General features: G+C 72.2%; 54 protein-coding genes and 1 tRNA gene (2 of these 55 running past the window's edge). 25 read left to right on the forward strand and 30 right to left on the reverse strand.

Translation table 11 applies throughout. From position 1 onward, the window contains the following. Both hxlA and hxlB read right to left on the reverse strand, forming a co-directional pair. A protein-coding gene (hxlA, locus tag DEI92_RS04550; protein WP_111008755.1) for a 3-hexulose-6-phosphate synthase crosses the window boundary here: on the reverse strand, window positions 1-252 show its start. Its footprint begins 372 nt before the window's first position; only the first 252 of its 624 coding nucleotides appear in the window; its start codon is at window positions 250-252; its stop codon lies off the left edge, out of view. Window positions 253-313: 61 nt separating this feature from the next. Next, window positions 314-907: a 6-phospho-3-hexuloisomerase gene (gene hxlB / locus DEI92_RS04555; RefSeq protein ID WP_111012840.1), complete on the reverse strand. Its 594-nt coding sequence runs from the start codon at window positions 905-907 to the stop codon at window positions 314-316. 102 nt (window positions 908-1009) lie between these two features. Between hxlB and DEI92_RS04560 the strand changes: the two genes are divergently transcribed. After that, on the forward strand, window positions 1010-1870 hold the full coding sequence (locus DEI92_RS04560) for a LuxR C-terminal-related transcriptional regulator (RefSeq protein ID WP_111008753.1): 861 nt from the start codon (window positions 1010-1012) through the stop codon (window positions 1868-1870). A gap of 87 nt (window positions 1871-1957) precedes the next feature. Here DEI92_RS04560 and DEI92_RS04565 read toward each other — a convergent pair whose 3' ends face one another. Next, window positions 1958-2413: an SRPBCC family protein gene (locus DEI92_RS04565; protein WP_111012534.1), complete on the reverse strand. Its 456-nt coding sequence runs from the start codon at window positions 2411-2413 to the stop codon at window positions 1958-1960. 115 nt (window positions 2414-2528) lie between these two features. Then, window positions 2529-2960 carry a helix-turn-helix domain-containing protein gene (locus DEI92_RS04570; protein ID WP_309147128.1) on the reverse strand — a complete coding sequence of 144 codons (432 nt, stop codon included), beginning with the start codon at window positions 2958-2960 and terminating at the stop codon, window positions 2529-2531. A gap of 199 nt (window positions 2961-3159) precedes the next feature. Here DEI92_RS04570 and DEI92_RS04575 point away from each other — a divergent pair, with 199 nt between their 5' ends. From DEI92_RS04575 to DEI92_RS04615, 9 genes are all read left to right on the forward strand, one after another. After that, entirely contained in the window at window positions 3160-3816 is a 657-nt protein-coding gene (locus DEI92_RS04575; RefSeq protein WP_111012535.1) for an FMN-dependent NADH-azoreductase, read from the forward strand. A 211-nt stretch (window positions 3817-4027) separates the two neighbouring features. After that, entirely contained in the window at window positions 4028-5023 is a 996-nt protein-coding gene (locus DEI92_RS04580) for a LacI family DNA-binding transcriptional regulator (RefSeq protein WP_111008750.1), read from the forward strand. Window positions 5024-5158: 135 nt separating this feature from the next. Then, entirely contained in the window at window positions 5159-7264 is a 2106-nt protein-coding gene (locus DEI92_RS04585) for a beta-galactosidase (protein WP_111012536.1), read from the forward strand. A gap of 25 nt (window positions 7265-7289) precedes the next feature. Continuing rightward, a complete protein-coding gene (locus DEI92_RS04590; RefSeq protein WP_258370065.1) occupies window positions 7290-8636 on the forward strand; it encodes an ABC transporter substrate-binding protein in 1347 nt (448 codons plus the stop codon). Window positions 8637-8688: 52 nt separating this feature from the next. After that, on the forward strand, window positions 8689-9672 hold the full coding sequence (locus DEI92_RS04595) for a carbohydrate ABC transporter permease (RefSeq protein ID WP_111008748.1): 984 nt from the start codon (window positions 8689-8691) through the stop codon (window positions 9670-9672). After that, window positions 9669-10604: a carbohydrate ABC transporter permease gene (locus DEI92_RS04600; RefSeq protein ID WP_111008747.1), complete on the forward strand. Its 936-nt coding sequence runs from the start codon at window positions 9669-9671 to the stop codon at window positions 10602-10604. Before DEI92_RS04595 ends, DEI92_RS04600 begins: the two co-directional genes overlap by 4 nt. A gap of 2 nt (window positions 10605-10606) precedes the next feature. After that, on the forward strand, window positions 10607-12583 hold the full coding sequence (locus tag DEI92_RS04605; protein ID WP_111012537.1) for a beta-galactosidase: 1977 nt from the start codon (window positions 10607-10609) through the stop codon (window positions 12581-12583). Window positions 12584-12711: 128 nt separating this feature from the next. Further along, window positions 12712-13899, forward strand: coding sequence for a GDSL-type esterase/lipase family protein (locus DEI92_RS04610; RefSeq protein ID WP_181434646.1), 1188 nt, complete (start codon window positions 12712-12714; stop codon window positions 13897-13899). Between the two features lie 109 nt (window positions 13900-14008). Beyond that, entirely contained in the window at window positions 14009-15214 is a 1206-nt protein-coding gene (locus DEI92_RS04615) for an MFS transporter (protein ID WP_111012539.1), read from the forward strand. Between the two features lie 47 nt (window positions 15215-15261). Here the strand turns inward: DEI92_RS04615 and DEI92_RS04620 are convergent, their stop codons facing one another. The 5 genes from DEI92_RS04620 to DEI92_RS04640 form a co-directional block, all read right to left on the reverse strand. Further along, complete coding sequence (locus tag DEI92_RS04620) at window positions 15262-15969, reverse strand: alpha/beta hydrolase (RefSeq protein WP_111012540.1); 708 nt, start codon at window positions 15967-15969, stop codon at window positions 15262-15264. Window positions 15970-16028: 59 nt separating this feature from the next. After that, window positions 16029-16367: a hypothetical protein gene (locus DEI92_RS04625; RefSeq protein ID WP_146244841.1), complete on the reverse strand. Its 339-nt coding sequence runs from the start codon at window positions 16365-16367 to the stop codon at window positions 16029-16031. Between the two features lie 167 nt (window positions 16368-16534). Next, complete coding sequence (locus tag DEI92_RS04630) at window positions 16535-17845, reverse strand: cytochrome P450 (RefSeq protein WP_111012542.1); 1311 nt, start codon at window positions 17843-17845, stop codon at window positions 16535-16537. Window positions 17846-17901: 56 nt separating this feature from the next. Beyond that, a complete protein-coding gene (locus DEI92_RS04635; RefSeq protein WP_111012543.1) occupies window positions 17902-18426 on the reverse strand; it encodes an AAA family ATPase in 525 nt (174 codons plus the stop codon). Window positions 18427-18466: 40 nt separating this feature from the next. Beyond that, window positions 18467-19477: a LacI family DNA-binding transcriptional regulator gene (locus tag DEI92_RS04640; protein ID WP_111012544.1), complete on the reverse strand. Its 1011-nt coding sequence runs from the start codon at window positions 19475-19477 to the stop codon at window positions 18467-18469. 190 nt (window positions 19478-19667) lie between these two features. Here DEI92_RS04640 and DEI92_RS04645 point away from each other — a divergent pair, with 190 nt between their 5' ends. The 7 genes from DEI92_RS04645 to DEI92_RS04675 all read left to right on the forward strand — a co-directional run bounded on the left by DEI92_RS04645 (window position 19668) and on the right by DEI92_RS04675 (window position 27159). After that, window positions 19668-20876 (forward strand): Gfo/Idh/MocA family protein, encoded by a 1209-nt coding sequence (locus tag DEI92_RS04645; protein ID WP_258368425.1) that lies wholly within the window; start codon window positions 19668-19670, stop codon window positions 20874-20876. A gap of 152 nt (window positions 20877-21028) precedes the next feature. Beyond that, the gene (locus DEI92_RS04650; protein WP_111012545.1) at window positions 21029-22282 is read left to right on the forward strand and encodes a sugar ABC transporter substrate-binding protein; all 1254 of its coding nucleotides are present in this window, start codon (window positions 21029-21031) and stop codon (window positions 22280-22282) included. After that, a complete protein-coding gene (locus tag DEI92_RS04655; protein ID WP_111008737.1) occupies window positions 22282-23268 on the forward strand; it encodes a carbohydrate ABC transporter permease in 987 nt (328 codons plus the stop codon). The genes DEI92_RS04650 and DEI92_RS04655 overlap by 1 nt, the downstream gene beginning before the upstream one ends. Next, the gene (locus DEI92_RS04660; RefSeq protein WP_111008736.1) at window positions 23261-24178 is read left to right on the forward strand and encodes a carbohydrate ABC transporter permease; all 918 of its coding nucleotides are present in this window, start codon (window positions 23261-23263) and stop codon (window positions 24176-24178) included. Before DEI92_RS04655 ends, DEI92_RS04660 begins: the two co-directional genes overlap by 8 nt. A 46-nt stretch (window positions 24179-24224) precedes the next feature. Then, entirely contained in the window at window positions 24225-25001 is a 777-nt protein-coding gene (locus DEI92_RS04665) for a ThuA domain-containing protein (protein ID WP_111012546.1), read from the forward strand. After that, the gene (locus DEI92_RS04670) at window positions 24998-26140 is read left to right on the forward strand and encodes a Gfo/Idh/MocA family protein (RefSeq protein ID WP_111012547.1); all 1143 of its coding nucleotides are present in this window, start codon (window positions 24998-25000) and stop codon (window positions 26138-26140) included. The genes DEI92_RS04665 and DEI92_RS04670 overlap by 4 nt, the downstream gene beginning before the upstream one ends. Next, on the forward strand, window positions 26137-27159 hold the full coding sequence (locus tag DEI92_RS04675) for a sugar phosphate isomerase/epimerase (RefSeq protein WP_111012843.1): 1023 nt from the start codon (window positions 26137-26139) through the stop codon (window positions 27157-27159). The genes DEI92_RS04670 and DEI92_RS04675 overlap by 4 nt, the downstream gene beginning before the upstream one ends. A gap of 47 nt (window positions 27160-27206) precedes the next feature. On the opposite strand, the gene DEI92_RS04680 is transcribed toward DEI92_RS04675, so the two are convergent. From DEI92_RS04680 to DEI92_RS04710, 8 genes are all read right to left on the reverse strand, one after another. Continuing rightward, window positions 27207-27866 (reverse strand): response regulator transcription factor, encoded by a 660-nt coding sequence (locus DEI92_RS04680; protein ID WP_309147129.1) that lies wholly within the window; start codon window positions 27864-27866, stop codon window positions 27207-27209. Next, window positions 27863-29071: a sensor histidine kinase gene (locus DEI92_RS04685; RefSeq protein WP_111012548.1), complete on the reverse strand. Its 1209-nt coding sequence runs from the start codon at window positions 29069-29071 to the stop codon at window positions 27863-27865. Before DEI92_RS04685 ends, DEI92_RS04680 begins: the two co-directional genes overlap by 4 nt. 138 nt (window positions 29072-29209) lie before the next feature. Continuing rightward, window positions 29210-29338: a hypothetical protein gene (locus DEI92_RS16805; protein ID WP_258370066.1), complete on the reverse strand. Its 129-nt coding sequence runs from the start codon at window positions 29336-29338 to the stop codon at window positions 29210-29212. Window positions 29339-29442: 104 nt separating this feature from the next. Continuing rightward, window positions 29443-29640: a dihydrofolate reductase family protein gene (locus DEI92_RS04690; RefSeq protein ID WP_258370067.1), complete on the reverse strand. Its 198-nt coding sequence runs from the start codon at window positions 29638-29640 to the stop codon at window positions 29443-29445. 51 nt (window positions 29641-29691) lie between these two features. Next, complete coding sequence (locus DEI92_RS04695; protein ID WP_111012549.1) at window positions 29692-30540, reverse strand: PHP domain-containing protein; 849 nt, start codon at window positions 30538-30540, stop codon at window positions 29692-29694. Beyond that, window positions 30537-31097 (reverse strand): dihydrofolate reductase family protein, encoded by a 561-nt coding sequence (locus DEI92_RS04700; protein ID WP_111012550.1) that lies wholly within the window; start codon window positions 31095-31097, stop codon window positions 30537-30539. Before DEI92_RS04700 ends, DEI92_RS04695 begins: the two co-directional genes overlap by 4 nt. 51 nt (window positions 31098-31148) lie before the next feature. Beyond that, window positions 31149-32420 (reverse strand): MFS transporter, encoded by a 1272-nt coding sequence (locus DEI92_RS04705; protein ID WP_111012551.1) that lies wholly within the window; start codon window positions 32418-32420, stop codon window positions 31149-31151. A 78-nt stretch (window positions 32421-32498) separates the two neighbouring features. Further along, entirely contained in the window at window positions 32499-33122 is a 624-nt protein-coding gene (locus DEI92_RS04710; protein WP_111008730.1) for a YitT family protein, read from the reverse strand. 61 nt (window positions 33123-33183) lie between these two features. On the opposite strand from DEI92_RS04710, the gene DEI92_RS04715 reads away from it, so the two are divergent. Continuing rightward, complete coding sequence (locus DEI92_RS04715) at window positions 33184-34623, forward strand: PLP-dependent aminotransferase family protein (protein WP_258370068.1); 1440 nt, start codon at window positions 33184-33186, stop codon at window positions 34621-34623. A gap of 18 nt (window positions 34624-34641) precedes the next feature. On the opposite strand, the gene DEI92_RS04720 is transcribed toward DEI92_RS04715, so the two are convergent. Continuing rightward, window positions 34642-35610: a LysM domain-containing protein gene (locus tag DEI92_RS04720; protein WP_258370069.1), complete on the reverse strand. Its 969-nt coding sequence runs from the start codon at window positions 35608-35610 to the stop codon at window positions 34642-34644. 126 nt (window positions 35611-35736) lie between these two features. Here DEI92_RS04720 and DEI92_RS04725 point away from each other — a divergent pair, with 126 nt between their 5' ends. The 4 genes from DEI92_RS04725 to DEI92_RS04740 all read left to right on the forward strand — a co-directional run bounded on the left by DEI92_RS04725 (window position 35737) and on the right by DEI92_RS04740 (window position 40387). Further along, window positions 35737-37428 (forward strand): sodium:proton antiporter, encoded by a 1692-nt coding sequence (locus DEI92_RS04725; RefSeq protein WP_111012552.1) that lies wholly within the window; start codon window positions 35737-35739, stop codon window positions 37426-37428. Between the two features lie 111 nt (window positions 37429-37539). Continuing rightward, on the forward strand, window positions 37540-37815 hold the full coding sequence (locus tag DEI92_RS04730; RefSeq protein WP_146249098.1) for a hypothetical protein: 276 nt from the start codon (window positions 37540-37542) through the stop codon (window positions 37813-37815). Window positions 37816-37887: 72 nt separating this feature from the next. Continuing rightward, entirely contained in the window at window positions 37888-38532 is a 645-nt protein-coding gene (locus DEI92_RS04735; RefSeq protein ID WP_111008948.1) for a DUF1345 domain-containing protein, read from the forward strand. Between the two features lie 67 nt (window positions 38533-38599). Beyond that, a complete protein-coding gene (locus DEI92_RS04740) occupies window positions 38600-40387 on the forward strand; it encodes a DEAD/DEAH box helicase (protein ID WP_111008727.1) in 1788 nt (595 codons plus the stop codon). Between the two features lie 9 nt (window positions 40388-40396). Here the strand turns inward: DEI92_RS04740 and DEI92_RS04745 are convergent, their stop codons facing one another. The 4 genes from DEI92_RS04745 to DEI92_RS04760 form a co-directional block, all read right to left on the reverse strand. Continuing rightward, window positions 40397-41851, reverse strand: coding sequence for a M20/M25/M40 family metallo-hydrolase (locus DEI92_RS04745; protein WP_111012554.1), 1455 nt, complete (start codon window positions 41849-41851; stop codon window positions 40397-40399). A gap of 59 nt (window positions 41852-41910) precedes the next feature. Further along, complete coding sequence (locus DEI92_RS04750; protein WP_111012555.1) at window positions 41911-42732, reverse strand: aldo/keto reductase; 822 nt, start codon at window positions 42730-42732, stop codon at window positions 41911-41913. Window positions 42733-42874: 142 nt separating this feature from the next. Then, on the reverse strand, window positions 42875-43231 hold the full coding sequence (locus tag DEI92_RS04755; RefSeq protein ID WP_111008724.1) for a VOC family protein: 357 nt from the start codon (window positions 43229-43231) through the stop codon (window positions 42875-42877). A gap of 113 nt (window positions 43232-43344) precedes the next feature. Next, complete coding sequence (locus DEI92_RS04760; RefSeq protein ID WP_111008723.1) at window positions 43345-43656, reverse strand: hypothetical protein; 312 nt, start codon at window positions 43654-43656, stop codon at window positions 43345-43347. A gap of 85 nt (window positions 43657-43741) precedes the next feature. Between DEI92_RS04760 and DEI92_RS04765 the strand changes: the two genes are divergently transcribed. Next, window positions 43742-47599 carry an ABC transporter ATP-binding protein gene (locus tag DEI92_RS04765; protein WP_220037453.1) on the forward strand — a complete coding sequence of 1286 codons (3858 nt, stop codon included), beginning with the start codon at window positions 43742-43744 and terminating at the stop codon, window positions 47597-47599. 91 nt (window positions 47600-47690) lie between these two features. Here the strand turns inward: DEI92_RS04765 and DEI92_RS04770 are convergent, their stop codons facing one another. The 4 genes from DEI92_RS04770 to DEI92_RS04785 form a co-directional block, all read right to left on the reverse strand. Beyond that, complete coding sequence (locus tag DEI92_RS04770; protein WP_111012556.1) at window positions 47691-48233, reverse strand: hypothetical protein; 543 nt, start codon at window positions 48231-48233, stop codon at window positions 47691-47693. Between the two features lie 206 nt (window positions 48234-48439). After that, complete coding sequence (locus DEI92_RS04775) at window positions 48440-49084, reverse strand: class I SAM-dependent methyltransferase (RefSeq protein WP_111012557.1); 645 nt, start codon at window positions 49082-49084, stop codon at window positions 48440-48442. Continuing rightward, window positions 49081-49572 (reverse strand): heme-degrading domain-containing protein, encoded by a 492-nt coding sequence (locus tag DEI92_RS04780; RefSeq protein WP_111012848.1) that lies wholly within the window; start codon window positions 49570-49572, stop codon window positions 49081-49083. Before DEI92_RS04780 ends, DEI92_RS04775 begins: the two co-directional genes overlap by 4 nt. Window positions 49573-49689: 117 nt before the next feature. Next, a complete protein-coding gene (locus DEI92_RS04785; protein ID WP_111012558.1) occupies window positions 49690-52167 on the reverse strand; it encodes a hypothetical protein in 2478 nt (825 codons plus the stop codon). 1032 nt (window positions 52168-53199) lie between these two features. On the opposite strand from DEI92_RS04785, the gene DEI92_RS04790 reads away from it, so the two are divergent. Beyond that, window positions 53200-54195 (forward strand): hypothetical protein, encoded by a 996-nt coding sequence (locus DEI92_RS04790; RefSeq protein WP_146249099.1) that lies wholly within the window; start codon window positions 53200-53202, stop codon window positions 54193-54195. A gap of 86 nt (window positions 54196-54281) precedes the next feature. On the opposite strand, the gene DEI92_RS04795 is transcribed toward DEI92_RS04790, so the two are convergent. Next, entirely contained in the window at window positions 54282-55259 is a 978-nt protein-coding gene (locus DEI92_RS04795) for an SDR family NAD(P)-dependent oxidoreductase (RefSeq protein ID WP_111012849.1), read from the reverse strand. Between the two features lie 74 nt (window positions 55260-55333). On the opposite strand from DEI92_RS04795, the gene DEI92_RS04800 reads away from it, so the two are divergent. Then, window positions 55334-56311, forward strand: coding sequence for an AraC family transcriptional regulator (locus tag DEI92_RS04800; RefSeq protein WP_111012560.1), 978 nt, complete (start codon window positions 55334-55336; stop codon window positions 56309-56311). A gap of 15 nt (window positions 56312-56326) precedes the next feature. On the opposite strand, the gene DEI92_RS04805 is transcribed toward DEI92_RS04800, so the two are convergent. The 3 genes from DEI92_RS04805 to DEI92_RS04815 all read right to left on the reverse strand — a co-directional run. Beyond that, the gene (locus DEI92_RS04805; RefSeq protein ID WP_111012561.1) at window positions 56327-57325 is read right to left on the reverse strand and encodes a GNAT family N-acetyltransferase; all 999 of its coding nucleotides are present in this window, start codon (window positions 57323-57325) and stop codon (window positions 56327-56329) included. A gap of 92 nt (window positions 57326-57417) precedes the next feature. Beyond that, a tRNA-Val gene (locus DEI92_RS04810) sits at window positions 57418-57490 on the reverse strand. An 83-nt stretch (window positions 57491-57573) separates the two neighbouring features. Further along, window positions 57574-57671 carry the 3' end of a hypothetical protein gene (locus DEI92_RS04815; RefSeq protein ID WP_111012562.1) on the reverse strand. 1156 nt of this gene lie beyond the right edge of the window, so only the last 98 of its 1254 coding nucleotides appear in the window; its start codon lies off the right edge, out of view; it ends in the stop codon at window positions 57574-57576.

Consider the following 57671-nt stretch of genomic DNA (forward strand, 5'->3'; position numbering starts at 1 on the left):
GAGGACGGTGACGAGGTCGGCGCCGGCCTGGAAGGCGATGTCCGCCTCGAGTTCGCCGGCGTCCATCGTCTTGAGGTCGGCGAACACCGTCTTGTCGGGATGCGCCTCCTTCACCGCGGTGATGGCCGCGAGCCCGGCGCTCTTGATGAGCGGCGTCCCGAGTTCGATGATGTCGACGTGCGGGGCGACCTTGCCGGCGAGCGCGAGCGCGTCCTCGGTGGTCAGCACGTCCATGGCGACCTGGAGCTGCATGGTGGTTCCTCTTCTCTGGTGGTCCGTGGGGTGAGGTGGGTGCGGGTGGTCGGCGGGAGGGTCATTCGAGGTTGGCGTGCCGGGGCCAGAGATCCGCGGCGGGGATCCCGGAGCGCTGCCACGCCGCGTGGAAGAGGGCGTCCCCGACGAGCACGACGACCTGCTCGAAGAGGCCGCCCGCGTACTGGATCGAGGCGCCGTTGCCGTGCGCCTGCTTCTCGGGGGCCGGCACCAGGACGACGGCGTCGGCGAGGTCGGCGAGCGGGGACGCCGCGACCGTGGTGATCACCGCGACCCGGGCCCCGACCTCGCGAGCGGTGGTGGCGGCGCGGACGATGCCCGTGGTGGTGCCCGAGCCACTGGCGGTGAGCAGGACGTCACCGGACCGGATCGCGGGCGTCGTGACGTCGCCCACGACGTGGACCGTCCGACCGAGGTGCATGAGTCGCATCGCCGTCATGCGGAGGGCGAGCCCCGACCGGCCCGCGCCGTGGACGAACACGCGGTCGGCGCCGTCGAGGAGCGCCGCGACGGCGTCGAGCCCGGTGCCGGCAGCGGCGTCCGCGTCGGCGGTCGTGACGACGGCGTCCGCGGCGGCGCGGAGTTCGTCGGAGATGGCGCGGAGGGCGCGGGCCGGCGTGGTGGTGTCCGTCATCACCACGATGCTCCTCGCCCGGGGCCGGATGGGTCACTCCCCCGGCGCACGGGTCCGCCTACCCGAACGAGTGGGTCCGGCAGGTCCGGGTAGGGTCGGCCCATGCCCGTCACCGACCAGGACGCCGACCCCGACGCCGAGACCGGTGCCGACACGCTCGTGGTCGCCACTCGCGCCGCCGCGACCCGCGCCGGCCGCGACCTCTCCGAGCTCGTGGACCAGCACGGCGTGACGCTCGAGTCCTTGCTGGCGGTGCTCCGCTCGGAGCGGCTCGACGACCGCGCGGCCAGGACCGTCGCGACCGAGATCGCCGCGAACGCCCTGGTGGCGATCCGCACGGCGACGGACGATCAGCGGAACCGCGTGCTGGAGCCGGTCGTCGGGGCCTTCGCGCGCCTCCAGACCGACCTGCGGCCGCTGGTGCGGTTCGGTGACCTGTCCGTGCAGTTCGTCGAACCGCCCGCGACCGGTCGGGCGCTCCCGGGTGAGGTCGCGCACGCGGCGCGGGCCATCGTCCGCAGTGCCGTGCTCGCGCTCGTCGACGCGGGCGAGTCCCACCGCGTGCGGATCCAGTGGGACTGCGACGGGCGGAACCTGCTCGTCGACATCCGCGACGACGGTGCCGGGACGCTGACGGAGCACGACGACGTACTCCGCCCCATCGCAGAGCGGGTGACGGCACTGGACGGTCGCTTCGCGGTGTCCTCGACGGCGGGCTGGGGTTCGGAGCTGTCCGTGGTGCTCCCCCTCGACCCACCCGCGGAGCCGGAGCCGCTCGACGCGGTCGTGGCCCTGAGCCGGCGGGAGCGCGAGGTCCTGCGACTCGTGGCATCCGGCGCTCGCAACCGGTCGATCGCGCGCGAGCTCGGCATCAGTGAGAACACGGTGAAGTTCCACGTGTCGAACCTGCTCCGCAAGGCCGGCGCGGCGAACCGGGCGGAGCTGGCCGCACTCGGGCGGTGACCCGGGCGACGATCTCCCTGGCGAGCGGCACCCGGACGCGCGCGACGCCCGACCGCTGCTGCGGCCGGGCGTCGGGCGGGAGGATCGTCAGGCCTGCACGTCGCCGCGCCAGGCGCCGTCCGGGGCGCCCTTCGACTCGATGTACTCCTTGAAGTTCTTCAGGTCCTTCTTGACCGCGTGGCTGCCGGCGCCGACCGCGCCGCCGACCTTCTCGAGGAGACCGGTGGGCTCCCAGTCGAGCTGCACGGTGACGCGCGTGGTCGTGTCCGAGAGCTTGTGGAACGTCACGACGCCCGCGTGGTCCATCTCGCCGCCGGTGCTGTTCCAGGCGACACGCTCGTCGGGGTGCTGCTCCGTGATGTTCGCCTCGAAGGTGCGCTCGACCGGACCGACCTTGATCTTCCACTCGGTGAGGGTCGGGGTCGCCTGCGTGATCGACTCGACCTCGTCGAGGAACTTCGGGAACTCCTCGAACTGGGTCCACTGGTTGTAAGCGACGGAGACGGGGACGTCGACGTCGATGGTCTCGATGATCTGGCTCATGCCTGCTCCTTGCGTTCCACGGTTGCTGTGCAGGCCAGACGGTAGGCCGACCCCGAGGCGGGTGCACGGGCCGGGACGAACATCCCAGTGACCTCGGAGATTGCCGCCGCGGGTGTCAGTCGGTGGCGCCGGTGCGCTCGTCGAACGTCCGGCGCTGCGCGACGATGACGTCCTGGTGTTCGCGGACCCATTCCCCGAGCGTCAGCACGACCGTCTGCAGCGACCGGCCGAGCGCGGTGAGGTCGTACACGACGCGTGGCGGCACCTCGGCGAACACCTCGCGCTGGACGAGACCGTCGCGCTCGAGCGCCCGGAGCGTGACCGTGAGCATGCGCCGTGAGATGCTCGGGATGACGTCGGCCAGTTCCGTGAACCGGTGCGGACGTTCGCCGAGCACGCCGATGACGAGGAGCGTCCACTTGTCGCCGATCCGGGCGAGGAGGGACCGGAACACCTCCGGGTCGTGCTCGGTGCAGAGCCGGCTCATCACGGGCAGCGACCGCATGATCCGGTCCTGCTCGAATGCGGCGTCCCGGGTGTCGGTCACGGTGGTCCTCCTGCTGGTGGTCGGGCGGGCTCGGCGCCTGCATCCGAGCGGCCTGCACGGGCACGTGGGGGCCGAAGCGACGGGGTCGGTCACTCCGCGGTAACAGAGGGTCGTTTGCAGTGACCGACCTCAGCAGGGTACACCCGTTACGTGCAGTAACCGAGGGCGACGTGCCCCGCTGCCGACCAGGAGGAGTCCCATGTCCCTGTTCCGTCTCGACGCCAGCATCCGAGTCGAAGGATCCACCAGTCGTGCCCTCGCCGACATCGTCGAGCAGGAGTGGACGGCCGGTGACCCGGCAGCCGAGGTCGTCCGCCGTCACCTGGGCGTCGACCCGATCCCTGCCGACAGCTGGGCCAGTGCCGTCGCCGCGTCCATGACACCGGAGGACGCACGCACCCCCGAGCAGCGGACCGCGGTCGAACTCGCCGCGACCCTGACCGACGAGCTCGCCGACGCGGACGCCCTGCTGTTCGCCGTCCCGCTGTACAACTTCGGCGTCTCGCAGCACTTCAAGACCTACGTGGACCTCGTCATCACGGACCCGCGGATGGCGCCCGGCCAGACCCCGGTCACCGCCGGCAAGCCCGCTGTGCTCGTGACCGTGCAGGGCGGGAACTACGCCGCCGGCACGCCGCGCGAGGGCTGGGACCACGCGACGGCGTGGATGCGCCGCATCCTGGAGGACGTCTGGCAGCTCGACCTCGAGGTCGTCACGCGCGAGTTCACGCTCGTCGGCGTCAACCCCGCGCTCGACCAGTTCACCGAGCTCGCCGACCAGCTCCGCGCGGCCGCCGAGGAGCGCGCCCGGGAGCACGGCCGCACCCTGGCGACGCGGCGGGCCGCGGCGGCCTGACGCCCCAGCACCCGCCGTCACCGGCGACGACGTGACGGACGGGAGGTCCGCCTCCCGTCCGTCACGCTCGCCACGTGATCAGCTGAGGGGTCCCGCGAGCTCGACGGCAACGGTCGTCGACGGTCTCGACCGGGTGACCCGCCCGCTCGGACGCGCGCCGGGGATCGGACGCGGGCCATTACCCTGTCCCCATGCGGCAGACGGCACCCCGATGAAGGCCCCGACGATCTACGACGTCGCACGGCTCGCGGGCGTGTCGCACCAGACCGTGAGCCGCTACCTGTCGGGCTTCGAGGGCATCCGGCCGGAGACGCGCACGAAGGTCAAGACGGCGCTCGACGAGCTGCAGTACCGGCCGAACTCCGCCGCTCGGTTGCTCCGCGCCCGCCGCTCGAACCGGATCGCGGTGCTCGCCCACCACATCGACTACACGGGGCCGGCCCGCATGCTCGCCGGGGCGACGCAGACGGCGCAGGAGCGCGGGTACGTGCTCGACGTGGTGATCACGGCGGACCTCGACCGCGACGCGATCGACGAGGCCCTGGCCGTGGCGACCGGGCACCAGGTGGTGGGGATCCTGGCGACGGCACAGACCGAGCTGATGCTCGAACGCATCCAGAGCCACGCCGCGAGCGTCCCGGTGGTCATCGACTCGCGCATCGAGTCGTTCCCGGGTGGCCCGACCGTCAGCGAGGAAGCCGGCCGCCTCGCCGCCGAGCACCTGCTCGAGCTCGGGCACCGGCGCGTCGGCTACCTCAGCGGCCCGGTCGACTGGATCGCCGCGGTCGAGCGGTCGGAGGGCTTCGCCCGGTGCTTCCGGCAGGGCGGCGGCGAACTCGTCTGGCAGCACGCCGGCGACTGGTCCGCCGGCTCCGGGCACGCGGCGTGGCGACGGTTGACCGCCGAGGAACGGTCCGTCACGGCGATCGCGACGGGCAACGACAGCATGGCGATCGGGCTCCTCTCGGCGGCCGCCGCCGACGGGGTCGTGGTGCCCGCCGACCTCAGCGTCATGGGCGGCGACGACCTCGACGAGGCACGGTACCTCGTCCCCGCACTGACCACCGTCACGGTCGACTTCGCCGGTGAGGGCCGGTACCTCATCGAGAAGCTCCTGGCGGGGCTGCCCGGGGCCGCGCCGGACGCGCCCGTGACCCCGCCGAACCCCGTGCGGGCCGCGGTCCGCGCGTCGACGCGCCGGATCTGACGGAGCGGAGCACCGCCTCCCGGCCACGCGCGGCGACGCGAGCGGAACAGGTGCTTGCGCGATCCGCCCGGATGCGGTTACTGTCATCGCCACCGACGGATGTTATCGACAACATCCGCAGAGCGAAGGTCAACGATGACGACTTCCCCCCGGTTCAGTGGCGTGCTCTTCGGCGCCGCCTACTACGCCGAGTACCAGCCCGCTGGCACCCTCGACGCCGATCTCGACCGCATGCGCGACGCCGGTTTCACGGTCATCCGCGTCGGCGAGTCCGTGTGGTCGACCTGGGAGCCCCGCGAGGGCGTGTTCGACCTGGACTGGCTGCAGCCGGTCCTCGACGGGGCCCACGAGCGCGGCATCGGCGTCGTCCTCGGCACGCCGACGTACGCCGTGCCACCGTGGCTCCAGCGCCTGCACCCGGAGATCGCCGCCGAGCCGTCGACGGGCCACCGCAACGGCTGGGGCGCCCGGCAGGAGATGGACCAGTCCCACCCCGCCTACCGGTTCTACGCCGAGCGCATCGCCCGCAAGGTCGTCGCCCGGTACGCCGACCACCCCGCGGTCATCGGCTACCAGGTCGACAACGAGCCGGGCATGCAGCTCCCCCACAACGAGCACACCTTCCAGCGGTTCGTCGGCTGGCTCGAGGACCGCTACGGCACCGTCGAGGACCTCAACCGCGAGTGGGGTCTCGTCTACTGGTCACACCGACTCAGCGACTGGGCCGACCTCTGGCGGCCCGACGGCAACGCGATGCCGCAGTACCAGCTCGAGTGGCGCCGGTTCCAGTCGACACTCGCCACGGACCTCATCGCCTGGCAGGCCGACCTGGTGCGCGAGTACGCCCGCGACGACCAGTTCGTCACGACCTGCATCTCGTACTCCCGCCCACAGGTGTCCGACGACGAGCTCGTCGCGTCCCTCGACGTGGTCGCCGGCAACCCGTACTACAAGATGCAGGACGGCCTCGACTGGCACGCGGAGGTCCAGCGCGAGGCCGAGTGGTGGCACACCGGCGTGTGGGCGCTGTTCGAGTGGGGCGACCGCGCCTGGTCCTCGGCGGACACGCAGTACCTGGTCACCGAGACGAACGCGCAGTCCATCGGCGGGTCGTGGCAGAACCACCCGCCCTACCCCGGGCAGATCAAGCAGGCCGCGTTCGCCCTGCTCGCCCGCGGCGGCCGGATGATCGAGTACTGGCACTGGCACACCCTGCACTTCGGCGTCGAGACCTACTGGGGCGGCGTCATCCCCCACAGCCAGGTCGGCGGCCGCATCTACCGCGAGGTCTCCGAGCTCGGTGCCGCGCTCGGGGCGATCGGGTCCGCGCTCGACGAGCACGTGCCCGACGCCGACGTCCTGCTGCTCTACAGCACGGACACGAAGTGGGCGTTCTCGTTCTACGGGCCGCTCGCGAAGGCGGACGGCAGCCCCGACGAGCACGCGTACTCCCGCATCTTCGACGCCCACTACCGCGGACTGTTCGAGGCCGGCGCGCAGGTGCGGGTCCAGCACGTCCGCCGGTTCCTCGACACCCCCGTCGAGGAACTCGTCGCGCGGTTCCCGGTGCTCGTCGCACCCGCGGTGTACGTCGCCGAGACGGCCGTGCTCGAGCACATGCGGGACTACGCCGAGGCCGGCGGGCACCTGGTCGTCGGCATCCGCACCGGCTACGGTGACGAGCTCGCGCGGGCCCGGCTCGCGGTCGCCCCCGACGTGCTCGCGGGGCCGGCGGGCGTGCACTACGACGAGTACAGCAACCTCGGCGCGCCGCTCGCGGTCACCGCCGCGTCCGACGCAATGACGCTCGAGCCGGGTGCCGCCGCCACCGAGTGGGTCGACTTCCTGCAGGTCGACGACGCCGAGGTGGTCGTGTCGTACGCCCCGACCGAGTTCGGTCTGGAGGCCGCGCTCACCACCCGCACGACCGGTCGCGGCCGGGTGTCCTACCTGGGCACGGTCCCGGACCCCGCGCTCGGGCGGAGCATCGCCCGCTGGCTCGTGCCCACCACGGCGAAGCAGGCGTGGTCCGCCCCGGACCCCGTCACCGTGTCGACCGGCACCGCCGGCGACCGGCGCCTCGCCTTCGTGTCGAACTGGTCCGCCGAGACGACGCAGGTCGTCGCGCCGGCAGCCGCCGTCGACCTCGTCTCCGGCGCCGAGTACGCCGCCGGCGACCCCGTACCCCTCGACCGACGCGCAGCAGTCGTGCTCGAGGTCCGGGGCTCCTCGATCGAGTAGTCCCTCCCTCCACCGAAAGAAGACCATGAGACGTCCACGCAGCGCCGCGCTGGCACTCGGAGCGATCGCCGTCACGATCACGCTCGCACTCACCGGTTGCAGCCCGTCGAGCACCAGCGGCGGGTCCACCAAGGCGGTGAGCCAGTCCGACATCGACAAGGCGATGAACACGCCGACCACCCTCACCTTCTGGACCTGGGTCCCCGACATCCAGAACGAGGTCAACCTGTTCGAGAAGAAGTACCCGAAGATCAAGGTCAACGTCGTCAACACGACCGGCGGCTCGCAGCACTACCCGAAGGTCCGCGCGGCTCTGAAGGCGGGCAAGGGCATCCCCGACGTCGCGCAGATGGAGTACGACTACATCCCGTCGTTCACCCAGACGAAGAGCCTGCTCGACCTGACGCCGTACGGCGGAGCCAAGCTCAAGGACGAGTACACGGACTGGGTCTGGAACCAGGTCGACCAGAACGGCGGCGTGTGGGGCATCCCGCAGGACTCCGGCCCCCTCGGCACCCTCTACCGCAAGGACATCTTCGACAAGGCGGGCGTCGCCGCGCCGAAGACCTGGTCGGCCTTCGCGTCCGCCGCGCAGCAGGTCAAGTCGAAGACCGGGTCGTACATCACGGACCTGCCCGGCAACGACATGTTCCAGATGATCAGCTTCTTCTGGCAGAAGGGCGCGAAGCCGTTCTCGTACGACGGCAAGAAGACGGTCGGGATCGACCTGGACTCCAAGGCCGACCAGCAGGTCGTGTCGTACTGGCAGGACCTCATCGACAAGAACCTGGTGGCCACGGACCCGGACTTCACGGACGACTACTACCAGGGGCTGTCGCGGGACAAGTACGCGTCGTGGCTCGTCGCCGCGTGGGGCCCGGTGTTCCTGCAGGGCACCGCGAAGAACACGAGCGGCAAGTGGGCCGCTGCGGACATCCCGCAGTGGCAGGCGGGTCAGAACGTGTCCGGGAACTGGGGTGGGTCGTCGGACGCCGTGATGGCCGCGACGAAGCACCCGATCCAGGCGTACGAGCTGGCCAAGTTCATCAACAACGACCAGCAGTCGACGCTCCAGCTCGCGAACGAGCAGTACCTGTTCCCGACGAAGACGTCGACGCTCACCGACGACTCGTTCACCAGCCAGAAGTCGGCGTTCTACGGCGGCCAGCAGGTCAACCAGTTCTTCGCCGGTGTCTCCGACACCGTCGACAAGAAGTTCGAGTGGCTGCCGTTCATGGACTACGTGAACTCGAGCTACGCGAACACGCTCGGCAAGGCCATCAGCAACCACGGTGACCTCACGGCGGCCCTCGCGACCTGGCAGTCCCAGGTGACGAGCTACGCCAAGCAGCAGGGCTTCACCGTCAAGTGACCGGACGGGGGCGGGGCCACCAGGCTCCGCCCCCACTTCTCATCGGAGCAACATGACCGCCATCCCCAGCCGCAGCGACGCGGCGACCACCGGCGCCGCCCGTCCGGCCCGGGTCCGGACGGGAGCGCGCACCGCGGCTCCCCGCCGCGGCCCCACCAACATCCGTTCCGCGCAGACCCGCGCGGCCTGGATCCTCGTGATCCCGTTCCTCGTCGTGTTCGCGGCGTTCTTCATCGTCCCGCTCGTGTACTCGGCGTACCTCAGCCTGTTCACGTCGCAGCTGGTCGGCGGCGAGGTCTTCAGCGGGCTGGCGAACTACGTCCGCGCCCTGCAGGACCCGAGCTTCTGGGGCGGCCTCGGCCGCGTGGCCCTGTTCCTGTTCGTGCAGGTCCCGATCATGCTCGCGGCCTCGATCTTCTTCGCGCTCGCACTCGACAGCGGCCGGATCCGCGGCGGCAAGATCGTCCGCCTGCTCATCTTCGTGCCGTACGCCGTGCCGAGCGTCGTCGCGACCCTGATGTGGGGCTACCTGTACGGCAACGACTTCGGGCTCATCACGCAGTTGTTCCACGCCCTGCACCTCACCGCACCGAGCCTGCTCAGCGCGCACAACGTGCTCGGCTCGACGATGAACATCGTGTGCTGGGAGTTCATCGGCTACAACATGATCGTCCTGTACGCGGCCCTGCGCTCCGTGCCGAACGAGATCTACGAGGCGGCCGAGATCGACGGCGCCGGCCAGTGGCGGGTGGCGTGGAGCATCAAGCTGCCCGCCATCCGGCAGGCCCTGCTGCTCACCGTGATCTTCTCGATCATCGGCTCGTTCCAGCTGTTCAACGAACCGAACCTGCTGTTCAACATCGCCCCGAACGCGATCGGCACGGACTTCACGCCGAACCTGTACGCCTACAACATCGCGTTCCGCAACCAGGAGATCAACTACGCGGCGGCGATCGCGTTCCTGCTCGGGATCATCATCATGATCGTCTCGTTCGTCGTGCAGACGAGCATCAACCGGAAGGAGCGGCTCGGATGACCGCCACCCCACTCGCCACCGAGGCCCAGGTGGTCTCGGACGGCACACGCGTGCGGCGGTCCGCCGGCCGACGGGCCGTCGAGCGCGACAAGCGTCGGAGCACCGTCCTGACCGTGATCGTGTGGATCACGCTCGTCTACTTCCTCGTGCCGCTGCTGTGGCTCCTGGTGTCGACCACCAAGGACAACAGCGACCTGTTCACCACCTTCGGGCTGGGACTCGGGCACTCGTTCCAGTTCTTCCACAACATCGTGCAGCTGTTCCAGTTCCAGGACGGCGTCTTCACGCGGTGGCTGATCAACACGGTCGTCTACGCGGTGGTCAGCTCGGTCGGTGCCGCCGCCCTGGCCACGATGGCCGGCTACGCCCTGGCGAAGTACCGGTTCCGCGGCTCGACGGCGGTGTTCTCGATCATCCTCGGCTCGATCATGGTCCCGCTCACCGCCCTGGCGATCCCGACCTACCTGCTCTTCGCCGCCGCGAACCTCACCGACACCCCGTGGGCGGTCATCCTGCCCTCGCTCGTCAGCCCGTTCGGCGTCTACCTGATGCGGGTGTACGCCGCGGACGCGGTCGACGAGAGCCTGCTCGAGGCCGCGCGGATCGACGGCGCTGGCGAGTTCCGGATCCTGTTCACGATCGCGACCCGGCTCATGGGCCCGGGCATCGTGACGGTGCTGCTGTTCCAGCTCGTCGCGACGTGGAACAACTACTTCCTGCCGCTCATCATGCTCAGCACGCCGAAGCTGTTCCCGGTGACGGTGGGTCTCGCGCAGTGGCAGGCGACCGCCTCCGGCGGTGGCGGCGCGCAGGTGCTGTTCTCGACGGTGATCACCGGGGCGTTCGTCTCGATCATCCCGCTCGTGATCGCGTTCCTGTTCCTGCAGCGGTACTGGCAGTCCGGCCTCTCGACCGGCGGTGTGAAGGGATGACGATGGACAGGGTCTGGTACGGCGGGGACTACAACCCGGAACAGTGGCCGAGCGAGGTCTGGGACGACGACGTGCGGCTCATGCAGCGTGCGGGCGTCACCGTCGCGACCGTCGGCGTGTTCTCGTGGGCGAAGCTCGAACCGTCCGACGGGCGGTTCACGTTCGACTGGCTCGACGACGTGCTCGACCGACTGCACGCCGGGGGCATCCGCGTCGACCTGGCCACCGCGACGGCCTCCCCGCCCCCGTGGCTGACGCTGGCGTACCCCGAGGTCCTACCGGTCACCGAGGACGGTGTCCGACTGTCGGTGGGGAGCCGCCAGCAGTACTCCCCCAGCTCCGCCGTCTACCGCCGGTACGCCGACCGGCTCGTGCGCGCGCTGGCCGAGCGGTACCGGGACCACCCGGCACTCGAGGCGTGGCACGTCAACAACGAGCTCGCCTGCCACGTGCCGGCCGACTACTCGGACGCGTCGGCTGCCGCCTTCCGCACCTGGTTGACGGCACGCTACGGCTCCGTCCCGGCGCTCAACGAGGCGTGGGGCACCGCGTTCTGGTCGCAGGCCTACGGCGCGTGGGACGAGGTGATGCCGCCGCGCGCGGCTCCGACCTTCCGCAATCCCACGCAGCTGCTCGACTGGGACCGGTTCTCGTCCGACGCCTGGCTCGGCGTGTACCGGGCCGAGGCGGCGATCCTCCGCGAGGTCACGCCCGGCGTCCCGATCACGACGAACTTCATGGGGTTCTACAAGCCCTCGGACTACTGGGCCTGGGCTCGCGAGGTCGACTTCGTCTCGGACGACCACTACGTCGACCCCGCGGACCCCGCCGCGCCCGCGACCGCGGCGATGACCCGGGACCTCATGCGCTCGCTCGGCGGCGGCGCCCCGTGGATCCTCATGGAACAGGCGACGAGCGCGGTGAACTGGCGGACGCGCAACGCGGCGATCCCGCCCGGCTGGCACCGCACCCTGTCGCTCCAGGCCGTCGCCCGTGGCGCGGACGGCGTCATGCAGTTCCAGTGGCGGCAGTCGCGCGCGGGCGCCGAGAAGTTCCATTCGGCGATGGTCCCCCACGGCGGCGAGGACACGCGGGTGTTCCGCGAGACCGTCGAACTCGGAGCCGACCTCGCCGACCTGGCCGACGTGGTCGGCACGCGCCTCGACGCCGACGTCGCGATCGTGCTCGACTGGGACAGCTGGTGGGCGCTCGAGCAGGAGGCCACGCCGGCGTCGCTCCGGTACCTGCCGATCATCGCGCGGTGGTACCGCTCGCTCTGGGATCGCGGCGTGCTCGTCGACTTCGTGCGACCCGACGGCGACCTCGACGCCTACCGGGTCGTCATCGCCCCGGCGCTGCACGTGCTGCCCGACGCGGCGCAGCGGACCCTGTCGGCGTTCGTCGAGGGCGGTGGGACGCTCGTCGTCGGCTACCAGTCCGGCATCCTCGACCAGGACCTCCACGTCCACCTCGGCGGGTACCTCGGTGCGCTCCGCGACGTCCTCGGCCTGTGGATCGAGGAGTTCGTGCCACCCGCCGAGCCGTGGGCGACCGGCGGCCCGGTGCCGGCCCTCCAGATCGCCGGTCTCGGGGCGGGCACCGCCCGCGAGTGGGGTGAGGTCGTCCGGCCGACGGGTGCTGACATCGAGGCGACGTTCGTCGGCGGGGCGCTCGACGGCCTCCCGGCGATCACGCGGAACGCGCACGGCGACGGCATGGCCTGGTACGTCGCGACCGCTCCGGACGACCTGCGGGCCGTGCTCGACGCGGTGCTCGCGGACACGGGCGTCGCGCCGGTCGTGGCCGACCTGCCAGCGGGCGTCGAGGCCGTCGCGCGGGGCGCCCACCTGTTCCTGCTCAACCACGGCGACCGGGCGGTCGACGTCCACGGCACGCACCTCGAGCCGCACGGTGCCGCGGTGGTCGGCCGGGAGGCGGTGCCCGGCCGACCGGAGCGGGTCGCCTCCGCCTCGGCCTGATGCGCGCGTGGTGGTGCCGGCCGTCCGGTCGGCGCCACCACCTCCGCCCGTTGGACGACCGCTCACCGCCTGCCGGTCCCGCGAGACGCTCCTTGACCGATCACCCCGGGTCCGCATTCAATGACCCCATGACCGGTCCTGTGCTCGAGCGACGGCCCGGCGCGCCCGTCGCCGCCCTGGTGCTCGCGATCCTGCTGACGCTCACGGGATGCACCGCCGCGAGCACCCGGGCATCCGGAGGCGAGCCCACGACTCCGTCCGCCGTCGCGCGCGACCCGTTGGCGACGTGGAACGCCGCCGTCGAGGACCGGGCGCACGCGCCAGCCCGGTGGGTGGCGGTCGGGGACTCCCTGAGCGAGGGGCAGGGCGCCTCCACCCGCTCCGACCGGTGGCTCGACCTGACCCTCGCCGCCCTGCGCGAGGCGCACCCGACAGAGGGCGCCGCCGGAGGAGCGGGATACCTACCCGCCGAGTTCGCCGTGTACGGCCCGGACTCGACGTGGGGCGACTGGGCCAGCGCCACCACGGGGTCGACCAGCTTCGACGACAGCGTTCCCGACCTCGGGTACCGCGCGGTGCGGATGCTCCCCGGATCGTCGCGCACGTACACGTTCACCGGGACCGGCGTCGACATCTGGTGGACCCGCTACCCCGGATCCGGGTCCTTCACCTACCGGGTGGACTCCTCGTCCCCCGTGCAGGTCGACACCGACGGTGCCGCGAGCACCGGCACGATGACGAAGGTGGACGGGCTGACCGCCGGGAAGCACACCGTGACCGTCTCGGCGCTCGGGACGGTCGACCTCGAGGGCTTCACCGTCTACGACGGCGATCGCGACCGGGGCGTCACCCTGCTCGACGCGACGCACTCCGGCGCGACCGTCGGCCTGTTCACGAAGGACGAGGCCGGGTTCCTCGGGGCGATGCGGCGTGCTGCTCCCGACCTCGTCACGATCACCCTGGGCGGCAACGACGCCAAGAGCCTGACCGCGGACCAGTTGCTGCCGGACTACGAACGCTTCGTTCGGGCGCTGCGGCGGTTGCCGTCCAAGCCGTCCGTCCTGGTGATCGGCGAGTTCGCGCCCGGTCCCTCCATGCAGGCGCAGCTGCGGGAGCCGTGGTCCGCCTACCGGGACGTCGCGAAGCGGGTCGCGGCGGCGACCGGCTCGGCGTACGTCAGCATCGCGGACGCGTTCCCCGGCGACCTCGCGTCGCGCCCCGGCATCTCGCCGACCGACGACCTGCACCCGGACGACCGTGGTCAGCGGACGATCAGCCGTGCCGTGCTCCGCGCGCTCCGTGACGGAGCACAGTGACGGTTGCCGTGCTCGCCGACGCCGGAGCCTGAGCGGCGGGTCGTCGGCGTGCCCTACGCTCAGGAGCGTCCGCACGACGCCGTGCGTGCCGAGCACAGCGAGGGGAACCGTGAACGCGTCGACGACGACCGGGCTGCGGGGCTGGTCCGCGCTCCTCGCGCCGACGGATCGCCGGCACCTCGCGGCCGCCGGACTCGTCGCGCGGATCCCGCTCGCCGTCGTCGGCTTCAGCGTCCTGTTCTTCGTCCGCTCGGTGACCGGGTCGTTCGCCGACGCCGGGTTCGCCTCGGGGGTGGCGATCGCCGCCAGCGCACTCACCGGGCCGGTGTTCGGCCGCGTCGCCGACCGTCGTGGGCAGCGCGGAGCACTCCTGGTCGCCGCCGTGGGGCACCCGGTCGCGGTCGTGCTCCTCGTCGCCGCCGGCACCACGCGCCAGTCCCTGGTGGTCCTCACCGTGGCGGTGCTCCTCCTCGGCGCGACGATCGTGCCGGCCGGGGCGTTCACCCGCGCGCGATGGACGGCGATGGTCGGTGCCGGCAGCGGGATCCACCTGGCGTTCTCGCTCGAGGCGATCGCGGACGAGCTCGTCTGGGTCTTCGGGCCGGCCCTCGCGGCCCTCGTCTCGGCGGCGGTGGACCCGGCTGCAGGGCTGGTGGCGTCGGGCGTGTTCGGCGCCGCGGGGTGCCTGTGGCTCCGGCGCGGCGTCGGGCGCGGACCGACCGGGGGCGTCAGCGTGACACGGCGCGCGTTCGTCCCGTGGCGCTCCCGACGCGTGATGGCGTTGTTGGTCTCGAGCGTGGCACTGGGTCTGACCTTCGGGGTCAACGACGTCACGGTCGTCGCGTGGGCGACGGAAGCGGGCCTCCCGCAGATCGCCGGTCTCGTGCTCACCGCGTACTCGATCGGCAGCGTGACCGGTGGTGTCCTCATGAGCGCCGTGCCGTCGCGGGTCCCGCCCTTCCGCCTGCTGCTCGCGGCTTCCGCGGCCGTCGCGGTGTTCTGGAGCGCGCTCGCGCTGTCCCCCGGGCTCGGCTGGCTGTTCCCCCTCGGACTGTTCGCGGGCGCGACGATCACACCGTTCACGATCTCCACCAACCGGGTGCTCCACCAGGAGGTCCACGGCGCGGTGTTCACCGAGGCGGTGGCCTGGGTGAGCGCGTGCGTCGCCGGCGCGATGGCGCTGGGGTCGTTCGTGGGCGGCGTCGTCGGTCAGGCCGGCGGGGACGGATTCCGCGTCGTCGCGATCTCGGCGCCGGCCGTGTTGGTGGTCATCGCCGTCGCCACCGTGCTGCCGCCACGGCGTCAGCCGGGGTAGGTGCTCGCCATGGCCGCAGGTCCTCCCTGCGCGCCACCGGACGCGGATCAGCCGCGGTGCAGCACGGCCTCGAGCTGCTCGACGACGAGGTCGGGCCGGGTCAGGAACGGGTGGTGACCGGTCGGGAGATCCACGGCGCGGGTGGCGCGAGCGGCGTGGGACCGCTGCAACGCGACGGTCGTGCTCCGGTCCTCCTGGCAGACGAGGTACGTCGAGTCGACGCCCTGCCACCCCGCGGTGCTCGTCGGTGTGACGAAGGCCGCGGCCGCCTGGGCCGTCCGCCGCTCCCACGCCTGGCGTTGCACCGTCTCGTCGGCGTCCTGGAGGAACCGGGCGCCGAACGACGCCGCGTCGTAGCCGGACAGGTGGACGGTCCCGTCACCGCCGTCGCCGATCGTGACGGGGTCCGGTTCGCCGCTCATGACGCCGCCCTGCGTCTGGCCGACGTCGGGCAGGTACGACGACACGAGCACCAGGTGGGCGACGGCGGGGTGGCTCCCGGCCTCGGCGATGACGGTCCCACCGTAGGAGTGGCCGACGACGATCGCCGCGTCGAGGCCGTCGAGCACGCCGCGGAGCGCGGCGGCGTCGGCGTCGAGTCCCCCCGCCACGTCGTCAGTCGCGGTCTCACCGCACGAGGGCAGGGCGACCGCCGTGCTGCGGACGCCGGTGCGCTCGCGGAGCAGCTCCGCCGTGGGGCCCCACCACCACGAGCCGTCGCGCACGAGCGCGCCGTGGACGAAGACGAGTTCCATCGGGGGTCCCTCCTTGCCGTGCGCGACCTGCGCACGTCGACCGTACGGCGGATGCGGCGTCAGCGGCGGTACGCCGTCCGGCGTCGTCCGAGGAGCACCGACACAGCGGCGCCGAGCGCGACCATGAACCGCGACTCCGTGGGCTTCGCCGGCTCCACGGCGCGTACGGGTGCACGCGCCGCGATGTCGTGGAGGTTGTTGCGCTTGCTGCCGTCCCAGTTCGCGAACAGGTACGCCCCACCGAGGACCGAGAGGGTCCGGACCGGTGCGCGCCGCCAATCGGTCGCTTCGACGTAGTAGCCGGAGTGTCCCGCCTGGATGTTGCGGATGACCGCGTCGGCGTCCACGACGCCGGTCGACGTCACGACGGCGGTGATGCCCGTGCGGTCACGGGTCACGAATTCGATGCGATGGTGGGTCACGATGCGCTCAGGGGTTCGATGCCACGCCTGACCGCGGGGACGCGCCACGGCGACCAGGCTCTTCTACCGGAATCGCCATTGCTTCCACCGTCAGGATACGGGGAACCGACTGGGAACGGTGCGCGGGACGGTCACCGCCCGGATCAGTGGAAGGGACAGCGCGCACCGGTCCCGCTCGGCCGCACCCGGACGCCCGACCGGGGCTTCGTCGGCATGCGACGGCGGTCGACGTCGAGTCCGGTGGCGAGGACCGTCACGCGGGGATCGCTCAGCGCCGCGACGGCCGCCGCGAGCCCGGCGATGGCGAGCTTCTCCCCGGGGCAGCGATGGCCACCGGTCACCGATGCGCCACCGTGCGGGACGAACGCGGGGAGCGCTTCGTAGTCGTCGACGCCGACGAACCGCTCCGGGTCGAACACGTCGGGCCGCTCCCACGAGCGGTCGTCTGTGTCCGTGCCGAGGATGTCGAGCACCAGTCGACCGCCCGCCGGCACCCGCGCGCCGTCGATCTCGACGTCCTGCACGGCGCGCGCCGGGAGCATCGGCACGAACGGCGCCGTCCGACGGATCTCCTGCGCGAACGCGGTCGCGAGCGGACCCCCGACCAGCGAGCCGCGCGCCGCGGTCTCGTCGGCGATCCGCGTCCGCCAGTCCGGGCGGTCGTGCAGCGCCGCCGCGGCGAACGCGGCGAACCGCGCGACCGCGATCATCGGACGGAAGCTGTTCTGCAGCTCCACGCCGGCGGTGCGCGACGGGAGCAGCGCGCCCTGGCGGTCGCGGTGCCACGCCCACTCGTACAAGGCCGTGCCGGCAGCCGGGTCGAGTCGGCCGCTCCGGGCGGCCTCGACGAGGCGCCGCGCGTGTCGGTCCGACCACAGCCGGTTCCGGACCGCGAGCAGGTACTCGGGCGAGTACGGCACGCCGAAGCCGTCGACGATCTGCGCGAGCCGTGCGGCCCACCGGGTCCTCGCCTCGTCCGTGCCCGGGAGGCCCGCCCACCGCATGCTCGCCCGTCCGTACGCGCCGACCGCGGCCCGGTACGCCGACCGCTCACCACCGGCGATCCACGCCGCGAGTTCCGCCCGCCACTCCCGCTCGAACAGGGGCGAGAGCCGCTCGACCTGGGCGTCCTCGTACGCGACGTCGACGAAGGTCGCCTTGCGGTGCCGGTGGTCGTCGCCGTCGAGACCGTGCACGGATCCCGGGCCGAACAGGGTCAGCCGGACGACGGCGGGCATCGCTCCGTGGCGACGGACCAGGCGTTCGTCGTAGAACGCGGCGACGCCCTCCGCCCCGCGGACGAGCAGCGCCCGGTTCCCGAGCAGGCGCATGGGGACGGATCGTGCCCCGGCGTCCGCGCGCCGCCAGATGTGCGCGCCGAAGCCGTAGCCGCGGGTCAGGAGGCCGATCGTGTCGTCACGGAGGACGTTGCGCGACGCCGTGGTGGATGCCATCGGTCCATCGTGCCGGGCCGGGTCTGCTCGGCTCCCAGGGGCGACGCCGGAGCTGTTCAGCGTCGATCGAGCAGCGCGAGGACCGTGACCGCGATGTCGTCTGGTCGCCGCACGGAGGTGTCGATCAGCACGTTCGCGGGGATCGACGGCAGGAGTCCCCGGAAGCGCCGGTGGGCCTCGTGGTGGAACGCGGCCACGCGGGACCGTCCTCGGGTGGCATCGGCGGCGGCACGACCGAGCGTGACCTCCACCGGCGCGTCGAGGACCACCCAGGTCGGCGTGACCCCTGGTGGCAACGGTCGGGTGAGGGCCTCCCGTTCCTCGGCCGAGAACACGGGGCCGACGGCGATCACGACGTCGACCACCGAGCGCATCCAGGAGGCGACGAGGGCACCGTGGGCCTCGTGCGCCGCGGCCCAGAGTCCGGAGTCGGCGGCTCCCCCGGCGACCATCGCGGCCACGTCGTCGACGTCGACGACCACGACGGTCCGCCCCCGGGCGCGGAGCAGGCGAGCGAGGGCGTCGGCGGTCGTGTCCTTCCCGACCGCGAGTGGACCGGTGACGACCAGGAGGTCCGGCATGCTCCCACGCTACGGCGTTCCGACACGCTGCGGCCGAGCACTACCGACGGGCCGTCGTCACCGATCCCCGGTGCTGCAGGGTCGGCGGGATGCGCGACGCCTCCGGTGTCCCCCCGTCGAGGATCTCGAGCAACATCGCGAAGGACGTCCGGGCCATCTCGCCCGACGGCAGGTCCACGTTCGACACGGGCGGCACGCAGTGCTCGGCATCGGCGTCGGGCGCGAGAGCGGTCACGGAGACGTCCCGCGGCACGTGGCGCCCGAGCTCGCGGAGCCGGTCGAGCACGGTCGGGAGCGCCGTCTCGTTGTGGACGACGAGCCCGGTGATGTCCGGGTCGAGCGCGAAGAGCCGTTCGAGCGACTCCGCGACGTCCGCCCGGGAGCCCCCGGTCGACACCCACGTGGCGGTGCCGCCCGCGTCGCGCACCGTCCGCAGCACGGCGTCCCGCGCGGTGACCGCGAACCCGAGGCCGCGGTCGAAGGTCTCGACGGCGTGTCCGACGTAGCCGATGTGGCGGTGGCCCTGGTCCATGAGGTTCGTCGCCTCGAGCGCCCCGGCAGCGGCGAAGTCGAAGTCGATCGACGGCAGGGTGACCGGCGGCCCCGGGGTGCCGAGCACGACGGTCGGGAACCCGAGCTGCTCGAGCAGGGCCACGCGGGCGTCCTCCGTCTCGACCTCCATGAGGATCACGCCGTCGACGAGCGAGCCCGCGGTCACCTCGCGGATCGCCTGGACCCCGTCCTCGGTGCTGAGGAGCAGCACGTGCTTGCCCTCCTGCCGGGCGGCGCTGAGGATGCTCAGGACGAACTCCATCTGCACACGCACCTGCGACTCCGGGCGGAGCGGGAGCGCGAGCGCGACCACGTTGGTGCGCCGCCGTCGGATCGACCGCGCGCCGGCGTGTGGGATGAACCCGAGCGCGTCGATGCTCGCCTCGACCCGCCGCCGGGTCTCCGCGGAGATCGGTCGGTTCCCGCTGAGCACGTACGACACGGTGCTCGTCGACACGCCCGCGTGCCGGGCGACGTCGGCGATGCGCTGCACTGGCACGGTGGGCCCTCTCTCTCCGCCCGGACCCGGACCGCGACGCGGTCGAACCCATTCGACGATAGCGCGGACGAGCCCCACGCGATGCCCTGGAACGCGCGCGTGTCATCGTCGAATTGTTTCGACGATTCTCTTGTGCTCGCTCCGGACGTGCAATAGCGTGACCGCCGTTGAGTGACGAAGGAGTTACGAGATGAGCAGTGTCGACGGCACGATCCGGGTCGCGATGATCGGACACGGGTTCATGGGCGCCGCCCATTCCCAGGCATGGCGCACGGCGCCGGTGGTCGCGGACCTGCCGCGTTCGGTGCGTCGATCCGTCGTCGTCGGCCGCGACGCCGCCCGTGCCGCGGCCGCCGCGGACCGCCTCGGGTGGGAGTCGAGCGCCACCGACTGGCGCGACGTCATCGCCCGCGACGACATCGACCTCGTCGACATCTGCACGCCGGGGTCCTCCCACGCCGAGATCGCGGTCGCCGCGCTCGAGGCGGGCAAGCACGTGCTGTGCGAGAAGCCCCTGGCCAACAGCGTCGCGGAGGCGGAGCGCATGGCCGCGGCCGCCGCCACGGCCGCGGACCACGGGGTCGTCGCGATGGTCGGCTTCAGCTACCGTCGCGTCCCCGCGCTCCGGTTGGCGCACGACCTCGTCCGGGCCGGGAGGATCGGGGACGTCCGCCAGGTGCGCGCCACCTACGACCAGGACTGGCTCGCCGACCCCGACGGACCGATGACCTGGCGCCTCGACCAGGAGCAGGCCGGCAGCGGCGCCCTCGGCGACATCGGAGCCCACGCGATCGACGCCGTCGAGTACGTGACCGGAGCGGCGGTGGAGCGGGTGTCCGGTCTCCTGCACACCTTCACGACCGAACGACCGGTGATGACGGAGGCCGTCGGTCTCGGGGGCCGCTCCGCCGCCGACGCCCCGCGGCGCCCGGTGACCGTGGACGACCTCGCCCTCATCACGGCGCGGCTGTCCGACGGCTCGATCGGCCAGTTCGGCGCCTCGCGCGTCGCGAGTGGTCGGAAGAACGCGCTCCGCATCGAGATCAGCGGCACGACCGGTGCGGTGGCGTTCGACCTCGAGCGGCTCAACGAGCTCGCCTTCCACGACGCCACCCTGCCGGAGACCGAACAGGGCTTCCGTCAGGTCCTCGTCACCGACCCCGGCCACCCCTGGGTCGACATGTGGTGGCCAGCGGGGCACGTCCTCGGGTGGGAGCACGCGTTCACCCATCAGGTCGTCGACCTCGTCACCGCCATCGCTGACGGCACCCGTCCCGAGCCGTCCTTCGCGGACGGCCTCCACGTCCAGCGCGTCCTCGACGCCGTCGCACGCAGTGCCGACGCCGACGGCAGCTGGGCCGACGTCCCCGCGGACTCCGCGGCCGACGTCCTCACCTGACCCGTCCCTCCCGACCGGCCCAGACCGACACAGCACGACCCGCCCGGCGACGAGCGCCGGGCCGGGCGCTCGACCACGCCCGCGCACCCGCGACCGGGCGCAGCACGACCCTCGCGCAGCCGCGAGGTCCCATCCAGGAAGCGAGCACCGCAATGAAGCGCAGCAGCAGCACATCCGCCCCCACCCGGGCGCGACGACGAGCCACCCTCGTCGGAGCGGCCGCCATCGCCACCACCATCCCGCTCGTCCTCGGCGGCTGTGCCACCGGCTCGAGCCCCGCCGCGAGCAGTGTGAAGAGCATCAGCGTGCTCGACTACTACAACCAGGGCAACGACAAGGTCGTCATCGGCAAGACGCTCAAGCAGTGCGGCAAGCAGATCGGCGTCACGATCAACCGCAACGTCGTTCCGGGTGCGAACCTCGTCCAGAAGGTCCTGCAGCAGGCGTCGTCGAGGACGCTGCCGGACGTGCTCATGCTCGACAACCCCGACCTGCAGCAGATCGCGGCGAGCGGTGCCCTCGCCCCGCTCAAGGACTACGGGATCTCGTCCAAGGGGTACGCCAAGGGCGTCGTGTCGGCCGGCACGTACAAGGGGAAGCTCTACGGGCTCGCCCCCACCGTGAACACGATCGCGCTCATGTACAACAAGAAGGACCTCAGCGACGCGGGCGTCCAGGTCCCCACCACGTGGGCCGAGCTGAAGACCGCCGCCGCCAAGCTGACGTCGGGGTCGCAGTATGGTCTGGCGTTCGACGCCAACGCCACGTACGAGGGCTCGTGGCAGTTCCTGCCGTTCATGTGGTCGAACGGCGGTGACGAGAAGCACCTCGACACCAAGGGCACCCAGGGCGCGTTGCAGCTCTGGACCGACATGGTCAAGAGTGGCTCGGTGTCGAAGGGCGCGCTCAACTGGACGCAGGCCGACGTGAACGACCAGTTCATCGCGGGCAAGACCGCGATGATGATCAACGGCCCGTGGCAGATCCCGGCGCTCAAGGCGAGCGGCATCGACTACGGCATCGCGAAGATCCCGGTGCCGAAGGCCGGCGACGACTCGGTCGCTCCGCTCGGCGGCGAGGTCTGGACCGTGCCGCAGACCGGTGACAGCGCCAAGCAGAAGGTCGCGGCGAAGGTCGTCAAGTGCCTCAACAGCGCGAAGAACCAGCTGTCCATGGCGAAGCAGCGGTACACGATCCCGTCGCGCACCGCGGTGGCGAAGCGGTTCGGCCAGCAGGTGCCGTCGGAGCAGGTGTTCGTCGACATGGTCGCGACGGCCCGGGCCCGCACGGGTGAGCTCGGCGCCAAGTGGCCGGCCGCCGCGACGAAGATCTACACCGCGATCCAGTCGGCGCTCACCGGGCAGTCGTCGCCCGCGGACGCGCTCAAGGACGCGGCGAACAGCTGATGACGGTCGACACCGCCGGCGTGCGGAGCCGGGCGACGGGGACGGGGGGCGGCTCCGAGCGGGACCGCCGCCCCGCCCCGGGGCCCCGGCGCGGCGCCGGGAGCCTCCGCCGCGAACGGGTGTTCCGGCTGCTGTTCCTCGCACCCGCCGTGGTCTACATGCTGTTGTTCTTCGGCTACCCCGTGGTCAAGAACATCGTCATGAGCTTCCAGGACTACACGACGACGACGTTCTTCACCGGGAGCGCCCCGTTCATCGGGCTCCGCAACTACGTCAGCGTCATCAGCGCGCACTACTTCGGCACCGCGCTGCTCAACACCGCCCTGTTCACGGTGATCTCCATCGTCGGGCAGTTCGTGCTCGGGCTCCTCATCGCGCTGTTCTTCAAGCGGTCGTTCCCGCTGAACGGTCTGCTCCGGTCGCTCCTGCTCCTGCCGTGGCTCCTGCCCCTCATCGTCTCGAGCGCGGTGTGGAAGTGGATCCTCGACCAGGACAGCGGCGTGCTCAACCAGGTGTTGCAGGGCCTGCACGTCGTCGCGGGGCCCGTCCCCTGGTTGACGAGCACGTCCATCGCGCTGCTCACGGTGATCGGCGTGAACATCTGGATCGGGATCCCGTTCAACACGACGATCCTGTACAGCGGTCTCCAGGACATCCCCGAGGAGCTGTACGAAGCCGGTTCCCTCGACGGTGCCACGGGCTGGAAGGCGTTCCGGCACATCACCTGGCCGATGCTCCGTCCGGTCGTCAGCGTCGTGCTCGTGCTCGGCGTCGTGTACACGATCAAGGTGCTCGACATCATCCTCGGGCTCACGAACGGCGGCCCGGCCAACTCCACCCAGACGATCGCCACCCAGTCGTACCAGCTGTCGTTCCAGCAGTTCAGCTTCGGCAAGGGCGCAGCGCTCAGCGACATCCTCATCGTCATCTCGGCGGTGTTCGCGGTCGTCTACCTGCGCGCCACGAGGAGGGCGATCGATGAGTGACCACGTCGTGGCACCGGACCAGGTGCTCACCGCCCCGACCCGCTCGCGGGCCGTCAGAGGGGCGACCACCCGCTCGACCGCCGCCGACGCTGGGCGGCCGCGCCGGGCCTCCCGGAAGTGGATCCTGACCGTCATCGGGATCCTGATCCTGTGCGTCATGCTGTTCCCGGTCTACTGGATGCTCAACATCTCGCTCCAGCCCGCCGGACCCGCGATCGACGCCGCGTGGTTCCCGTTCCACGCCCAGTTCTCCGGGTACGCGCACGCGCTCGCCGACCAGGGCGGGAACCTCGTGACGAGCCTGCTCATCGCGGCGGGGAGCGTCGTCCTCAGCCTGCTCATCGCGGCGCCGGCCTCGTACGCGCTGGCGCAGCTCCGGATCCGGGGCGCGGACACGATCCTCTTCGGGATCCTCATCGCGCAGATGATCCCCGGGATCGTCGTCGCGAACGCCCTCTACACCGCCTACAACCAGCTCGGGCTCCTCAACTCGGTGCTCGGCCTGGTGCTCGCGGACTCGACCGCGGGGATCCCGTTCGCGATCATCGTCATGCGCGCGTTCATGGCCGGGATCCCGACGTCGATCATCGAGGCGGCGAAGATCGACGGCGCCGGCAACGTCCGGGCGTTCACCGCGGTCGTGCTGCCCATCAGCGTGAACGCGCTCGTCACCGCGGCGCTGTTCACCTTCCTGTTCACGTGGAGCGACTTCCTGTTCGCCCTGACGCTGACGACCACCCAGAAGATCCGGCCGATCACCCTCGGCATCTACCAGTACATCGGCACGTACACCGCCGACTGGAGCACGGTCATGGCGACCGCGGTCCTGGCCTCCCTGCCCGCGATCATCCTGCTCGTCATCGCGCAGCGGTTCATCGCGGCGGGCGCCACCGGCGGTGCGGTCAAGTGACCGCAACGCACCACGACACCACACCACCACGAGCAACGGAGCAACCGTGACCGACACCACCACCCCCATCCGCGTCGTCGTCTGGGGCGAGAACCGCCACGAACAGGTCGAGCAGCACGTCGCCGACCGCTACCCGGACGGCATGCACGGCGCGATCGCCGCCGGCATCACGAACTGGCTCGGCGACGCCGCGTCGGTGACGACGCACGTGTTCGACGAGCCCGAGCACGGCCTGACCGAGGAGGTCCTCGAGCAGACCGACGTGCTCACCTGGTGGGGCCACGCCGCACACGCCGAGGTCGACGACGAGGTGGTGGACCGCGTGCACCGGCACGTCCTCGCCGGGATGGGCCTCATCGTGCTGCACTCCGGCCACTGGTCCAAGATCTTCGGCAAGCTCATGGGCACCACCTGCACGCTCCGGTGGCGCAGCGAGCACGACCGCGAGCTCGTCTGGACGGTGAACCCGCAGCACCCGATCACCCGCGGCATCCCGAACCCGATCGTCATCCCCGAGCAGGAGATGTACGGCGAGTACTTCGACGTCCCCACGCCGGACGAGCTCGTGTTCATCAGCGGGTTCAGCGGCGGTGAGGTGTTCCGGAGCGGCGTGACGTACCGCCGGGGCTTCGGCAAGGTGTTCTACTTCAGCCCCGGGGACCAGGACTTCCCCGTCTACCACCAGCCCGACGTGACGCACGTGATCGCGAACGCGGTCGAGTGGGCCCGTCCGGAGCGCGAGCGCGCGACGCCGACCCTGCTCCGGTACGACACGGACGACTTCTTCAACGGCAAGAGCTACCAGGGAGCGATCGAGGCATGACCGAGACCATCGACGCGGACCGCCCGGTCCGCATCCTGCAGGTCGGCGCGGGCGGCATGGGGCAGGCGTGGCTCCGGAACGTCGTGGCCAGTGCCGACGTCGAGCTCGTCGGCATCGTCGACCTCGTCCCCGAGACCGCGCGCGCCGGTGCCGAGCTCGTCGCCGCCGCCGGCGGCGGGACGGTGCCGACGGGTGCCGTGCTCGCCGACATGGTCCGGGAGGTCCGTCCCGACGCGGTCCTCGACGTCACGATCCCCCGCGCCCACCACCCGGTCACCACCGAGGCGCTGTTCCTCGGTCTGCCGGTGCTCGGCGAGAAGCCCGTGGCCGCCTCGGTCGCCGAGGGCCTGTCGCTCGCCGCGGCCGCCGAGTGCGCGGGCGAGCTGTTCATGGTGAGTCAGTCCCGCCGGTACAACGACCACCTGACGCACCTCCGTGCCCTCACCGCCGAGCTCGGCGACGTCGGCGTCGTGACCCACACCTTCGCGAAGGCCCCGCACTTCGGGGGGTTCCGCGACGTGATGGACCACCCGCTGCTCCTCGACATGGCGATCCACCCCTTCGACGCGGTCCGCGCCCTGCTCGGACGCGATCCCGTGTCGGTGTACTGCGAGGCGTTCAACCCCTCGTGGAGCTGGTACCGGGGCGATGCCGCGGCGAGCGCCGTGTTCTCGTTCGAGGACGGCGTGCGGTTCGTCTACTCGGGCAGCTGGTGTGCCGCCGGCGCCGAGACGTCCTGGAACGGCGACTGGCGGGTGAGTGCCGCCGGGGGCACCGCGCTCTGGGACGGCGACGCCGCGCCCTCGGCCGAGCGCGCCGACGGGTCGCCACTCGTCGTCGACCCGCCGACGAGCACCCCGCCGGAGATCGCCGGGTCGCTCGCGGAGTTCGTCACCGCGCTGCGGACCGGACGCCGTCCGCAGGGCGAGGTGCACGAGAACGTCGTCAGCCTCGCCATGGTCGAGGCGGCCGTCGAGTCGGCCGCCACGGGCCTCCCGGTCCGCATCGACGACGTGCTCGGCCGCGCGCTCACCACCGCGATCGCCGACGAACAGCGGGACGACGTGCGCGAACGGCTCCGGTCGTGGCCGTCCGTCCGGGAGGCCCTGGCCGCGCCCGCGGCGGAGGTCGCCTCGTGAGCGCCGCAGCCGGCACCCGCCCGGTCACGCTGTTCACCGGTCAGTGGGCCGACCTGCCGTTCGAGGAGGTGGCGCGCCTGGCCGGCGAGTGGGGGTTCGACGGTCTGGAGATCGCCTGCTGGGGGGACCACCTCGACGTCCGCCGCGCCGCGTCCGACCCGGAGTACGTCGCCGAGCGGAAGGCCGTGCTCGAGCGGAACGGGCTCGAGGTCCGCGCGATCGCCAACCACCTGGTCGGGCAGGCCGTGTGCGACGACCCGATCGACGCGCGGCACGAGGACATCCTGCCGCCGCACGTCTGGGGCGACGGTGACCCCGAGGGCGTCCGCCAGCGGGCTGCTCGCGAGATGCAGGACACCGCACGGGCGGCCGCGGCACTCGGTGCCCACACCGTGACCGGGTTCTCCGGGTCGGCGATCTGGAAGACCGTGGCGGGGTTCCCGCCGGTGCCCCCGGGGATGGTCGACGCCGGGTACCAGGACTTCCACGACCGGTTCGCGCCCATCCTCGACGTGTTCGAGGAGGTCGGGGTGCGGTTCGCGCTCGAGGTCCACCCGTCGGAGATCGCGTACGACTACTGGACCGCGAAGCGGACGCTCGAGGTGTTCGCCGACCGGCCCGCGTTCGGCTTCAACTTCGACCCGTCGCACTTCGTGTGGCAGGACCTGGACCCGGCCGCGTTCCTGCTCGACTTCGCCGACCGGGTGTACCACGTGCACTGCAAGGAGTCGGTCAAGCAGCTCGACGGACGCAACGGCCGGTTGGCGTCGCACCTGCCGTGGGGCGATCCACGTCGCGGTTGGGACTTCGTGACCGCCGGGCACGGGGACGTGCCATGGGAGCGGGTCTTCCGGGTGCTCAACGCGATCGGGTACGACGGCCCGACGAGCGTCGAGTGGGAGGACGCGGGCATGGACCGGCTCGTCGGGGGGCCGGAGGCGCTCGCGTTCGTCGGGGCACTCGGGCGGATCGCGCCGCCGGACGCCGCGTTCGACGCGGCGTTCTCTCGCTCGCGGTGAGGGAGGGCGCCGCCGCCTCCTCGAGTGGTGGCGGCGCCCCGCGGCCCTCAGGCGCGGACGAGTCCCCGCTCGTGGGCGGTGATCACGACCTGGATCCGGTTCCGCAACCCGAGCTTGGCCAGGACGGCGCGGACGTGGCTCTTCACGGTGGCCTCGCTGAGGAACACGGTCTCGGCGATCTCCGCGTTGCTCAGGCCCTTGGCGACCAGCAGGAACACCTCGCGCTCCCGCGCGGACAGCGCGTCGAGCACCTCGTCCCGCCGTTCGGTGGCCGGCGGCACCCCGAGGTCCCGCAGCATCGCGAGAGCGTCGAGTTCCGTCGGTGCCGGACGTCCCGCGTGCACGTCCCGGATGGTCCCGAGCACGAGCTCGGGCAGTGCGTCCTTGGTCAGGAAGGCGGCCGCACCCGCCCGGAGTGCGGCGAGCACTGCGGAGTCGTGCCGGATCGTGGTCAGGGCGACCACGCGGGGCAGGTCTCCGTCGTCCTTCCCAGCGAGCTGCGTGAGGGTCGCGATCCCGTCGAGCACCGGCATCCGCAGGTCGAGCAGCATGACATCCGGACGCTGTTCGTCAGCGAGCGCAAGGGCCTCCTCGCCGTTCCCGGCGGTGCCCACACAGGTCATGTCGAGCTGAGCGTCGACGAGCATCTGCATCCCTGAGGCGAACAGCCGTTGGTCGTCGACGACGGCCACCCGGATCACGCTCACGACCCCACCTCGGCCGTTGCGGGGGTCGGGAGCCACGCCGTCACGACGAACGCGTCGTCCTCCCCGGCTCCGGCGCGCAGCCAGCCGCCCGCGGCGCGAGCGCGTTCCTGCATGCCCGGGACGCCCGACCCCGCTCCGTCGAGGACCACGGCGGGCGTGCTGCCCCACGACGCGACGACGAGACCGAGCCCGGGTCCGCGCCAGTCGAGGACGACCCGGACGCGTGCGGACCGCCCCTGGTGCTTCAGGACGTTCGTCAAGCTCTCCTGCACGATCCGGTACAGGGCCGTCGCGCCGTCCGCGGGGAGCGACCGCGCGGTGCCGTGGTGCTCGAGTGACGCGTCCATGCCGAGGTCGCGCATGTCGGCGACGAGGACCGGGATCTCCTCCGGCCCGTCGTCCGCGGCCGGACCGGCCTGCTGGATCCGCTCGACGAGCGAGCGGACGTCCGCGAGGGCCGCCCGACTCACCGCCGCGATGTCGTCGAGCGCCTGCACCGCGACGCCGTCACGAGCGGCGAGTGCGGAGGCGCCCTGCGCCTGCGACACGACGACGGCGAGCGAGTGCGCCAGCGAGTCGTGCACGTCCCGCGCGATCCGCGCGCGTTCCTGCTCGGCGCGGAGCTCGACCACGCTCGCATGACTCCTCACCTCGGCGTCGGCGAGGCGGGTCCGAGCCGCTGCCATCCGCCATGCGCTCCCGACGGCGATCCCGATCCCCCAGCCGATGCCGGACGCGCCGACGAGCGCGAGTGTCAGGGTCACCGCATCCGTGCGGGTACCCGCCTCGGAGCCGACCCAGCGTCCCCACACGTCGGTGTCGGTGGGGCTCGGCACGGCCATGGCCCACGCCGCCGCCGCGCTGGCGACGGCGATCACCGGCAGCGTCAGGTACCGCCGGAGGTCGGACCGCCCGGACCCGACGACGCCCGCGACGATCGCGATGGCGAGGTAGGTGGGCCATGTCGTCGCAGTCGGTCGTGGCAGCAGGCTGACGGCTTGGAGGACCGGGATCACGACGGCGAGACCGAGTGCCGTCCACGGCATCCACGCGGACAGCCCGATCGCGACGGCGAATGCCACGAACACCACCGTCTGGTGCACGTCGTCCGCGCGGCCGGCCTCGGCGATGATCCACAGGGTCAGGAACACAGCTCCCCCGATCGGAGGGGCGAGCGGTCCAGAGCGCCGAGCGAGCGAGAGCATGGGCTGAGCGTAGAGCGCGGCCCGGCGAGCAACCGAGCCATTCTCATCCCTTTCATCCGTGCGGATGAGTGGCGGGCGGACGCATCAAGGGACCTGGCGCCGCCCTCGCGTGGCCGTCAGCGCCTTGGGTCCCCCACCTCACAGGACCGCCCGGACCTCGAGCACCCGGTTGCACGCGGTCGAGGCCGCGTCGGCGAGCGCGAGCGCCTCGTCGAGCCCGCCGACCTCCCACACGCACGGGCCGGCGACGAACGGTTCGGCGGACACGAGGGGGCCCGGCCGCCGCTGGGGGTTCCCATCGCGGCTGTCGACGACTCCTCCGTCGGTCCGTCCCCGACGCCCTCGTCGGGAGGGGGCCACTGTGACGCGGATCAGACCGACGCGGGCTCCTCGCCGACGACCGGACCGAGCGGACCGTACGTGTTCAGCACGTTCCCCTTGCTCGTGACCTCGCTCCGGAGCAGTCGCAGGCGAAGTGGCGGGTCTGTCGGCTCGGAGAGCCGGCGTCCGGCGCCCGCGACGGCGGGGTGGATCATGAGCTGGAGTTCGTCGAGCAGGCCCGCGAACACGCGTTCGACGCGGCGTTCTCGCGTTCGCGGTGACGGGGTCGGTGCGACGCGTCAGCGCGTCCAGGGGTCCTCGGGCCGCGATCCGGCACGGAAACCGAACGACTCCACCATGAGCACGGCCTCGGGGAAGTGCGCGGCGACCGCCTCGGGGACGTGTGCGTCGCTGCCGAAGGTGACCGCTCGGCCGCCTTCCTCGCTCCACCACTGCGGCACCCACGACCAGAGCCGTCGGGTGTTCATCTCGAGGGCCCGACCCGACTCGGCGATGGCGCGCATCGCGGCGCGGAAGCCCTCCTCGAAGCGTCGGGGGTCGAACGGTCCCGCCGTCGCGGTCGGCCAGGCACGCACCGCGTAGTCGATGTGCGTGAACACGGCGAAGGCGTCGGACCCCGCGACCATGCGAGGGACCTCCTCGAGGTACGCCCACATGACCTCGTCCGCGGGTCGGTGGTGGTACAGCGTCGTCGGTTCGGTGCGGTCGTCGCCGAACGGGAGCATGTGCAGCGACCCGTTCACGCGATCGATCGCGCCGGTGTCGAGGACCGTGGCAGCCGCCTCCCCCCAGAGGTGCGGCTGGCCGAACTCGACGCCGGTGAGGATCCGCAGTCCGGGGAACGCGGATCGGCACCGGTCGATCGACTCGAGGTACCCGTCGAGGTCGAACGACGGCAGGTGGACGATGCCGTCGTCGCCGACGAGCGCCCCGGCGTACGGTCCCAAGTCGCCGTCGTCGACGCGCCACGTGTCCTCGAGGTCGAGGTGTTCGGTGAACACGATGGCCGGGAGCCCGACCCGGACCGCCTGCTCGCAGGTGCGCGCCATCCGCCCCGGCGACGTTGGGTCCGATCCGCTGTCCCAGGACCACTCGCTGTGGACGTGCCCGTCCCCGGGGAGCCTCACGGCGCCACCACCGCCTCGAACGGACCGTACGTGGTCAGCACGTTGCCCTTGCTCGTGACCTCGCTCCGGAGCAGCCGCAGGCGGAGCGGGGGGTCGGTGGGTTCGAACAGGCGGCGTCCGGCGCCCGCGACGGCGGGGTGGATCATGAGTTGGAGTTCGTCGAGCAGGCCCGCGAACACGAGCTGACGGACGACCGAGATGCTGCCGCAGACCGCGACGTCCCCGCCGTCCCCCGCGCGGAGCTCGCGGACGACGTCGAGCAGGTCGCCCTCGATGAGGGTGCTGTGCTCCCACGCCAGATCCGGTCCGAGGGTGCGCGAGACGACGAGCTTCTCGATCGGGTTGATGAACCGGGCGAACGGGTCCTCCGGGTGGGCGGGCCACCACGTCGCCCATTCCTCGTAGGACGTCCTGCCGAGGAGCACCGTCGACGTCGCCGCCATGAACCGGCCCATCCCGGCACCGAGTTCGTCGTCGAACGAGTCGTACTGGAACCGGAACGGGTCCTGGACGACGCCGTCCACGGACGTGAAGAGACCACTCGTGACCGTGCGCATGCGGCAGAAGCTAGTGCACGCGGGCACCGCTCGGCCAGCATCGTCCGTTCGTCAGGGAGCCGGCGTGCACACCGGGTCCGGGTCGCCGGCACCCGGGAGGCGGATCGCGGCCGTCGTCGCCGGTCCCGCGGTCGTCGCCGGTCCCCCGGTCATGGCCGGACTCGACGGCCGGCGCTGCCCGAGCCAGACGAGCACGACGGCGCCGACCACCGCGACGGCGCCCGAGAACCAGAAGTCGGTCGCGAGCCCGAACGACGTGACGGCGGCGCCGCCGAGCACGGACCCGCCGGCGATGGCGAGCTGGATGGTCGTGACGAACAACGCCAGACCGCTCTCGGACGAGCCGGGCGACGCGTTCGACATCCAGGTCTGCGTCCCGAGGGGCAGCGCACCCCACACGAAGCCCCAGACCGCGAGCAGGACGAACACCGCGACGACCGATTGTGCCGCGAGCGGCAGCAGGACGACCGAGGCGGCGAGCACGGCCTTCGCGACACCGATGGTGCCGATCACGCTGCGGCTCAGGGTCCACCCCGCGGCGAAGTTCCCGATGATCCCCGCGATGCCGAACACGAGCAGGGCGATCGTGACGGTGTCCGCGTCGACGCGGACCATCTGTTCCAGGTACGGCGACACGTACGTGTAGGCGGCGAACTGGGCGACGAACAGGAACACCGCGGCGATGAGACCGACGCGAGCGCGCGGGATCCGGAGCAGCCCGCCGAGCGTCGCGAACCGGACGGCCTGGGTCGCCGGGATCCGCGGCAACATCGCGACCTGGAGGCCCAGCGCCACCACACCGAGGCCGCCGCCGATGACGAACGCGAGCCGCCAGCTGGCGAGCGACGAGACGAACGCACCGAGCGGCAGGCTCACGACCGTCGCGACCGAGATGCCGGCGGTGATGAACGAGGTCGCGCGGATCACGGCGGACGGCGCCACGAGCCTCCCGGCGATCCCGGCACCGATCGACCAGAACCCGCCGATCCCGACGCCCAGGAGCATCCGCGCCACGAGCAGCACCCAGAACGACGGCGCGACCGCGGCGAGCGCGTCGGCCACGACCAGGAGGGCCGTGAGGGCGACGAGGACGACGCGACGGTCCACGCGGGAGGTGGCGACGGTGACCACCGGTGCGGCGACGGCGCCGGTGAGTCCGGTGGCGACGACCATGAGTCCTGCGGTGCCGATGTCGACGTGCAGCCCGCGGGCGATGGCGGGCAGGAGTCCGATGGGCAGGAACTCCGAGAGCACGAGCACGAACGAGCCGAGTGCCACCGAGAGCACACTGAGCCAGCCGCGGCGTTCCGTCGACGATGTCATGGAGTGCTCAAGAGCGCTGGTGCCGTCGTCCATTCCCGTGTGACGGACGGACCCGCGCGTCGACGCCGTACCGCAGCGCTACCGGGGAGTGGGCGCGGTGGGTGTGCTCCATGGCAGACGGGCGAACACGGGCATGAGCGGGCCGACCATCGGTCCGATGGCGAACGCCGCGACGACGGTCCCGACGCCGACGTCGCCGCCGAGGAGCCACCCGACCACGACGACGGTCAACTCGATCGCGGTCCGTGCCAGCCAGACCGGCCAGCCGAGCCGCTCGTGGAGTCCGACCATGAGGCCGTCCCGCGCGCCCGCTCCGAACCGGGCCCCGATGTAGCAGGCCGTGGCGACGGCGAGCAGGACGAGCCCGAGCGCGAACAGCCCGATGCGTCCCGGCAGCCCGGCGGGGGTGTGGACGACGGCGAGGACGAGGTCGGCGGCCGGGCCGATGGTGAGCGCGTTGAGGACCGTGCCGATGCCGGGCCGCTGGCGCAGCGGGATCCAGAACAGCAGGATGACGCCGCTCGACACCAGGGTCACGGTGCCGAACGACCACGGCACGATCCGCTCGAGCCCCTCGGTGAGCACGCTCCACGACGCGACGCCGATGACCGCGCGGACCATGAGCGCCGTCGCGGCCCCGTAGAGGAACAGACCGACGAGGAGCTGGACGACACGGAGCACGAGCGCGGGGCGGCGGGACACACGAGCACCCAACCGCGGATTGGACTGGTCGTCGAGAGCCAATCCTCCTACGCTGGCCACCGTGATCCCCCTCGTGCTCTCGGCCCGGGCCGCCGCCGCCCTGCTCACGCACTGGCGCGACGGCTCGTCCGGGCCCGCCTACAGCGCACTCGCCGACGCCGTCCGCGTGCTCGCGATCGACGGGCGGGTCGCGGTCGGGACGCGCCTCCCCGCCGAACGGCAGCTCGCCGACGCGCTCGGCGTCAGCCGGACGACGGTCGCCAGCGCCTACGCCCTGCTCCGGGACGACGGGTTCCTCCGCAGCACCCGCGGGTCGGGGAGTGTGCTGCGGCTCCCGTCCGCGGTCGCCGGGCGGCCCGACCCGGACCACCTCGCCGCGCCGGTGGACGGCGACCTGCTCGACCTGCGGAAGGCAGCGCTCCACGCAGCCCCGGGTGTCGCCGAGGCGGCGGTGCGGGCGGTGCAGGGCCTCCCGGCCGCACTCGTGGGCACCGGGTACGACACCGTCGGCGACCCGGGGCTCCGGGCGGCGATCGCCGACCGCTACACGACGCGGGGCCTGCCGACGACGGCGGACCAGGTGCTCGTCACCCTCGGCGCGCAGCACGCGATCGCGCTCCTGGCGCGCGTCCTCGTGCGCCGCGGCACGGAGGTCCTCATCGAGTCCCCCACGTACCCGCACGCCCACGAGGCGTTCCGCGCGGCCGGGGCACGGTTGGTGGCCGTGCCCGTGGACGCGCACGACGGCTGGGACGGTGACGCGCTCGTCAGCGCGCTGCGGCGGAGCGCGCCAGCGGTCGCGTACCTCATGCCCGACCTGCACAACCCGACCGCGGCGACCATGCCGTCCGCACTCCGGGAGGCCGTGCTCGCGGCGGCCGCGGACGCCGGCACCGTCGTCATCGCCGACGAGACCATGGCGGAGCTCCGGATCGACGGCGACGTGGTGCCGCCGTTCGCGACGGCCGGTCCAGCGGTCCTCATCGGATCGGCCGGCAAGGTCTTCTGGGGTGGTCTGCGGGTCGGCTGGATCCGGGCGGACCCCGCGCTCCTGCAGCGCCTCGTGCTCGCCCGGCCGACGGGCGACCTCGGCACGCCCGCGATCGAACAGCTCATCGTCCGCGAGCTCGTCCCGGACACGGCGGCCGCCCTGGAGGCCCGGCGCACCTTCCTCCGCGCCGCCCGCGACACCGTCGTGGCCGGGTTGCGGGACCGGGTGCCGGAGTGGGAGGTCCCGGCACCGGCCGGCGGGTTGTCCACCTGGGTGCGCCTCGGCCGCCCGGTCTCGAGCGCGCTCGTCCTCGCCGCCCGCGCCGAGGGCCTCGTCCTCACCTCGGGTGGTGCGTTCGGGCCGCACGGGGGCTTCGAGGGGTTCCTCCGCGTCCCCTACGCGGTGCCGGCGGACGCGCAGGTGCGGCTCGTCGAGGCCCTGGGCCGCGCGTGGACGCGGCTCGACTCCGCGGTCCGGGCCCCTGGTCGGCCGATCGCGGCCGTCGTGTGACCGGGTCCCGGCCGGGGGCTACTTGCTGTCGGGATCGAGGTTGATCGTCGTGTCCTCGTAGAGGTACTGCTGGTCGCCGAACACCTGCAGGCCCGCGTTGAGCCAGATGAGGTCCTGCACCGAGATCCCGAACCGCGACGCCACCATGGCCGTCGTGTCGCCGTGGGCCACCCGGTACCGCTTCGGGGCACCGCTGGCCGTCGTCGCGGTGACGGTGCCGGAGGCGTATGGGCGTGCCCCGCCGTCGACCGGGTGGACGTTCGACTGCCGTACGGGGATCGACCAGTGCACGGTGTCCACGGCGAGGACCTTGTCGGGGCCGAGTTCCTGCGGCACGTCGGCCTCGGCCGCCGCCGACGAGTAGGTCACGAGCGTCCCGAGGTACGCCGGCTGCCCGATGTCGCCGAGGGACGCGGACGACGCGGGTGCCGGTGTGGTCGTCGGACCCCCGAGCTGGTGGTCCGCGACCCCGTGGTAGGTCAGGCCGTCCCCCACCTCCGGCGGGACGTCGAGCAGCGTGACGGAGATCGGCACCGGCACGGTCGAGGTGAACCCGGAGTACTCGGCGGAGTACGTGTCGTCGCCGTTCGCGACCATCCGGTAGTGGAAGTGGATGCTGCCCTTCGGCGACGCGACGTCCCCCTGGGCGACGACGGTGCCCTGCGGGACGGACGTGAGCGTCGGACTCGGGCTCGGCGCCGCCTCGGGTCCGGCAGTCGCGGGGCGCGGCGTCGCGGACCCGGGGATGACGCCGGCGCTCGGGGCGGTCGGCGTGGGTGTGGGCGTGGCGGACACGGTCGCCGTGCGGTGGTGCGTCGGACGGTGCGACGTCGTGACGGACGGGCCCGGGTCGGTCGTGCCGCCGAGCATCGAACACCCGGTCAACAGGCCCGCCGTCGCCACCGCGACCACGACACCGATCACGCGCACCGTCGGCGTCCCGCTCTGCTCCGCGCCGACTCCGTCGCGGTCCCCCCACCTGGACATGATGCCTCCTCAGGGAATCCTAGCCGCCGCTCGGGTGGCGACCGAGCGCGTCGACCGAGCACGGGCCGGGATCGGCGGAACACGACGGGTCCCCCCGGTGCGCTCGGAGCCTGCCAGTCTGGATCCGTGACGGAACTCCTGGTGCTCATCGTGTCCGCGCTCGTGCTCATCGCCGCGGCCGCGGTGGTCGGCCCGCGCATCGGGATCGCCGCGCCGCTCGTGCTCGTCGCGATCGGCGTCGGTGCGAGCTTCCTGCCGTGGTTCGCCTCCGTCCACATCGAGCCGGCGTGGGTGCTCGAGGGCCTCCTCCCCCCACTGCTGTACGCGTCGGCGGTGTCGATGCCGGCCATGAACTTCCGGCGCGAGTTCGGGGCGATCAGCGGGCTGTCCGTCCTGCTCGTCGTCGGCAGCGCACTCGTGCTCGGCCTGTTCTTCATGCTCGTCCTGCCCGGCCTCGGGTTCGCCTGGGGCGTCGCGCTCGGCGCGATCGTGAGTCCGACCGACGCCGTGGCCACGTCGATCATCAAGCGGACGTCGGTGTCCAAGCGCGTCGTGGCGATGCTCGACGGCGAGAGCCTGCTCAACGACGCGACGGCGCTCGTGCTCCTCCGCACCGCGATCGTCGCGACGGCCGCGTCCTTCTCGTTCTGGGGCGCGGTCGGGACGTTCGCGTACTCGGTCGTCGTGGCGCTGCTGATCGGGTGGCTGGTGGGCTGGCTGGACCTCGTGGTGCGCAAGCGCGTGACCGACCCCACGGTGAACACGGTGATCTCGTTCGCGGTGCCGTTCGCGGCGGCGGTCCCGGCGGAGGCCCTCGGCGCGTCCGGACTCGTGGCCGCCGTCGTCGCGGGCCTCATCACGGGCGTCTTCGCGCCGCGGGACCTGTCGCCGCAGCACCGGTTGTCGGACTCGCAGAACTGGCGGACGGTGGAGCTCGTGCTCGAGGGCATCGTGTTCCTGACCATGGGCCTGCAGATCACGTCGATCGTCGGGGCCGTGCACCACGACCACGCCGGTGTCGGGATCGCCGTCCTGGTCGCCGTCGGCGCGTTCGTGCTCACGGTGATGGTCCGGGCCGCGTACGTCGCGCCGCTGCTCCGGGTCCTCCGTGCCCGGGCGGGCCGCGGAGTCCGGCTGGAGGACCGACTGCAGGGCGTGCAGGCGAAGCTCGACACACCCGAGGGCCAACGGCAGGCGTTCGTCGAGGTGAACGCGCGGCAGCGCGGTCCGGGCTCCGGTGGCCGCCCGCGGTCCGCGCGGGACCTCGAGCGGTTCGCCCGACGCGTGACGCAGGTGCTCGCCGACATCGCGTACTTCCGGCGAGAGCCGCTCGGATGGCGCGAGGGCACCGCGGTCGTCTGGGCGGGCATGCGCGGTGCCGTCACGGTCGCTGCCGCCCAGAGCCTCCCGCACGACACGCCACAGCGCTCGGCTCTCGTGCTCATCGCGTTCGCGGTCGCGGCCCTGTCGCTCCTCGTCCAGGGCGGCACGATCGGGCCCCTGCTGCGGCGGATCACGCCACCACGGGACACCGCGGCGCTCGAACAGCAGACGGACGCCGAACGCACGCGGCTCTTCGAGCTCATGCGGTCGAGCGGCGAGTCCGTGCCCGAGCCGCCGCAGCTCGGGGGCGACCCGACCCAGGAGCAGTTCGGCATCGCCAAGGAGCACCGCCTCGCCGTCATCGCGGCGCAACGGTCCGCGCTGCTGGACGCCCGCGACAACGGCACGTTCGACGCCGACGTCCTGGAGGACGCGCTCGCCAACCTCGACGCCACCCAGATCGCCATCGAGCTGCGCGGCACGGCCGCCACCTGACACGCCGGGCACGACCACCGGAACGCGACCGTGCCGAACGACGTGCACCCGATCGCAGGGGACGGTCGCACGGCAGCGGCCACCGAGTACCCAGCGGCTAGCATCCCGACCATGGACGACGAGACCACCCCGCGAACGGACGCCGACGAGGACGAGTCGCGGATCTCCGGGTGGCTCCAGCGGCACGCGGACCTCGTCTGGTACGCGCTCGGCGTCGTGTTCGTCGTCGACGGGATCAGCGCGCTGGTCAACCTGGTGCGCGGCGTGCCCGGCCCGGATGATTCGAATGTCATCAGCACGTTCGGCGGCTTCATCGCCGGCATCGCGGCGCTCGTCGTCGGCCTGCGCACGGCGCGGGACCACCGCGAGCACCCGGACGACGAGTAGGTCGGCGACGCCGCGAGCGCGTGTCGCAGCCCGCGCGGAGTCACCGGCGGCGACGATCATGCGGTGGACTCCATGCAGGTCGGCGCGCACCGCGGCCGCTCCCGTGCTCGCCTCATCGCGATGGTCGTCGTCGGCGTGGCCGCCGGCGTCGTCGCCTTCGTCGTGCACGCCGGGCTCGCGGCCTGGGCGATCGGCTGGACGGCCGCCTGCCTGACCTACCTCGTGCGGGTCTGGACCGCCGTCCACGGCCTCGACGGCGTCGCCACCCGCGTCCACGCGCTCCGCGAGGACCCGACGCGCCGCGTGAGCCACGTCCTCCTCGTGCTCGCAGCGGTCGGGAGCCTGTTCATCGTCGGCATGACGCTCATCGGGTCGAAGGAGAGCGGCGGGCTCCGAGCGGACCTCCTGGCGGCCCTCGCCGTGCTCAGTGTCGCCCTGTCGTGGATCCTCATCCACACGCTGTTCATGCTGCGGTACGCCGTGCAGTACTACGGCGGCGACGCCGAGGGCGGCATCGACTTCAACCAGCGGACGCCGCCCGCGTACGGCGACTTCGCGTACTTCGCCTTCAACCTCGGGATGACGTTCCAGGTCAGCGACACGGCCGTCACGTCCACGGCGATCCGTCGCGTCGTGCTCCGCCACTGCCTGCTGGCGTACGTGTTCGGATCGGTCATCCTCGCGACGCTCGTCAACCTCGTCGCCGGACTCGGCTGACGCCGGACGGGAGGCGCGGGCCCGCGATCCGCCACGCGGGACACCCTCGACCGGATACCGTTCCTGTATGAGCACCGACACGGACACGCCGACCGCCGCCGACACCGACGGGGCTTCGCCGACGTTCGCCGACCTCGGGTTGAGCGAGCCGGTCCTCAAGGCCGTGCGCGACATCGGGTACGAGGTGCCGTCCGCGATCCAGGCCGCCACGATCCCCACGCTCCTCGAGGGGCGCGACGTCGTCGGCCTCGCACAGACGGGCACGGGCAAGACCGCTGCGTTCGCGCTGCCGATCCTGTCGCGGCTCGCGTCCTCGCAGAAACTGCCGCAGGCCCTCGTGCTCTCCCCCACCCGTGAACTCGCACTCCAGGTGTGCGAGGCGTTCGAGCAGTACGCCGCGCACATGCGCGGTGTGCACGTCCTGCCGGTGTACGGCGGGCAGGCGTACGGCGTCCAGCTGTCGGCGCTCCGCCGCGGTGTCGACGTCGTCGTCGGCACGCCGGGGCGCATCATGGACCACATCGCCAAGGGCACCCTCGACCTGTCCGAGCTCAAGTACCTCGTGCTCGACGAGGCCGACGAGATGCTCAAGATGGGGTTCGCGGAGGACGTCGAGACGATCCTCGCCGAGACGCCGGACGACAAGCAGGTCGCGTTGTTCTCGGCGACCATGCCGGCGCAGATCCGTCGGATCTCGAAGCAGTACCTGGACGACCCGGCCGAGATCACCGTCAAGCAGAAGACGACGACCTCGGCGAACACGACCCAGCGCTACCTGCTCGTGTCCTACCCGCAGAAGGTCGACGCCCTGACCCGCATCCTCGAGGTCGAGAACTTCGAGGGGATGATCGTGTTCGTCCGCACGAAGAGCGAGACCGAGACGCTCGCCGAGAAGCTCCGGGCCCGGGGGTACGCCGCCGCCGCCATCAGCGGGGACGTCGCACAGGCGCAGCGCGAGCGCACGGTCAACCAGCTCAAGTCCGGCAAGCTCGACATCCTCGTCGCCACCGACGTCGCGGCACGGGGCCTGGACGTCGACCGCATCACGCACGTCGTGAACTACGACATCCCGATCGACACCGAGTCCTACGTGCACCGCATCGGACGCACCGGCCGCGCCGGCCGGAGTGGTGCGGCCATCAGCTTCGTCACGCCCCGTGAGCGCCGCCTGCTCGGCGCCATCGAGAAGGCGACGCGTCAGCCGCTCACGCAGATGCAGCTGCCCACGGTCGAGGACGTCAACGTCACGCGTCTGGCACGGTTCGACGACGCGATCACCGCGGCGCTCGAGCAGCAGGACCGGATCTCGGCGTTCCGCGACATCATCGGGCACTACGTCGAGCACCACGACGTGCCCGAGGCAGACGTCGCGGCGGCCCTCGCCGTCGTCGCCCAGGGTGAGGAGCCGCTGCTGCTCGACCCGCAGGAGGAGCGGCAGCGCCGCGCCACCGAGGACCGCGGACCGCGCGTGTACGACCGCGACGACCAGACCGGCGGACGCGGCGAACGGCCCGAGCGGCGGGCCCGGTCGACGCAGCCGATGGCGCCCTACCGGATCGAGGTCGGTCGTCGGCAGCGCGTCGAGCCGCGCCAGATCGTGGGCGCGCTCGCGAACGAGGGTGGCCTCGGCCGCGACGACTTCGGTCAGATCCAGATCCGTCCGGACTTCTCGATCGTCGAGCTCCCGGCGGACCTGTCCGAGGACGTCCTCGACCGCCTGCGGGACACCCGGATCAGCGGCAAGCTCATCGAGATCCGCCCGGACCGTCGTGGCGGTCCGCGCCGCGACCGCGACGACCGAGGCGGGCGCGACGACCGCGACGACCGGCCGCCGCGCAAGCCCCGGTACCGCTGAGCGGGAGCGTCAGGAGCGCTCGGGCTCGATCGACGCGCCGAGTTCGGTCCACAGGTGCGCGATCGAGGCCGCGCCGGCGACGAGCATCTCGAGGTCGATGCTCTCGTCGCTCGAGTGCCAGTGGTCCTCGGGGAGCCCCGTGCCCACGAACAGCACCGGGACGTCGAGCTCGCGTCCGAGCAGCTCGGCGGGCCCGCCGCCCGCGTTGCCCATGCGGCCGGCGGTGGGGGTCCCGTGTCCGCGCGCCATGGCTCGGTCGAGGGCGTCGAGCGCGGGCCCGGACGGTGTGACGTACGGGTCCTGCCCCGACTCCTCCGGGATGGTCAGTTCGTAGACCACGGTGTCCGGGATGTGCTCGTCGAAGAACGCGCGCACCTGCTCCGCGACGCTGTGCACGTGCTGCCCCGGGACGGTGCGGATGCTGAGTTCGGCGGTGGCATGGGACGGGATGACCGCACGCGAGACGCCGGTCGGGTCGCCCGCGAGGACCGAGAGGATCTCGAGTGACGGCCGTGCCCACAGACGCTCCTCGACCGTGAACCCGCGCTCGCCCGTGACGCTCCGCGTCTCGGTGCGCTCGAGCCAGACGTCGGTGTCGAAGGACAGGTCCTCGAGCTCGCGCCGCCGCTCGTCGGTCAGCTCCTCGACGTCGTCGTAGAAGCCGGGCAGGGCGATGCGGCCGTCGTCGTCGTGCAGCCGGCCGAGGACGTCGACGAGCACGTGGACGGGGTTCGGCGTCGGTCCGGACGCCGCTCCGCTGTGGACGTCGCGCTCCGGCCCGGTGATGGTCAGCGTGGCCCCGGTCATGCCGCGCATCGAGGTGACGACGGCGGGGTTGCCCTGCTTCCACTGCAGCGTGTCGGAGAACACGACGACGTCGCAGGCGAACCGGTCCCGGTGGGTCTCGATGAGGTCCGCGAAGTGCGTCGAGCCGAGCTCCTCCTCGCCCTCGACGATCACCCGGAAGTTGACCGCCGGCAACCCGCCCGGTCGGGTCGCCAGGTGCGCCCGCAGTCCCCACAGGTGCGCGATCATCTGGCCCTTCGCGTCCGACGCACCGCGGCCGTAGAGCCGGCCGTCGCGGAACACGGGCGCGAACGGCGCGGTCTCCTTCCACTCCTCGGGCTTCGCGTCCCGCACGTCGTGGTGGCTGTACACGAGCACGGTCGGCAGCGCGGGATCGACCTGCCACTCGGCGTACACCGCCACGGACGGCCCGGCCCGCAGGAGCTCGGTCGTGAACCCGATCGCCCGGAGTTCGCCGGCGAGCCAGTGCGCGGACCGCTCGACGTCGATGGCCCGCTCCGGGAGCGCGCCGACGGACGGGATCGCCACCCACGCACTCAACTCGTCGACGACACGCTGCCGGTGCTCGGCGAGGAACCGGACGACCTCGGTCGCGTCGGTGTCCGTGATCGCGATGTCGGTCGACGCGGTGTCGGTCGTGTCGTTCGTGGCGCTCATCCTGGTCCGTTCCTCGAGGCGATTGCCGTGACGGTACGGACCGCCACCTGCGCGGAGCGTCAGGCGTCGGTGTCCTCGAGCGCGTCGAGCGTCGCGATGTCCTCGGCCGACAGCGCGAAGTCGACGTCGGCGTTCTCGGCGATGCGCGACGGCGTGGTGGACTTCGGCAGGGGCAGGACGTCCTTCTCGAGCAGGTAGCGGATCGCGACCTGGGCGACGGACTTGCCGTACCGCTCGCCGATCGCCCGGATCGCCTCGTTCTCGAGCAGACCGCCCGTGGCGAGCGGCGAGTACCCCTCGACGAGGATGTCCCGCTCGCGGCAGTAGGCGGTGGTCTCGTCCTGGGTGTTGCCGATGAACCAGCGGATCTGATTGGCGTGCGGGACGACGTCGGTGTCCGCGGCGAGGGACTCGAGGTCGTCCACGTCGAAGTTGGAGACGCCGATCGAGCGGGTGCGCCCGGCGTCGTAGAGCTCCTCGAACACCTTCCACACCTCGATGTTCCCGGCGCGGTGGTCCGAGCCGATCGCGTTCCAGGGCCAGGGCGCGTGGATGAGGTACAGGTCGATCGGGCCGACGTCGAGCAGGCGCTCGGACTCGGCGAAGGCGTGACGGGCGCCGTCGGCGGTCTTCACCTCGGCCGGGCACTTCGTGGTCACGAACACCTCGTCGCGCGGGACGCCGCTGTCCTTGATCGCACGGCCGACGCTCGCCTCGTTGCCGTAGGCGCGTGCCGTGTCGATGTGCCGGTACCCGGCGTCGAGCGCGGCGCGGGTGGCGTCGTACGCGGCCGCCCCGTCGGGGATCTGCCAGGTGCCGAAGCCGATCTTCGGGATGTGCAGGCCGTTCGACATGGTGAAGGTGTCGATGAGTGCGGGCATGGCGGGACCTCCTTCGTCGGGCGCCGCGGACCGCGGCGTCGGGTGCCGAGGCGGACGCTACTCCCCGCCGGGGGCGGTGCGTGCGGTCGAGTCGCTCAGCGGCAGCCGCCGCCACGTCCCTCCCGCCCGCCCCGTGGCGCGGTCAGCCCTGCGGCGGCGTGTAGTACTGCAGGTCGTTGCCCTCGGAGTCCTTGAACGGCATGATCCGACCCCACGGGTGCTCGCTGACGGAGCCCTCGATGTCGGCGCCGCGCTCCTTGAGCGTCGCGATCTCGTCCTCGATGCTCCCGTCCGGCTGGAACGTGATGACGGCGCCGCCGTCACTCGCGGGCTTCGCGTCCTCGCGGGCGTTCAGGCCGATACGCAGGCCACCGCCGTCGATCTCGCTCCAGTCGTCACCCTCGTGCGTGACCTCGAGTCCGAGCGTGTCGCGGTAGAACGCGACCGCGCGCTGCATGTCCGTGACGGGCACCCAGACCGCCGCTACTCCCTGTGCCATGTCGTCTCCTTCGTCTCGGACCGACAGGGCGTCGGCCGCTGCAGCCCTTCCTACGCGTCGGGTGGCCGGAGCCGTGGGACGAGGACACCGGTGCTTCCCAGGGAACGCGTGTCTCAGCGCAGCGAGACGAGCCGCCCCCGCGCGGTCGGCAGGACACCGACGCGGTACTCGAGGACCGCGGGGGCCGCTCCGCCCCCACCGACGGTGGTGCTGGCCGCGCCGAAGCGCCACACGCGGTTGTAGAGGTACACGGCGATCTCGGTGCCGCCCGCGTCCGACACCGCCCACGTGCCGGTCCCCCACTGCGCCGGGTGCCCGCGTCCGTCGACCACGACGGTCGGTCGGGCGAACCACGCCAGCGCCGGCTTCCGGAGCCGCAGCTCGATCCGTCGTCTCGTCGTCCCGGAGGGCTGCGTCGCATCCACCCGCGAAGCGTACCCACTGGTACCGGCGACGACGGCCGCACGCAGATGGTTTGGAGCCGGAACCATCCGGCGTAGAGTGGCGCGCGTGACCGACCCGAGCACCGAGGGCTGGATCCGCCGCCTCTGGCGTTACATGCTCCGCCACCGCAGGAGCGTCGTCATCTCGCTGGTCGCGGCGCTGCTCGGGAGCCTCTGCCAGGTCGTCGTACCGCTCGTCGCCCGTCGCATCGTGGACGGCGTGATCGTCGCGCACACCTCGCCGCTCGGACCGTGGCTGGCGCTGCTCCTGGCGCTCGCCGCTGCGACGTTCGGCTTCACGTACCTGCGGCGGTACCGCGGCGGCCGGGTGGCGCTCGAGGTGCAGAACGACCTCCGCAACGACATGCACGACCACCTGCAGCGCATGGACTTCGCGAGCCTCGACCAGATGCCGACGGGGCAGCTCGTCAGCCGGGCGAACTCCGACTCGGCGCTCGTGCAGGGCCTGCTCAACATGCTGCCGATCATGAGCGGCAACGTGATCCTGATGGTCCTGTCGATCGTCGTGATGTTCACGCTGTCACCCCTGCTCGCCCTGGTCAGCCTCGTGATGGTGCCGGTCCTCGTCGTGACGGCGTACCGGATGCGGCGCCGGATCATGCCCGCGACCTGGGACGCCCAGCAGCGCGAGGGCGAGGTGGCGCAGATCGTCGACGAGGACGTCAACGGGGTCCGCGTCGTCAAGGCGTTCGGCCGGGAGCGGCACGAGGTCGAGCACCTGACGCGCGTCGCGACCGGCCTCTACGGCGCGCAGATGCGTTCGGTGCGGATCCAGGCGCGGTTCCAGCCCCTGCTCGAGTCGATCCCGACCCTCGCGCAGGTCGCGATCCTCGCGTTGGGCGGGTGGCTCGCCCTGGAGGGCCGGATCACCATCGGCACGTTCCTCGCGTTCACGAGCTACGTCGCCGCGCTCATGGCGCCCGCTCGGCAGCTCGCGGGCGTGCTGACGATAGGACAGCAAGCGCAGGTCGGCATCGAGCGGATCTTCCAGCTCATCGACCGGGAGCCCGCGATCCGGGACGCGCCGGACGCCGTGGCGGTGGACCACGTCCGGGGCGACGTCGTGTTCGAGGGTGTGACCTTCTCCTACGGGACCGGGAGTGCCGACATCCACCCTGCGCTCGACGGGCTCGACCTGCAGGTGCGACCCGGCGAGCGCGTCGCCCTCGTCGGGCCGAGCGGGAGCGGCAAGTCGACGGTCGCGTCCCTCGTCGCCCGGTTCCACGACCCGGAGTCCGGGCGGGTCCTGCTCGACGGACACGACCTCCGCGACCTCAGCCTGCACTCGATCCGTGGCGCCATCGGCATGGTGTTCGAGGACAGCTTCCTGTTCTCGGACACGGTCGGGGCGAACATCGCCTACGGGCGTCCCTCCGCGACCGAGGCGGAGATCCGCCACGCGGCCGAGGTCGCTCATGCGATCGGGTTCATCGATGCGCTGCCGAAGGGGCTGGACACCGTCGTCGGTGAGCGTGGCCTGTCGTTGTCCGGCGGGCAGCGGCAGCGGATCGCCCTCGCCCGGGCGATCCTGTCCGATCCGCGGATCCTCGTGCTCGACGACGCGACGAGCGCGATCGACGCCTCGACCGAGCAGTCGATCCACGACGCGCTCCGCGGCGAACTCCGGGACCGGACGGTGATCCTCATCGCCCACCGCGAGTCGACGCTGCACCTCGCCGACCGCATCCTGGTCCTCGACCACGGGCGCGTCGTCGACGAGGGGACGCACGAGTCCCTCGTCGCCACGAGTGCGGTGTACCGCGCGCTCGTCACCGGCCTCGACGACGACGCGACCGACGACACCGCGGCGGCGGCCTCGGCGGGTGACATCGACGCCCTGAGCCGGCTCGCGCAGGCGGCGGGCGGCGTGACGGACGATGCCTGGAGGCCCGGAGCGGCTGCGGCGACCACGGTCGCGACGTCGGGGCCCGGTGGTGGCCTCGGCATGGGGCTCGGCGGTCGCGGACGCGGCAGCGGGCGGGGCATGGCCGGCATGTTCGCGGCGACCCCGGAACTGCTCGCGCGGGTGGCGGCGCTCGGACCGATCCGGGACGTCCCGACGGTCGACCTCGACCGCGAGACCGTGCAGGACCGACGGTTCTCACTCGCCACGCTGCTGCGGGAGTTCCGACGTCCGCTGCTGCTGGCCCTCCTGTTCGTCGTGGTCGACGCGGTCGCCGGCCTGCTCGGGCCGGTGCTCGTCAAGACCGGCATCGACGACGGCGTGCAGCGGGGTTCCGAGGTCGTGCTGTTCGGCGCCGCGGCCCTGTTCCTGCTCGTGACGCTCGCGGACCTCGCCGACGGCATGGCCGAGACCTTCGTGACGGGCAAGGCGGCCCAGCGGATCATGCTGAGTCTGCGGATCCGGATCTTCGCCCAGCTCCAGCGGTTGTCCCTGGACTTCTACGAGCGTGAGATGGCGGGCCGGGTGATGACCCGGATGACGACGGACGTGGACCAGTTCGAGACGCTCATCCAGAACGGCCTGCTCTCAGCGCTCGTGTCGATCGTGACGTTCGTCGGGGTCGGCGTCGCGCTCGTGCTCATCGACCCCGAACTCGGTCTGCTGACCCTGTCGGTCGTGGTCCCGCTCGCCGGGGCGACCGTGTGGTTCCGGAGCCGGTCCTCCCGGTTGTACGACGAGGCGCGTGAGCGCATCGCCGTCGTCAACGCGGACTTCCAGGAGAGTCTGTCCGGCGTCCGCGAGTCCCAGGCGTTCGTGCACGAGGCCGCGACGGTGCGGCACTTCCACGCGCTGGGGCGGCGGTACCTCGACTCGCGGATCGCAGCGCAGCGTCTCGTCGCGACGTACTTCCCGTTCGTGCAGTTCCTGTCCGGGGTCGCCGACGTCATCGTGCTCGGCGTCGGCGCGACGCTCATCGGGTCCGGACACCTGACGTCCGGGGCGCTCATCGCGTTCCTGCTCTACATCGACATGTTCTTCTCGCCCATCCAGCAGCTGTCGCAGGTGTTCGACGCGTGGCAGCAGACGCGGGTGTCGGTGTCGCGGATCAGCGACCTCATGGCGCTCGAGACCCTCACCCCGGACGCGTCGGACGCCGTCGTCCCGCCCCGCCTGTCGGGTGCGCTGGAGCTGCGGTCGGTGCGGTTCGCCTATCCCGTGGTGCGCACGCCCGTGCGTCCAGCGGAACGCCGCGGCCCGGCCGACTCGCGCACCGCGTCCGCCGCCCCGTCGGCGAGGGCGGTCCGACCGCCGGAGGCACTGCACGACGTCACGCTCGCCGTGCGGCCGGGCGAGACGATCGCGTTCGTCGGCGAGACGGGCGCCGGCAAGTCGACCGTGATGAAGCTCATCGCGCGGTTCTACGACCCGGACGACGGCGCCGTCCTCGTCGACGGGCGGGACCTCCGCACGCTCGACCTGCGGGCGTACCGCGGGCAGCTCGGGTACGTGCCGCAGGAGGCGTTCCTGTTCACCGGCACCGTCCGGGACAACATCGCCTACGGCCGGATGGACGCCACCGATGCCGAGGTGGAGGCGGCGGCGCGCGCCGTCGGTGCACACGAGTTCGTGTCCGAGCTGCCCGGCGGCTACCACCACCAGCTGTCGGAACGGGGGCGGTCCCTCTCCGCGGGGCACCGGCAGCTCATCGCCCTCGCCCGTGCCGAACTCGTCGATCCCGCGGTCCTGCTGCTCGACGAGGCCACCTCGAACCTCGATCTGCTCACCGAGGCGCGCGTGACGGCGGCGATGCAGACCGTCGCGTCCGGACGGACCACGATCGTCATCGCCCACCGGCTGCAGACGGCACGCGCGGCACACCGCATCGCCGTGATCGCGGGAGGGCGGATCGCGGAACTCGGCCCGCACGACCAGCTGCTCGCGCGCGAGGGCCGGTACGCGGCGATGTGGCAGGCATACGAGGCCGTCGACGCGCGATGAGGGCGCGCTCGCCGCTCGCGACGACCCCGCTCCGACGGACGGGAGGGACGGCACCAGCTCGTGCCGTCCCTCCCGTCCGTCGATGGTGCGGTCAGCGGCGCCGCTTGTCCATGACGCCGGCGGCGGACCGCTGCTGCTCCCCCTGCTGGGCGCCCATCACGAGCAGGATGCCCGTGAGCACCGGCGTCACCCACTGCAGGATCTTCTGCTGACGCTGCGCTGACGTGAGCGTCGACGAGGCTGCGGGCGACGCCTCCGTCGTGCCGGCCGCGCCCTCGGAGGCGTGCTCGGCCATCTTCTTGCCCAGCGATGCCGACCAGAAGGTCGTCACGGCGGCGACGATCGTGAGCGTCAGCTTGACGCCCGTGTTGGTCCGGGCCTCCGGCTGCACGCCGAGCCGGTCGCGGTTGGCGATGATCAGGCCGGCGCCACCGATCGCGTGGACCGAGAGCGCCGCCAGCTGCAACGGCGCCCACTTGCTCCACCCGAGCGCCGACAGCGTGAGCCGCTCGACCGGGTCCTTCGCTCCGGCCGCAGCGCCGTTCAGGCCGGTCGCCCCCATGAGGTTCCCGCCGAACCAGGCGGCGAGCCCGATGTCGTGCATGCTGCGGATGACGGTGTTGTTCTCGGACATGGTGCTCCCTGGTCTGCTCCGGCGGTGCCGGCGGTGTGTGTCTCGGCGGTGGTGCGGCTCCGGCGCGTCGAGCGTCGCAGCGACGACGCGGGTGGTGGCCGATGGCGTCCGGACCCGGGCTGGCGTGGCAGAGCGGACGCTACGCGGGTGGAGGATCGGGGCGGCCCAGGACCGTCCCATGCACGTCGGTACGCCTGGTCGGCTGGTCAGCCCGCCGTGCGCGCGAGCACGAACCCCTGCCGGTGCCGCTCCACCTGCCGGGGCGCGCGGTCGAGGACGGCGTCGACGCGGAACCCGAGTGACCGCAGGAGCCCGGTGACCGACGACGGCTCGTGCAGGAACGCCGTGAGGGGGGCCTCCTGTCCGTACGGCCGCTCGATCGTCCGTGTGCCGGTACCGGCCTGGAACCCGAGCAGGAACACGCCATCCGGGCGGAGCACCCGCCGCACCTCGGTGACGACGTCCCGCAGTCCGTCGGGTGCCGTGTGGATGATCGAGTACCACGCGAGCACGCCCGCGAACGTGGCGTCGTCGAACGGCAGGGCCGCGAGGTCGCTCTGCCGCAGGTCCACCGCGATCCCTCGTCGGGCGGCGTGGGCCAGCATCCCGGACGAGATGTCGACGCCGGTGAGCCGCATCGTCCCGTCACGGTCCTGCAGGTGCCGGAGCATCCTGCCGGTGCCGCATCCGGCGTCGAGGACGGTCGCGGCACGAGGGAGCATGTGCGCGAAGTGATCGACCATCGCCATGTCGATCGGCGCTTCGAAGGACGTGTCCGGCAGGTGTTCCGCGTAGGTTTCCGCCGCTGCGTCGTACCCGGATCGGGTCTGCTCGAGAAGCGGGTCGCTCACGCGCTGGAGGCCGAGCGGTGCGCCCGGAGTGCCTCCACCACCAACTCGTGATCGGCGTGCATCTCGAGTCCGCTGACGCCGAGGACCCCGACGAGCGCGCCACGGACCCGGAGCGGGAATCCGCCCCCAGCCGCCTGGTACAGCAGCGGGTCGAGCGCGGAGGAGGCCCCGAACGTCGTGCCGTCGGCCTCGTACTGCGTCCGGACCGCGAGCGTCGAGTGCCCGAAGTGGCGAACGACCCGGAACTTCCGATCCAGCCACGCGTCGTTCACCGCGCCGGATCCGGGCGTCGCGACGTGGAACACCCGCTGCTCACCGAAGGCGACGGCGACGCCGACGCCGAGCCCGCGCTCGATCGCGGTCGCCCGCAGCCAGGAGCCGACCGCCCATGCGTCGTCGAGGTCGAAGCGCTCCTGCTCGAGTTCACGCTCCTCTGCGAGCAGGCGCTCGAGCTTCTCCTCGGGCTGCAGGTCGCGCAGTGCCGCCATCGCCAACTCCTCGTCGTCCTCGACCGATCGGGTCGACACCGACCGTACCGGTACCGGGCGGGGCCCGTCACCGGGCCGGACGTGCCCCCACCTCAAGCAGACGGGGGCGGTTCCCGGTCACCGGTTGGTCCCGGTGGCCCACACCGCCTTGCCGTTCTTGTAGAGGACGAGGTTCCCGTCGCTCTGCTGCGTGAGCTTCATCCCGGAGCCACCGAACCGACTGGTCTTGCTCGACCACAGGGCCTTGGCCGCCTTCGTGTAGAGCACGAGGTTCCCGTCCGACTGCAGGGTCAGCTTCGCGCCGCCCTTGCCGCTCGTACGGGTCGACCAGACCGCCTTCCCGTCCTTGTAGACGACGACGTTGCCGTCCGTCTGCAGGACGAACTGGCGTCGCTCGGCGGAGTCCCAGATGGACTGACCGGCGGTGATCACGGCGCCGGGTGTCAGGGTGTCCGCGCCGGGGCGCTTGTTGTTCCACAACGTCGAGCCGTTGCGGGTGAGCCTCAGGCGCCCGTGGTCGTCGATGCTCAGGACGGCGCCAGCTCCCTTCCCCGAGGTGCCCGTGGCCCACACCGCCTTGCCCGTGACGGCGTACAGCACGGCGTTGCCGTCCGCCTGCAGTGCGAGGTGCGCGCCGTGGTACCGGGTCGTGCCGGTCGCCCAGAGCGCACGGCCGTTGCCGTACTCGACGAGGTTGCCGTCCGCCTGCATGTCGAGGTGGTACTGACGCGACGGGGAGTGGATGCTCTGGCCGGCCGTCATGGTGGTGGCGCCGAGGAGCTTGGTGCCGTCGGCGGAGATCCCGGTCACCGGCGGTGACGGGGTCTGGGTGGGCGACGGGGTCGGCGCCGGAGTCTGCGTCGGCGCGGCGGTCGGAGCCGCCGTGGGCGAGCCGGCCGGCGTCGGGCTCGGGGTCCCCGTGGGCGGGGTGCTCGACACCGGCGGGGTGGACGAGCACGCCGGTGACACGGGCAGGTCGCCGCGGAGCTTCGACCAGTTGGGGCTTCCGAGACCGGTCGCGAGGTCGTAGCCCGCCGTCGCCGGGTACGTGCCGTTCGACCCGCTCGTGACGTCCTGGAAGTCACCAGGGTGGGCGTAGATCGCGGCGTGGATGTCGCCGATGCCGCTCGTGCAGCCGCGGTCCGCGAGGGTGGTGGCGAGCTGCGCCGCCATCATCGGCGTGGACAGGCTCGTCCCACCACCGAGCACCCAGCCGTTGGTGCTGCTGGTGTAGATGCCGGGGCCCTGGTAGGGGTCGGCCTCGGCCGCGATGTCGGGGACGGCTCGTCCCCGGGACGGATCGGCGTTCGTCCCCGCCTGGTACGACGCGGAGTCGAGGCTGGCGTACCCGCCACCGCCGGAACCACTGCTGTTGTTCCACACGCTCTCGGAGAACGAGCCGTCGGCGTTCTCGGTGAGGCTGGTGCCGCCCACGGCGACCACCGTGGAGCTCGCTGCGGGGTAGAGGACGCTGGTCGCCGGGCCGGACAGGCCCTGGCACGACGCCCCCGTGTCGCCGACCGCGGCGAACATGGTCGCGCCCGCTCCGACGATGCGGTCGATGGCGTCCTCGAGTGCTGCGTGCGTGGCCTGGTCCATGTCGGCCTCGCAGGACCCCCAGGACTCGCTGACCGCGGTGATGCCGTGGGCCACGACGTCGTCCGCGATGCGGCTGTAGGCGTCGTACACGCCCTGGGCGTCCTGGTTGACGAAGTAGATGCGCTGCGCGGCCGCGGGCGCGTTCCCGAGGATGGTCTCCTGGTCGAGCGCGACCTCGACCCCGCCGTTCGTGTCGCTCGGGGCGGTCGGGTCCGCTCCGTCGATCGGGATCTGTGTCACCGACGGGACAGCGGTCCCCGCCGCGTTCGCGTAGGCGGTGAGGTCCCCGGCGTCCCAGCCGGAGAACTGCACGGTGGCGATCGTGGTGCCGGCGCCGGCGTTCGCCGAGGCCGAGTAGGCCGTGCGGAAGTCGCTGACGGGCGTCCCCGGCACGCTTGCCGGCACCGCGACGAGCCGCCGATCGATGCCGAGGACGGCGGTTGCCGCGCCTCCGAAGGACGCCGGCATGGTCAGGTGGCCGACGGGGTGCATCTGCGTGCCGGTGCCGACGACGCGGACGCCGAACACGGCCTCCGCGTCAGCCACGGTCCCGCTCGCACTGACGTTCCAGGGCCCCGCGTCGGACACGGTGAAGCCGGCGTCGACGAGTGCCGCCTCGACCCGCGCGCGACCCGAGGTCGTGGGGCTCGTCCCGGCGATCCGGGTCCCCCGCTGGTGCGCGGAGAGGCCGTGCGCCCTCGCGGGCAGGTCGCGCAGCGCCGCGCGGTCGCGCGGCGTCAGCACGACGGTGAGGTCGACCCGGGTGTCCGCCGGTGTCGCACCGGTGGACGCGGAGCCGGTGGAGGCGTGGGAGGCCGGCACCGTCGGTTCCGGGACGACGGGCTGGAGCCGCGACGCGGACGCGGGCACGGCGATGCCGATGACGGTCGCCCCGGCGAGTGCGGCGACGACGATGCCGGCGAGGGTGCCCTTCGTCGCTCGGGATCCGGCCCCGGTCGTGTGGGCGGAACGGTGGTCGCCGCGGCTGCCGGTCATGCTGCCTCCCTGTCCGGTCACGCCGTCGGTGGGACTCGATGGCGTGGGTGCGATGTCGCTCGTCGGCTCGTCGATCGACGCGACCCCGACGTGCGCCCTCCCCGATGGACGGCAGAACGTGGACGAGGTCTGCGGACACGACTGACCCGTGTCCGCCGACGGTGCCCCGAGCCCCTGTTCGCTCGGTCGACGGCCGGCGCCCACGATACGTTCGGGCGGCGACTCGGCAGTAGTGGTGCCGACTGTTTCACCCTCGAACTGGGACGTCGAGCGCCGCACCCGGCGCTGCGCGGAGCTCGCCGGGACGGTCCGCGGTGCGGTCCACCGTCGCGCACCGTTTGTCCCACGTTCTGGGAGGGTCCCCAGAACGCGGGAATTGTCCGCAGCGCACGCTGCCGCATTCCTTGTCTCATGGCCAACCACCACGACCTGACCGGCAGGCCGCGGACGCGATCAGGAAGCGTCAGCACTTCCGTCGCTGTACCCACCGGGTCCTCCCGGCGTCCTCGGACACGGAGGACCTGGGCAGCGATCGCCGTTGCCGTGATCGCGGGCGTCACCCTGACCGGGTGCGTCAGCGGGCCCGGTGCGTCCGGCTCCCGCGCCGAGGGTTCCGCCGACGTGGCCTTCGCTGCACCCGCCTCCCCGACGGGCGCCGCAGTGGCGGCACCCGCGGCGCCCGGTGCGGTCAGCGGGACGGTCCGGGGCGGGTCGGCTCCGAGCGAGCACCCGCAGGTGTCGTCGGCTCCTCGGACCGGAGGGCCGTCCGCCGCAGCAGCCTCGGTGGAAGCCCGGACGACCCGTGGGCCCGCGACCGGGACAGCACCGCACACCGGCGCGCTGTCCGACGCACTCCCTGCCGCACAGCTCGCCGTCGGAGTCCGCGAGCCGGCACCGGCCGCACCGAGCAGCTCCTCGCCCGCCGCGGCGCCGACCAGCTCCTCGCCCGCCGCGGCACCCAGCGCTGCGCCGTCGCCGGCCGCCAGCGCCGCCTCGTCGACCGCCGTGGTGCCCCCGCGGACCCCGATCACCATGATCGGGACCCCCGCGTGGGTCCCGGTGGGCGCCAGCCCCTCCCCCGCCTCCTCGGGACGCGGGAAGGGCATCTCGCCCGGTGGTCTGTACGAGAACACGATCAACACGATGAGCGCGTCGGCGGCGACCGCCGTCTTCGCCGACATGCGTTCGACGGGTGCGACGTGGGTCCGCCTCGACTACAACTACGCCGGGAACACCAGCCGCCACGGTGGCGCGACGACCCAGACGATCACGGCCGCCCGGTCGGCCGGGCTGGACGTGCTCGTCATCCTCGGTGACGGCACCGCGCCGATGCCCGAGTCCGCCGGGTACAAGGCGGCCGGTGGGTGGATGACGTCCTCCGTGACGCAGCTCGCCGCGCTCGGCGTGCACACGTTCGAGATCGGCAACGAGGTCAACCTCGGGGCGAACTGGGGCGGGACCCCGGACCCGGCCGCGTACACGGCGTTGCTCGAGACCGTGTACCCGATGATCCACGCCGCGGACCCGAAGGCGACCGTCCTGATGGCCGGTATGGCGCCCTACGGCAAGGAGTCCCCGACACGGAGCGCTCAGGGCAGCAACTACCACCCGTTCGACTTCATCGACCAGATGTACGAGGACGGGGCGCGCGGCAGCTTCGACGCGCTGAACCTGCACCCGTACGTGTACCCGGCGATGCCGGCGACGTCGGACGGGGGCTACAACGTCCTCTCCGTGCTCCCGGACCTGCTCGCGATCATGTCGAGCAACGGGGACAGCGCGAAGAAGATCTGGATCACCGAGGCCGGGATGCCCACCGGCACCGACGGCGGCTACCCCGCGTACACCGTCGCGCAGCAGCAGCAGACGATCACCCAGCTGTTCCAGGTCGCCGCGAAGTACCCGCAGCTCGGTCCGGTGTTCCTCTACGACTGGCAGGACGGCGGCATCGACGGTGACTTCGGCCTGTACACGTCCGCGCACGTCAAGAAGCCGTCGTACGCGACGTTCGCCGGCATCAGCTACTGACCAGCAGCCCCCGACGGACCCGGCGGCGGTGACGGAGGACCGACCGACGACGCGGTACGGTCGGCGGCGGGAGCGACCGCGCGTCCTCAGGCGAGCAGCTGTTCGCTCACCGCCCACAGGCGCCGTGCGTCGGCGGGGTCACGCATCGCCGAGTTCGCGTCGGCCGGGATGCTGTCGGCGGTCATCGGACGCTCGACGTCGTCGAGGACGGCGACGTCGTTGTCCTTGAGGTAGACGCCACCGACCCCGTCGAGCCACGGGCTGGCCGCGCCGAACACGATGGTGGCGGCACCCTGCTCGACCGTCTTCTTGCCCACCTCCGGGTCGATGACGGTGGCACCGTGCTCGTCGACGAGACCCTGCGCGCGGTAGGAGTCGACGCGCCCGGGTGCGTGCGGGCCGGGTCCGATGACGACGCCGGGGTGCACCGCGAAGGCCCGGATGTCCTGCCCCGCGGTGCGTCGGTCGAGCTCGACCGTGAACAACACGTTCGCCCGCTTCGACTGGGCGTACGCCGCGACGGGGTCGTAGCCGGACCGGAAGTCGAGGTCGTCCCACCGCACGCCCCCGATGCGGGCCGCGCCGGAGGTCACGGTGACGACGCGTGCCCCGTGCGCCGCCCGGAGGGCCGGGAGGAGGGCACGCGTGAGCTGGAAGTGACCGAGGTGGGACGTCGAGAAGGCGAGTTCGTGCCCGCGCGCGTCGAGCTGGAGCTCGGGGGTGAACAGCACCGCGGCGTTGTTCACGAGCATGTGCACCGGCCGTCCGGTCTCGTTCCACCGCGCGGCGAAGGCGTCGATCGAGTCCGGGTCGGTGAGGTCGAGCTGCTCGACGCGCACGCCGTCGATCCCGGCGACCGCCTCGGCGGCGCGGGCGGTGTCGCGAGCGGCGACCGTGACCGACGCTCCGGCGGCCGCGAGGGCGCGCGAGACCTCGCGGCCCAGCCTGCTGTGGCCACCGGTGACGATCGCCTCCTCCCCGGTGAGGTCGACGCCCCGGAGGACGTCGGTTGCGGTGGAGGCTGCGGTGAACGGCGTCCCGAGGGGGATCTGCTGCGAGGTCATGCCGTCAGTCTCATCGTCGAGGATCGGACGCGGAATCATCGCGCGTCCTGTTCTCATGCGGCAGAGTACGGACCATGGTCCACTCCGCGCAGAGCGACGCCCTGTCCGACGTCCTCGACCAGGTCGAGGTCCGCGGCCTGATGACCGGTGGCTTCGCGGTCCGGGGTTCGTGGACGTCCCACGGGACGATCACGCGGCCGCTCAAGCTCGTCGCGCTCGTCGCCGGTTCCGCTCGCATCGTCGTCGACGGACCCGGAGGACCGATCGGGCCCGTCGAACTGGGCCCCGGTGACGTCGTCCTGCTGAACCACCGGACGCACCTGGAGGTCCGGGGTGGCGTCGGCGACGGACCGCCTGCGGAGTTCGTCCCCGACGCGCGCTTCGACTCCATGGCGTTGGCCGCGGCCGACCTCTCCACGGACGACGTCCTCGTCGGCGGGTGGATCCAGGTCAACCCGGCCGGGCAGGCGCTGTTCCGGACCGCGCTGCCCGGTCTCGTGCACGTCCGCGCCTCGACGCCCGCGGCCGCCCGACTCGCCACCCTGGTGGCGCAACTGTTCCGCGAGGCATCGAGTGGACGCCTGGGGTCCGCGTTCGCCATCCGTCAGAACGCGCAACTCATCCTCCTGGAGGTCCTCCGCGCGTACCTGGAGCAGGAGCGGCCGCCCGTCGGGTGGTTCCGCCTGCTCGCCGACGAACCGCTCGCGCCCGCGCTCCGACTCATGCACGATCACCCCGGCCGGTCCTGGGGCCTCGCCGAGCTCGCAGGTGCCGCCGGGATGTCCCGCACGACCTTCGCCGAGCGGTTCCGGACGGTCGCCGGCATCCCACCCCTCGCGTACCTGTCACGGTGGCGGATGCTGCTCGCGCAACGGGCGCTCCGCGACCCCGACGTCCGCGTCGGCGCCCTGGCCGCGGAGCTCGGCTACGGCTCGGAGAGCGCGTTCAGCACCGCGTTCAAGCGTGCGGTGGGCGTCTCCCCCGCCCACTGGCGTCGCCGCTCGTCGGAGCAGACCGGTGACGCACCGGCACCGGCGATCGCGGCCGGCTGACCGGGAGAGGCGGTGTCAGCGCGGGCCGGCCGCCGTGCCACGGTCCCGCACCCGGGCGACGGCGGATCGCACGAAGCGCGGCACCGGCGACGAGACGGCGTTGACGTAGGGCCGCTCGACGGCCCCGAGCGACATCTTGAACCTGCTCACGCCCAGGTCGACGTAGCCGACGAGGTCGACCGCGCTGTGGCCCCGGGCGAGGGACCACCGGAGCATGTCGTGGTAGAGCACGGTGCTCGGGTTGACGGCGCGGTGCGCTCGGAGCGTTCCACCCGCCCATCCCGTCACCACGTCGTGGCTCCCCAGCGCGACGAGCACACCGACCGGTTCCCCCGCGACGAGTGCGGTGGAGAGGTAGACGTCGGACCGATCCGCTGCCCAGCGTGCGACGCGCTCGCCGATCTCCGAGGGATAGGGCGAGGGCACGCCCCGGCTCTCGTAGGACTCGCTCAGGACCCGCGGCAGCAACGTCGTGACCTCGTCGGGCAGCGCGGGTCTGACCTCCACCGCGTGACGTCCGGCCGCGCGGAGGGCCTGGCGCGCGCCGCGTTTCATGCCGGCCACCAGGGACTCGGGCGAGGAACCGACCAGGTCGATGACGAACGTGCGGTCGGCGCTCCACTCGGATCCGTTGCCGACCAGTGCTGCTTCGCCGGCCGCCGCGACGCCGGGCCCGAAGTCGAACCGGACGACCGGCACCCGGTGCACGAGCTGCCAGCGTCGGAACTGGCGCAACGTGCTCGCCAAGAGCGCCTCGGGCACGAGCGGTCCGACGAAGGGGAACGGCGGATCCGCGGGTCGCGCTCTGCGGGGCGACCGCAGCAGGACGGGGAACACGCCGACCGCACGGCCGCGGTGCTCGACGACCAGGGGCTCGAACCGCCAACCGTGGAGGTCGGTCTGCATCCGGAGCCACGACCAGTCGTGGAATGCGGTGGCGCCCGGACTCGCCGCGACGAGGGCGTCCCACTCGCGCTCGTCGTGGCCGACTCGGAACTGGATGTCCGTTCCCACGGATGACTCCTGACTCCCGCGTCGCATCGGCGCGGGCTCGTCCGCAGCGTGCGGACCGATCGGACGGGTCCCACGGACGCGGGCTGTCGAGGTGGGCCCTGCCGGGCTCGAACCGACGACGTCCACGGTGTAAACGTGGCGCTCTACCAACTGAGCTAAAGGCCCCCGCCGCCGGAGCGGCAGGCCCAGTGTACCGAGCGCTCGGGTCCCGTGAGGCTGCGCGGACCGGTCCTCCGTCGACACCCGCCCTACCCCTCGCCCTGGGCAGCTGCAGCCGCGGCGAGGTCCCGCACCACGTCGTACGCGGGCTTCGCGGTCCCGTCGGTGTCGCGGACCCCGAAGTTGT

Origin of the sequence: Curtobacterium sp. MCBD17_034 (assembly GCF_003234515.1) — a bacterium.
GTDB lineage: Bacteria > Actinomycetota > Actinomycetes > Actinomycetales > Microbacteriaceae > Curtobacterium.

Bases quoted from the DNA above. Each gene is read 5' to 3' on its own strand.
- DEI92_RS04795 (WP_111012849.1), bottom strand. From the start codon at position 55,259: ATGACCTCGCAGCAGATCCCCCTCGGGACGCCGTTCACCGCAGCCTCC.
- DEI92_RS04670 (WP_111012547.1), top strand. From the start codon at position 24,998: ATGACCGAGACCATCGACGCGGACCGCCCGGTCCGCATCCTGCAGGTC.
- DEI92_RS04630 (WP_111012542.1), bottom strand. From the start codon at position 17,845: ATGGCATCCACCACGGCGTCGCGCAACGTCCTCCGTGACGACACGATC.
- DEI92_RS04595 (WP_111008748.1), top strand. From the start codon at position 8,689: ATGACCGCCATCCCCAGCCGCAGCGACGCGGCGACCACCGGCGCCGCC.
- DEI92_RS04700 (WP_111012550.1), bottom strand. From the start codon at position 31,097: ATGCGCACGGTCACGAGTGGTCTCTTCACGTCCGTGGACGGCGTCGTC.
- DEI92_RS04610 (WP_181434646.1), top strand. From the start codon at position 12,712: ATGACCGGTCCTGTGCTCGAGCGACGGCCCGGCGCGCCCGTCGCCGCC.
- DEI92_RS04785 (WP_111012558.1), bottom strand. From the start codon at position 52,167: ATGACCGGCAGCCGCGGCGACCACCGTTCCGCCCACACGACCGGGGCC.
- DEI92_RS04720 (WP_258370069.1), bottom strand. From the start codon at position 35,610: ATGTCCAGGTGGGGGGACCGCGACGGAGTCGGCGCGGAGCAGAGCGGG.
- DEI92_RS04740 (WP_111008727.1), top strand. From the start codon at position 38,600: ATGAGCACCGACACGGACACGCCGACCGCCGCCGACACCGACGGGGCT.
- DEI92_RS04735 (WP_111008948.1), top strand. From the start codon at position 37,888: ATGCAGGTCGGCGCGCACCGCGGCCGCTCCCGTGCTCGCCTCATCGCG.
- DEI92_RS04605 (WP_111012537.1), top strand. From the start codon at position 10,607: ATGGACAGGGTCTGGTACGGCGGGGACTACAACCCGGAACAGTGGCCG.
- hxlB (WP_111012840.1), bottom strand. From the start codon at position 907: ATGACGGACACCACCACGCCGGCCCGCGCCCTCCGCGCCATCTCCGAC.
- DEI92_RS04650 (WP_111012545.1), top strand. From the start codon at position 21,029: ATGAAGCGCAGCAGCAGCACATCCGCCCCCACCCGGGCGCGACGACGA.
- DEI92_RS04770 (WP_111012556.1), bottom strand. From the start codon at position 48,233: ATGTCCGAGAACAACACCGTCATCCGCAGCATGCACGACATCGGGCTC.
- DEI92_RS04645 (WP_258368425.1), top strand. From the start codon at position 19,668: ATGAGCAGTGTCGACGGCACGATCCGGGTCGCGATGATCGGACACGGG.
- DEI92_RS04565 (WP_111012534.1), bottom strand. From the start codon at position 2,413: ATGAGCCAGATCATCGAGACCATCGACGTCGACGTCCCCGTCTCCGTC.
- DEI92_RS04750 (WP_111012555.1), bottom strand. From the start codon at position 42,732: ATGCCCGCACTCATCGACACCTTCACCATGTCGAACGGCCTGCACATC.
- DEI92_RS04800 (WP_111012560.1), top strand. From the start codon at position 55,334: ATGGTCCACTCCGCGCAGAGCGACGCCCTGTCCGACGTCCTCGACCAG.
- DEI92_RS04730 (WP_146249098.1), top strand. From the start codon at position 37,540: ATGGACGACGAGACCACCCCGCGAACGGACGCCGACGAGGACGAGTCG.
- DEI92_RS04600 (WP_111008747.1), top strand. From the start codon at position 9,669: ATGACCGCCACCCCACTCGCCACCGAGGCCCAGGTGGTCTCGGACGGC.
- DEI92_RS04745 (WP_111012554.1), bottom strand. From the start codon at position 41,851: ATGAGCGCCACGAACGACACGACCGACACCGCGTCGACCGACATCGCG.
- DEI92_RS04560 (WP_111008753.1), top strand. From the start codon at position 1,010: ATGCCCGTCACCGACCAGGACGCCGACCCCGACGCCGAGACCGGTGCC.
- DEI92_RS04620 (WP_111012540.1), bottom strand. From the start codon at position 15,969: ATGGAACTCGTCTTCGTCCACGGCGCGCTCGTGCGCGACGGCTCGTGG.
- DEI92_RS04685 (WP_111012548.1), bottom strand. From the start codon at position 29,071: ATGCTCTCGCTCGCTCGGCGCTCTGGACCGCTCGCCCCTCCGATCGGG.
- DEI92_RS04780 (WP_111012848.1), bottom strand. From the start codon at position 49,572: ATGGCGGCACTGCGCGACCTGCAGCCCGAGGAGAAGCTCGAGCGCCTG.
- DEI92_RS04705 (WP_111012551.1), bottom strand. From the start codon at position 32,420: ATGACATCGTCGACGGAACGCCGCGGCTGGCTCAGTGTGCTCTCGGTG.
- DEI92_RS04590 (WP_258370065.1), top strand. From the start codon at position 7,290: ATGAGACGTCCACGCAGCGCCGCGCTGGCACTCGGAGCGATCGCCGTC.
- DEI92_RS04635 (WP_111012543.1), bottom strand. From the start codon at position 18,426: ATGCCGGACCTCCTGGTCGTCACCGGTCCACTCGCGGTCGGGAAGGAC.
- DEI92_RS04755 (WP_111008724.1), bottom strand. From the start codon at position 43,231: ATGGCACAGGGAGTAGCGGCGGTCTGGGTGCCCGTCACGGACATGCAG.
- DEI92_RS04660 (WP_111008736.1), top strand. From the start codon at position 23,261: ATGAGTGACCACGTCGTGGCACCGGACCAGGTGCTCACCGCCCCGACC.
- DEI92_RS04580 (WP_111008750.1), top strand. From the start codon at position 4,028: ATGAAGGCCCCGACGATCTACGACGTCGCACGGCTCGCGGGCGTGTCG.
- DEI92_RS04655 (WP_111008737.1), top strand. From the start codon at position 22,282: ATGACGGTCGACACCGCCGGCGTGCGGAGCCGGGCGACGGGGACGGGG.
- DEI92_RS04585 (WP_111012536.1), top strand. From the start codon at position 5,159: ATGACGACTTCCCCCCGGTTCAGTGGCGTGCTCTTCGGCGCCGCCTAC.
- DEI92_RS04790 (WP_146249099.1), top strand. From the start codon at position 53,200: ATGATCGGGACCCCCGCGTGGGTCCCGGTGGGCGCCAGCCCCTCCCCC.
- DEI92_RS04575 (WP_111012535.1), top strand. From the start codon at position 3,160: ATGTCCCTGTTCCGTCTCGACGCCAGCATCCGAGTCGAAGGATCCACC.